Annotated in this window: 46 protein-coding genes (2 of these 46 running past the window's edge); 27 read left to right on the top strand and 19 right to left on the bottom strand. The window is 61.8% G+C overall.

Features of this window, described 5'->3' with window-relative positions:
- Nucleotides 1–984, top strand: partial view of a helix-turn-helix domain-containing protein gene (locus ACJO2E_RS17215; protein WP_406965483.1) — the 3' portion only. Its footprint begins 966 nt before the window's first position; the window shows 984 of its 1,950 coding nt (coding positions 967–1,950); the start codon falls outside the window, past its left edge; its stop codon occupies nt 982–984.
- A 44-nt stretch (nt 985–1,028) separates the two neighbouring features.
- Here the strand turns inward: ACJO2E_RS17215 and ACJO2E_RS17210 are convergent, their stop codons facing one another.
- The 4 genes from ACJO2E_RS17210 to ACJO2E_RS17195 all read right to left on the bottom strand — a co-directional run bounded on the left by ACJO2E_RS17210 (nt 1,029) and on the right by ACJO2E_RS17195 (nt 5,967).
- Nucleotides 1,029–2,342 (bottom strand): TRAP transporter large permease, encoded by a 1,314-nt coding sequence (locus ACJO2E_RS17210; protein WP_406965482.1) that lies wholly within the window; start codon nt 2,340–2,342, stop codon nt 1,029–1,031.
- Nucleotides 2,332–2,883, bottom strand: a complete 552-nt coding sequence (locus ACJO2E_RS17205; protein ID WP_406965480.1) for a TRAP transporter small permease subunit — start codon at nt 2,881–2,883, stop codon at nt 2,332–2,334. Before ACJO2E_RS17205 ends, ACJO2E_RS17210 begins: the two co-directional genes overlap by 11 nt.
- A 108-nt stretch (nt 2,884–2,991) precedes the next feature.
- A complete protein-coding gene (dctP, locus tag ACJO2E_RS17200; RefSeq protein WP_406965478.1) occupies nt 2,992–4,044 on the bottom strand; it encodes a TRAP transporter substrate-binding protein DctP in 1,053 nt (350 codons plus the stop codon).
- A 33-nt stretch (nt 4,045–4,077) separates the two neighbouring features.
- Entirely contained in the window at nt 4,078–5,967 is a 1,890-nt protein-coding gene (locus ACJO2E_RS17195) for an AMP-binding protein (protein ID WP_406965477.1), read from the bottom strand.
- A gap of 685 nt (nt 5,968–6,652) precedes the next feature.
- Here ACJO2E_RS17195 and ACJO2E_RS17190 point away from each other — a divergent pair.
- From ACJO2E_RS17190 to ACJO2E_RS17145, 10 genes are all read left to right on the top strand, one after another.
- A complete protein-coding gene (locus ACJO2E_RS17190; protein WP_406965475.1) occupies nt 6,653–8,203 on the top strand; it encodes a tannase/feruloyl esterase family alpha/beta hydrolase in 1,551 nt (516 codons plus the stop codon).
- Between the two features lie 372 nt (nt 8,204–8,575).
- Nucleotides 8,576–9,835, top strand: a complete 1,260-nt coding sequence (locus ACJO2E_RS17185; protein ID WP_406965473.1) for a branched-chain amino acid ABC transporter substrate-binding protein — start codon at nt 8,576–8,578, stop codon at nt 9,833–9,835.
- A 71-nt stretch (nt 9,836–9,906) separates the two neighbouring features.
- Nucleotides 9,907–10,851, top strand: coding sequence for a branched-chain amino acid ABC transporter permease (locus ACJO2E_RS17180; protein ID WP_406965472.1), 945 nt, complete (start codon nt 9,907–9,909; stop codon nt 10,849–10,851).
- A gap of 35 nt (nt 10,852–10,886) precedes the next feature.
- Nucleotides 10,887–12,158 (top strand): branched-chain amino acid ABC transporter permease, encoded by a 1,272-nt coding sequence (locus ACJO2E_RS17175; RefSeq protein ID WP_406965471.1) that lies wholly within the window; start codon nt 10,887–10,889, stop codon nt 12,156–12,158.
- A complete protein-coding gene (locus tag ACJO2E_RS17170) occupies nt 12,155–12,910 on the top strand; it encodes an ABC transporter ATP-binding protein (protein ID WP_406965470.1) in 756 nt (251 codons plus the stop codon). The genes ACJO2E_RS17175 and ACJO2E_RS17170 overlap by 4 nt, the downstream gene beginning before the upstream one ends.
- Nucleotides 12,910–13,608, top strand: a complete 699-nt coding sequence (locus ACJO2E_RS17165; RefSeq protein ID WP_406965469.1) for an ABC transporter ATP-binding protein — start codon at nt 12,910–12,912, stop codon at nt 13,606–13,608. The genes ACJO2E_RS17170 and ACJO2E_RS17165 overlap by 1 nt, the downstream gene beginning before the upstream one ends.
- Nucleotides 13,609–13,676: 68 nt before the next feature.
- The gene (locus ACJO2E_RS17160) at nt 13,677–15,476 is read left to right on the top strand and encodes an acyl-CoA dehydrogenase (protein WP_406965468.1); all 1,800 of its coding nucleotides are present in this window, start codon (nt 13,677–13,679) and stop codon (nt 15,474–15,476) included.
- A gap of 220 nt (nt 15,477–15,696) precedes the next feature.
- Nucleotides 15,697–16,881: an acetyl-CoA C-acyltransferase gene (locus tag ACJO2E_RS17155; protein ID WP_406965467.1), complete on the top strand. Its 1,185-nt coding sequence runs from the start codon at nt 15,697–15,699 to the stop codon at nt 16,879–16,881.
- Between the two features lie 179 nt (nt 16,882–17,060).
- Nucleotides 17,061–18,206, top strand: coding sequence for an AI-2E family transporter (locus tag ACJO2E_RS17150; RefSeq protein ID WP_406965465.1), 1,146 nt, complete (start codon nt 17,061–17,063; stop codon nt 18,204–18,206).
- Nucleotides 18,207–18,339: 133 nt separating this feature from the next.
- Nucleotides 18,340–19,428, top strand: a complete 1,089-nt coding sequence (locus ACJO2E_RS17145; protein ID WP_406965463.1) for a GGDEF domain-containing protein — start codon at nt 18,340–18,342, stop codon at nt 19,426–19,428.
- On the opposite strand, the gene ACJO2E_RS17140 is transcribed toward ACJO2E_RS17145, so the two are convergent.
- Nucleotides 19,423–20,181 carry a ParA family protein gene (locus ACJO2E_RS17140; protein ID WP_406965461.1) on the bottom strand — a complete coding sequence of 253 codons (759 nt, stop codon included), beginning with the start codon at nt 20,179–20,181 and terminating at the stop codon, nt 19,423–19,425. The genes ACJO2E_RS17145 and ACJO2E_RS17140 overlap by 6 nt on opposite strands.
- A gap of 206 nt (nt 20,182–20,387) precedes the next feature.
- Here ACJO2E_RS17140 and ACJO2E_RS17135 point away from each other — a divergent pair, with 206 nt between their 5' ends.
- On the top strand, nt 20,388–21,644 hold the full coding sequence (locus tag ACJO2E_RS17135) for a sensor histidine kinase (RefSeq protein WP_406965460.1): 1,257 nt from the start codon (nt 20,388–20,390) through the stop codon (nt 21,642–21,644).
- Nucleotides 21,637–22,167 carry a response regulator transcription factor gene (locus tag ACJO2E_RS17130; RefSeq protein ID WP_406965459.1) on the top strand — a complete coding sequence of 177 codons (531 nt, stop codon included), beginning with the start codon at nt 21,637–21,639 and terminating at the stop codon, nt 22,165–22,167. The genes ACJO2E_RS17135 and ACJO2E_RS17130 overlap by 8 nt, the downstream gene beginning before the upstream one ends.
- A gap of 28 nt (nt 22,168–22,195) precedes the next feature.
- On the opposite strand, the gene ACJO2E_RS17125 is transcribed toward ACJO2E_RS17130, so the two are convergent.
- Nucleotides 22,196–22,855 carry an energy-coupling factor ABC transporter permease gene (locus tag ACJO2E_RS17125; RefSeq protein WP_406965457.1) on the bottom strand — a complete coding sequence of 220 codons (660 nt, stop codon included), beginning with the start codon at nt 22,853–22,855 and terminating at the stop codon, nt 22,196–22,198.
- 187 nt (nt 22,856–23,042) lie between these two features.
- Here ACJO2E_RS17125 and gdhA point away from each other — a divergent pair, with 187 nt between their 5' ends.
- The gene (gene gdhA / locus ACJO2E_RS17120; protein WP_406965456.1) at nt 23,043–24,392 is read left to right on the top strand and encodes an NADP-specific glutamate dehydrogenase; all 1,350 of its coding nucleotides are present in this window, start codon (nt 23,043–23,045) and stop codon (nt 24,390–24,392) included.
- A 2-nt stretch (nt 24,393–24,394) separates the two neighbouring features.
- Nucleotides 24,395–27,007 (top strand): PEP/pyruvate-binding domain-containing protein, encoded by a 2,613-nt coding sequence (locus ACJO2E_RS17115; RefSeq protein WP_406965454.1) that lies wholly within the window; start codon nt 24,395–24,397, stop codon nt 27,005–27,007.
- Here ACJO2E_RS17115 and ACJO2E_RS17110 read toward each other — a convergent pair.
- Together ACJO2E_RS17110 and ACJO2E_RS17105 are read right to left on the bottom strand one after the other, a co-directional pair.
- Entirely contained in the window at nt 26,954–28,708 is a 1,755-nt protein-coding gene (locus ACJO2E_RS17110; protein ID WP_406965452.1) for a SulP family inorganic anion transporter, read from the bottom strand. The genes ACJO2E_RS17115 and ACJO2E_RS17110 overlap by 54 nt on opposite strands.
- A 126-nt stretch (nt 28,709–28,834) precedes the next feature.
- Nucleotides 28,835–30,349 carry a sensor domain-containing diguanylate cyclase gene (locus tag ACJO2E_RS17105; RefSeq protein WP_406965451.1) on the bottom strand — a complete coding sequence of 505 codons (1,515 nt, stop codon included), beginning with the start codon at nt 30,347–30,349 and terminating at the stop codon, nt 28,835–28,837.
- Between the two features lie 204 nt (nt 30,350–30,553).
- On the opposite strand from ACJO2E_RS17105, the gene cobS reads away from it, so the two are divergent.
- A complete protein-coding gene (gene cobS, locus ACJO2E_RS17100; protein WP_406965450.1) occupies nt 30,554–31,324 on the top strand; it encodes an adenosylcobinamide-GDP ribazoletransferase in 771 nt (256 codons plus the stop codon).
- Here the strand turns inward: cobS and ACJO2E_RS17095 are convergent.
- The 6 genes from ACJO2E_RS17095 to ACJO2E_RS17070 form a co-directional block, all read right to left on the bottom strand.
- The gene (locus ACJO2E_RS17095; RefSeq protein WP_406965448.1) at nt 31,252–32,040 is read right to left on the bottom strand and encodes a hypothetical protein; all 789 of its coding nucleotides are present in this window, start codon (nt 32,038–32,040) and stop codon (nt 31,252–31,254) included. The two genes, cobS and ACJO2E_RS17095, sit on opposite strands and share 73 nt — an antisense overlap.
- 394 nt (nt 32,041–32,434) lie before the next feature.
- Nucleotides 32,435–33,157, bottom strand: a complete 723-nt coding sequence (gene phoU / locus ACJO2E_RS17090) for a phosphate signaling complex protein PhoU (protein WP_406965447.1) — start codon at nt 33,155–33,157, stop codon at nt 32,435–32,437.
- Nucleotides 33,158–33,185: 28 nt separating this feature from the next.
- The gene (pstB, locus tag ACJO2E_RS17085) at nt 33,186–34,073 is read right to left on the bottom strand and encodes a phosphate ABC transporter ATP-binding protein PstB (RefSeq protein ID WP_406965445.1); all 888 of its coding nucleotides are present in this window, start codon (nt 34,071–34,073) and stop codon (nt 33,186–33,188) included.
- An 11-nt stretch (nt 34,074–34,084) separates the two neighbouring features.
- Nucleotides 34,085–35,359 (bottom strand): phosphate ABC transporter permease PstA, encoded by a 1,275-nt coding sequence (gene pstA, locus ACJO2E_RS17080; RefSeq protein WP_406965444.1) that lies wholly within the window; start codon nt 35,357–35,359, stop codon nt 34,085–34,087.
- Nucleotides 35,352–36,740: a phosphate ABC transporter permease subunit PstC gene (gene pstC / locus ACJO2E_RS17075; protein WP_406965442.1), complete on the bottom strand. Its 1,389-nt coding sequence runs from the start codon at nt 36,738–36,740 to the stop codon at nt 35,352–35,354. Before pstC ends, pstA begins: the two co-directional genes overlap by 8 nt.
- A gap of 140 nt (nt 36,741–36,880) precedes the next feature.
- Nucleotides 36,881–37,930: a substrate-binding domain-containing protein gene (locus ACJO2E_RS17070; RefSeq protein ID WP_406965440.1), complete on the bottom strand. Its 1,050-nt coding sequence runs from the start codon at nt 37,928–37,930 to the stop codon at nt 36,881–36,883.
- 338 nt (nt 37,931–38,268) lie between these two features.
- Here ACJO2E_RS17070 and ACJO2E_RS17065 point away from each other — a divergent pair, with 338 nt between their 5' ends.
- From ACJO2E_RS17065 to ACJO2E_RS17035, 7 genes are all read left to right on the top strand, one after another.
- On the top strand, nt 38,269–38,673 hold the full coding sequence (locus ACJO2E_RS17065) for an acyl-CoA thioesterase (protein ID WP_406965438.1): 405 nt from the start codon (nt 38,269–38,271) through the stop codon (nt 38,671–38,673).
- Nucleotides 38,674–38,829: 156 nt separating this feature from the next.
- Complete coding sequence (gene phnD, locus ACJO2E_RS17060; RefSeq protein ID WP_406965437.1) at nt 38,830–39,783, top strand: phosphate/phosphite/phosphonate ABC transporter substrate-binding protein; 954 nt, start codon at nt 38,830–38,832, stop codon at nt 39,781–39,783.
- Between the two features lie 16 nt (nt 39,784–39,799).
- On the top strand, nt 39,800–40,615 hold the full coding sequence (gene phnC, locus ACJO2E_RS17055) for a phosphonate ABC transporter ATP-binding protein (protein WP_406965436.1): 816 nt from the start codon (nt 39,800–39,802) through the stop codon (nt 40,613–40,615).
- Nucleotides 40,616–41,422: a phosphonate ABC transporter, permease protein PhnE gene (gene phnE / locus ACJO2E_RS17050; RefSeq protein ID WP_406965434.1), complete on the top strand. Its 807-nt coding sequence runs from the start codon at nt 40,616–40,618 to the stop codon at nt 41,420–41,422.
- A complete protein-coding gene (gene phnE, locus ACJO2E_RS17045) occupies nt 41,419–42,228 on the top strand; it encodes a phosphonate ABC transporter, permease protein PhnE (protein ID WP_406965433.1) in 810 nt (269 codons plus the stop codon). The genes phnE (ACJO2E_RS17050) and phnE (ACJO2E_RS17045) overlap by 4 nt, the downstream gene beginning before the upstream one ends.
- 4 nt (nt 42,229–42,232) lie before the next feature.
- A complete protein-coding gene (locus ACJO2E_RS17040; protein ID WP_406965432.1) occupies nt 42,233–43,177 on the top strand; it encodes an HAD-IIA family hydrolase in 945 nt (314 codons plus the stop codon).
- An 87-nt stretch (nt 43,178–43,264) separates the two neighbouring features.
- On the top strand, nt 43,265–44,848 hold the full coding sequence (locus ACJO2E_RS17035; RefSeq protein WP_406965431.1) for an OpgD/OpgG family glucan biosynthesis protein: 1,584 nt from the start codon (nt 43,265–43,267) through the stop codon (nt 44,846–44,848).
- Between the two features lie 22 nt (nt 44,849–44,870).
- Here the strand turns inward: ACJO2E_RS17035 and uvrD are convergent, their stop codons facing one another.
- The gene (uvrD, locus tag ACJO2E_RS17030; protein WP_406965430.1) at nt 44,871–47,036 is read right to left on the bottom strand and encodes a DNA helicase II; all 2,166 of its coding nucleotides are present in this window, start codon (nt 47,034–47,036) and stop codon (nt 44,871–44,873) included.
- Between the two features lie 125 nt (nt 47,037–47,161).
- Nucleotides 47,162–48,613, bottom strand: coding sequence for an NAD-dependent succinate-semialdehyde dehydrogenase (locus tag ACJO2E_RS17025; protein ID WP_406965428.1), 1,452 nt, complete (start codon nt 48,611–48,613; stop codon nt 47,162–47,164).
- Nucleotides 48,614–48,873: 260 nt separating this feature from the next.
- Here ACJO2E_RS17025 and ACJO2E_RS17020 point away from each other — a divergent pair, with 260 nt between their 5' ends.
- Complete coding sequence (locus ACJO2E_RS17020) at nt 48,874–49,890, top strand: histone deacetylase family protein (RefSeq protein WP_406965427.1); 1,017 nt, start codon at nt 48,874–48,876, stop codon at nt 49,888–49,890.
- A 16-nt stretch (nt 49,891–49,906) separates the two neighbouring features.
- Here the strand turns inward: ACJO2E_RS17020 and ACJO2E_RS17015 are convergent, their stop codons facing one another.
- Both ACJO2E_RS17015 and thiI read right to left on the bottom strand, forming a co-directional pair.
- Nucleotides 49,907–50,650 carry a YdcF family protein gene (locus ACJO2E_RS17015; protein WP_406965425.1) on the bottom strand — a complete coding sequence of 248 codons (744 nt, stop codon included), beginning with the start codon at nt 50,648–50,650 and terminating at the stop codon, nt 49,907–49,909.
- A gap of 99 nt (nt 50,651–50,749) precedes the next feature.
- Complete coding sequence (gene thiI / locus ACJO2E_RS17010; protein WP_406965423.1) at nt 50,750–52,201, bottom strand: tRNA uracil 4-sulfurtransferase ThiI; 1,452 nt, start codon at nt 52,199–52,201, stop codon at nt 50,750–50,752.
- A 115-nt stretch (nt 52,202–52,316) separates the two neighbouring features.
- Here thiI and ppnN point away from each other — a divergent pair, with 115 nt between their 5' ends.
- Nucleotides 52,317–53,702 (top strand): nucleotide 5'-monophosphate nucleosidase PpnN, encoded by a 1,386-nt coding sequence (gene ppnN / locus ACJO2E_RS17005; protein WP_406965422.1) that lies wholly within the window; start codon nt 52,317–52,319, stop codon nt 53,700–53,702.
- Nucleotides 53,703–53,762: 60 nt separating this feature from the next.
- Here ppnN and ACJO2E_RS17000 read toward each other — a convergent pair whose 3' ends face one another.
- Nucleotides 53,763–54,101 carry a c-type cytochrome gene (locus tag ACJO2E_RS17000; RefSeq protein ID WP_406965420.1) on the bottom strand — a complete coding sequence of 113 codons (339 nt, stop codon included), beginning with the start codon at nt 54,099–54,101 and terminating at the stop codon, nt 53,763–53,765.
- 182 nt (nt 54,102–54,283) lie between these two features.
- Here ACJO2E_RS17000 and ACJO2E_RS16995 point away from each other — a divergent pair, with 182 nt between their 5' ends.
- Nucleotides 54,284–55,387: an enoyl-CoA hydratase/isomerase family protein gene (locus ACJO2E_RS16995; protein WP_406965419.1), complete on the top strand. Its 1,104-nt coding sequence runs from the start codon at nt 54,284–54,286 to the stop codon at nt 55,385–55,387.
- Nucleotides 55,388–55,545: 158 nt separating this feature from the next.
- Nucleotides 55,546–57,671, top strand: the 5' portion of a protein-coding gene (locus ACJO2E_RS16990; RefSeq protein WP_406965418.1) for a mechanosensitive ion channel domain-containing protein. It continues 703 nt past the right edge of the window; the window shows 2,126 of its 2,829 coding nt (coding positions 1–2,126); it begins with the start codon at nt 55,546–55,548; the stop codon falls past the right edge of the window.

Below are 57,671 nucleotides of genomic sequence, written 5' to 3'. Positions count from 1 at the left end.
AGCAGGCAGGTGGCCGAAGCCATCGACAGCAGTCGGCTCACCGGCCGCTCGGTGAGCCTGGACAGTGATCGATACGCACTCACTCTGATGGCGGTATCCAGTGGCAATGATCACCTGGGATCACTGCTGATCCGCACGCAAAAGCCGCTGTCCGGTCACCAGACGCGGATTTTCGAACGCTCGTCCACGGCAATTGCAGTACTGAACCTGCTGGAGGAAAAAAAGACCGCCACCAACCTGCTCGACATCAAGACCACACTCACCGACCTCCTGGACCCGAAAGATCCGACCCGGCAACCCACCAGAACGCAGGCCCTGCAGATAGGTATTGATACACAGGCGCCCCTGGTGCTGGCCGTCGTTGCCCTTGAGCCGTCAAAGCTCCACTTTTTCCTCAAGAAGATCAGCAAACGGCTGAAGTCTCTGTCGGGCGTGGCGACAGAAATCAACGACCGGCTCATTCTGCTGATTAATCAGGATGATACCCGGGCAATCCGGCATTTCCTTCATGAACATATGAACAACGAGGCCAGTTGGACCGGACTGACCGCCCTCTCCCACCCCATCAACCATTCGGAGGACCTGCCCCGCGAGTACCGGCTGGCAGTACAGTCGCTGCAGGTGGCGGAGCACCTCGGGCGCCGCAATGCCACATTCTTCTATCACGAATATGCCATCTACACGCCGTTGTTCGGTAACAGCACGTCGGTGGATGTGGCGGCCTTTATCCGGGCAACGATTGGCGAGCTTGTCGAGTCGGACCAGGCCAGGAGAACCGAGCTGGTCAGAACGCTGCTCACATTCATGAATGAGCAGCAGAATGCCAGGGCCACCGCCCGCAAACTGAAGCTCCACGTCAATACCATTCATAACCGGCTTGAAGCCATAAACGGCATACTGGGGCCCTGGCAGCAGGATGGCCGCTCCCTGGAGATCCAACTGGCGCTGCGGTTGCTCAACCTGAAGAAAGCCGCAGGCCGGTAAGGCCAGAGGGTCCTCCCCGGGAGCTACCGCCAGCGGCCGGTTCTCTAACGCACCAGCACGTCCGGCAGATAGAGTGCAATGGCAGGGACCAGCCCGATCAGCAGCATTCCAAGGAAAATCACCAGCACATACGGCACCACCGAGCGGTAGATATCCCCCATGGTGACACCGGGGGGCACCACACCTTTCAGATAGAACAGGTTGAACCCGAACGGAGGCGTCATGTAGCCCACCTCCATCATGATGATAAACAGGATGCCGAACCAGATAGGGTCAAAACCGAACTGGTTTACCACCGGCATGAAAATCGGCAACGTGATGAGCATGATACCGATGGGATCCAGGAACATGCCCATCACGAAGACGATCCCCAGCATGACAATCATCGCGCCGAAGGCGCCACCGGGAAGATTCTGCATCAGCTCAGCGATCAGCTGCTGGGCGCCCATGGCGTTGTAGGCGGTGGTGAAGACATGGGCACCGATGAAGATCCACATGATCATTGCGGAGATCACCAGCGTCTTTACCGCCGCCTGGTGGGCCATTGTCAGTGAAAAGGTGCGATGCACCACCGCACAGATGAGGGCACCCAGGACACCCACCGCCGCTGCTTCCGTTGGTGTCGCAATACCCGACAGGATGGAACCAAGCACCATCACCACGATCATGATGGGTAGTATCACGGCTTTCACCGAGGCCAGCTTTTCAGGCCATGAAGCGCGCTCATCCTTTGCCAGGGCCGGCCCCATGTGGGGCTGGAGGAAACACCGCACGCCAATGTAGAGCCCCACCAGAGCCGCCAGCAGGATCCCGGGCAGAATGCCCGCGGCAAACAGGCTGCCCACCGACACGCCGGTATTCAGCGAGTAGATAATCATGACCACGCTGGGTGGTATCAGAATACCAAGGCCACCGCCCGCATTGATGGCCCCCAGCGCCATCTGCTTGTCATAGCCGCGCTCCAGCATCGCCGGCAACGCCACCGCACCCATGGCAACCACGGCGGCACCACTGATACCCACCATGGCGGCAAACACCGTACAGATTGCTACGGTGCCGATGGCCAGACCACCGCGAAGCCCGCCCATCCACAGGTACATCATGCGGTACAGAGACCTGGCGAGCCCTGTGCGTTCCAGGATCAACGCCATGAAAATGAACAACGGCACCGAAATCAGCGTAAAGCTGTTCATGGTGGTCCAGACACGGCTGCTCACCATAAAGAAGCCGTCTGGCCCCCAGGTGAAATAAAGAAAGATGGCGGACACGCCACCCAGCACAAACGCCAGAGGCACACCCAGGGCAACAAACAGCAGCAGGGTGCCGAAGAACAGACCCGTGATAATTTCAAGCGTCATGGGTCACGCCCTCCCCTTCAATCCGACGGGCAAGATCCGGCCTGCCCATCAGCACGAAGACATCCCCGACAATACTTACCACACCCTGCAACAAAAGCAGCATGGCACCGACCGGGATCGCGATTTTCAGAGGCCATATCGGGGGATTCCAGGCCGAGAAGGAGGTTTCCCCCATGGCCCAGGATTCCTCCGCCATCACCCAGCCTTCCTTCAGGATGACTGCCATGAAGGCAAAGAACAGAAAACAGGTGGCAATATTGACGGCAGCCTTGCCGTGCGCGCCCAGCCGATCATAGAGAATATCGACGTTGATATGCCCCTTACGCACCAGCAGAAACCCACCGGACAGAATGATGTAGGCACCAAACATCATCTGGGTCATTTCCGAGGCCCAGATCGTGGGTGATGAGAAGACATAGCGCGCAACGATTTCAAACAGTAGCAGCACCACCATAACGATGACCAGATAACTCAGAATCCAGACACCCAATAACGAGTTGAGTCTCGTAACAGCCCGAGACAGGGACACAATAAAATTCATAGCTTGCTCCGCGGCCCGAAGGCATCAGCCGGGTTGGACAGTCAGGCAATAAGGCGGGGAACCGGGAAAGGACCGGGGCCCCTCCCCGGTCCATCAGGTCAGCGGGACCTATTCACCCCGGCCCAGTGATTCGAGGTACTGCTCCAGACGACGAACCGCCTCCGCAGCGTTGGGGCTCTTTTCAGCTTCCACGGCGCGAAGCTCGCGGCCTACTTCCCACATACGCTGCTGGATTTCGTCCGGCAGGGTGATGACCTCAACGCCCTGTTCCCGCTCCAGATGATTCAGCATCTCAACTTCCTGGTACTGGTATTCGTTGGTCCGCGACCAGAAGTGCTCCTGGAAGGTGGTCTTCACAATCCGGCGGATATCCTCGGGCAGTTCCTCCATCGCCTTGTTGTTGATGATGAAGACCTCGACGCCACCAATCCCCAGGGACGGGCGTACATGGTACTTTGCCACCTCATACAGACTCAGGGCATTGGCCTCCTGGGACGCGCCCCAGTGGGCACCGTCAACCAGGCCGGTGGACAGGGCGTGGTAGATTTCAGGCCCGGGCATGAACACGGCCGATGCACCCACCTCCGAAATGAATTTCTGTAACAGGCCGGCACCACGGATCTTGAGGCTGCTGAACTCCTCCAGCGACTCGACGGGCTCCTTCAGCACCATCTCGGTAGGGTAGAGCTTGTCGGTGTAGTAATGAACGCCCTGCTCTGCCGCTTCTTCCTGAACCAGTTCTTCAAAGCCCAGGTGCTTCCAGAAATAGAGCGCCTCCCAGATATCCTCAAAGGCACCCGGAGAGGCGAAGGCCAGACCGGCGGTGGGAATGTAGTTCATCAGATAAGCCGGGGAGGTGTAGCCCATCTCAACAACGCCACGCTGGACCGCCGGGAAAATCTCCGTCGGCCCGAACAGGGAATCCGCCGCATGCAGCTCGATCTGAAGCCGGCCGTCGGTGCGCTCCAGGAGCTTGTCCCGAACCGCGACCACGCTGTCTTCCCAGGAACCACTGCCAACAGGCAGGTGCGCCTGCAGTCGCCACTTGATAACCTCCTGCTCACCCGCCTGTTCGGCATGTGCGGCCGGCACCAGGGCGGAAATGCCCAGAAACAGGCCTGCACTCAGGCCCAGCACTGATTTTATTGTGTTTTTCAACATAACGTTTTCTCCAGATTTCTTGTTGTCGATTGATTACGCGTCCGACGGACGAAAAACCACGTCAATGGGCAGTGCGGACAACGCCCCCATGACGGTTTGCCTCTCCTCCTCGCTTACTTGCCCGGTGAATGAAACGGTGTAGCTCCCGTTGCCTGCCGGCCGGGGAGCAACCCGGATGCAGTCTGTCCTGCCCAACAGCGCTTCCACCTCCATCTGCAACTTCATCCCGACCGCGTGGTGCCGCAATTCCGGTTTGAACAACTTGCCAACGGCGGTGACCGGAATTTCATCCACCACGAACACATGCCGTGGCCGTGCCGGTGGTTCGTGGATTTTCTGCTGCAGGAAGGTTTCAAAGGCCGTCACATCGAACCCGGGCCCGGACTTCACCGAGACATAGAGCACGGGGACTTCGCCGGAATAACCGTCGGGCATGCCAACTGCGGCACTGAGGCTGACGTCGGGGTGGGAATTGGCCACTTCCTCGATCGCGGCGGGATCAATGTTGTGCCCACTACGGATGATCAGGTCCTTTTCACGACCGGTGAGGTACAGGTATTGCCGGTCGTCCAGATAGCCCACATCACCGGTAATCAGAAACCCGTCGTCGGTGAAGTTTGCCCTGGTGTGCTCAGGATCGAGATAGCCGTCAACCACCTGGGGCCCATTGATGGCAACCACACCGGGTTCGCCCGGATCGCAATCGACCCAGCCGGTGTTATCGTCCGCCTTTTTCAGAATCCGCAGGGTGGAGAACGGCGCACGGAGGCCAACACTGCCCCGCACATGGTCACCGCGCAGTGGCGTACCGGCGATGGATGCCACGGTTTCCGTCATGCCGTACTGCTCCAGCAGGGGCAGCCCGGTCCGACGCACAAAGCGGTCGGCAATGGACCGGGTCAGCGACGCCCCACCGGTCAGCACGAAGCGCACGCTGGAGATATCAAATCCGTCGGTGGCCACCTCGCTCATGGAGGCAATGGCCGTAGGCACACCCGCCAGGTAGGTGGCACGGAACCGTTGCGTCAGGGCCCAGATATTGTGGATCACCTCCCGGTCCCTGAAGCCAGACGGGGTCAGCATCACCAGGTGACCGCCGGCTGCCAGTACAGACAGGCCGATGGTGGAGGTGCCACCCACATGGAACAGGGGAAAGCCGTTCAGCGCGCAGTCCCTCTCACTCAGGTCGAACAACTGAGCAAGCGTCCAGGCCGCGTGAATCTGGTTAAGGTGTGTCTGGGGCACAAGCTTGGGAAGACCTGTGGTGCCACCAGTGTGGAACAGGGCCGTGATGTCGTCCTGACGGGCCGGTCGGTCCGCTTTCAGATAATCGGCCGGCTGGGCATCACACCCTTCTCGGAACGACACGAACACCGAAGGATCCACATCGTCCGGCACCCTACCCAGTACAATCACCTTGCGCACGGTTTCCACCGAAGACGCAATCAGTCTGGCCTTTTCCCAAAGCTCCGGATCCAGCTCGGGCGAGGGGCACACCAGGAATTCCGCCGTCTCCGCCTCAACCAGGGTCATCAGCACGTCCCGGGACAGCAGATAGTTGAGGCAACTGACCACACCAACAGACTGGGCACCCCATAGGGCGACCGGCATTTCCGGGTGGGTGCGGGAGAGGATGGCGATCACGGTTTCGTGGCCGGCTCCCAGGCTTACCAGCAGGTTACCGGCCCGATTGATAGCCCCCAGCAATTCGCCATGGGTCAGTGTCTGCGCACTGTCGGCGGGGTCTGCCGAGTTCAGCACCGTCAGGGCCGGTCGCTCCCCATGCAGCGCCGCTGTTGCTTCGAACAGTTGGTGGACACTGGAGGCCGTCACCAGATCCCCATAGGGCTCCTGCTCAAGGGTATCGATATCCCCTGCTGTCCTGATCGTCTTTACGGATCGTGTTGTTCTGTAATGAGTCATTGTCAGTTTCATGTTCCGTGAGCACGTCACGACAGGCCTCGTCAATGGCCTATACCGCAATCACGCTGCTTGCATTGTTATCAGGTGAACCAGCGACAGCACCGACTGTTCTCATCCAGCGGCACGGTGCGAGTCGAAAGCGGGGAAATTCTGGCCATTCAGAACATGAGTCACAATGTAACTTAATTATATTTTTTTGATTATTTTATGTACCTTAATCACATACCAAAATCCCAAAGAAACGCCCTCTGCCGGTACGCAGGCTTGCCGAAAGAGCCCAGAGAAGCCAGTAACGGAGCGACTTCCGAAAATGGCATACTGACCACGCAGCCACGCAGGGAGGAACGGCCGGACACTATTGCTATCCGGCGGAACGCAGGGCAGACAATCCTTTGTGATATAGACACAGATTTAAGAGTAAGAATATGTAGCAACCCCACATTGTCCGCCCCCTTGGAATTGCTTATGGTCCCGGGGGCGTCGGCACACAAGGCGCCGGCCCCAAAAAAACAATGACAACAAGGAACCAACAATGAAAAACTTCAAACTGGAGTTGTCAGGTATCGCGGTTGGTTGTATAGCCGTCACGCTGATAGCCGGCTGCGGAGATGGAGACAGTTCTTCCTCGACCGGGACCCCAAAGACCTGCGCAGAGCTGGCAGGGCTGGAGATTCCAGCGGAGGAGATGACTTTATCGACCTCCGGTGGCACGATTACAGACACAGAAGTGGTGGCGGCCAGCGGCAGCGGCGCCGCCACCATTCCTGAGCATTGCCTCGTCTCCGGGAGCATCGCCCCCATCGACCCGGACGCGCCCGACATTCTTTTCCAGGTGGCATTGCCAGCAGACTGGAACTCTAAGGTGCTCATGTTTGGTGGTGGCGGATTCAATGGCACCATCCCCGCCATTACCGGCAATGTCCCCCAGGGGGCCCCCGACGCGCTGACACCTCTTGGCCGGGGGTATGCCACCTTTGCCAGCGACTCCGGCCACCAGGCCAACGACTACGGCTCACAGGACGGACGCTGGGGACTCAATGAAGAGGCTGTGCGTAATTTTGCGGGCGACGCTCTCAAGAAGACCCGCGATGCCGCTCTCTTTATTGTTGGCAAGCGGTACGCCAGCGAACCCGAAAAACGCTACTTCGCCGGTGGTTCGACCGGCGGACGTGAGGCACTGACCAATATCCAGCGGTGGCCCGAAGACTGGGACGGTGCGATCGCCTGGTACCCGGCCTGGAACAACATGTCCGCATGGCTGGCCGGACAATATCTCAGCCTGGAACTGGCCAAGCCCGGCGCCTATCCTGATTCCGCCGAACGCCAGCTGCTGCTGGATGCTGCGCTGGAGTCCTGTGATGCTCTGGACGGGCTTGAGGATGACATCATCAGCGACCAGCGCCAGTGCAACGCCACCTTCGACCCGGCGACCGCGACCCTGAACGGCGTCGCCATCCGTTGCCCCGGAGGAGCGGATGACGGAAACCATTGCCTGTCCGATGCGCAGATTGATGCACTGAATGCCATGAACGATGGGGTAACCTTCCAGTTCGAACTGGCCAATGGTGAAACCGGGTACCCCGGCAGTAATGTCTGGGGCGCTGACCTGGGCATCACCTCCATCGACACGCCGATACAGCCCATTGTCGTGTTCCTCGCCCTGGGCACCAGCCAACCCGATACACCAATGCCACGTTCTGCTCCCTATCTGAGTGTGCTGGTGGACCAGTGGGTCAGGTATTCGGTGGCACAGGATGCCTCCTTCAATTCCTTCGACTTCGATCCGATCAATCCGCGACAGGAGTTTGCCGAGCGCATTAGTGAACTGAGCGTGCCCTTCAACGCCGGTACCGATATCTCCGAGTTTGCAAACGGTGGCGGCAAGCTGCTGCTGGCCCATGGCCTCGCGGATATCCTGGTCAGTTCCCGGGCCACCGAGATCTATTACGACCGGTTGGTTGACCAGATGGGCCAGGAAAAAGTGGACGGTTTTGTTCGCTACTATGAGGTTCCGGGGTTCGGGCACGGCGCCAGTTCTTTCTTCAACGCCACCTGGGACTCCCTCACCGCCCTGGAAGAGTGGGCGGAGCAGGACATCGCCCCGGAAGACCAGGTCACCACCGACACCGTTGGCAAGCCGGGCCGTACGCGGCCCTTGTGCGACTATCCGGCCTGGCCTCAGTATACCAGCGGCGGTGACCCGGATTCAGCCTCCTCGTTTGAGTGTGTGGAGTAGCCTTCCCGGCCGGCGCCGTGGGGAACCTACCTCCCGTGCGTCGGTCAGTCCCTTGAGCAGTGGCGAAGCTCCCAAAAAAACAAATCGGGAAATTCCGGACTCCCCCATGCAAAACTGCAATTTCCGGCTACAGTAAAAATCCGGTAAACGTGAAGTTGCCGGTTGAACTGATTGAGTTATTCAACTATACCTTTGATTCGTGGGATGAAATGCAAGCATCTGAATTCACCCAATTTCAGGAGGCATTTTCATAGCAAAAATATATCGCTCTTCAGATTGAATAGAACAAGCGCTCGCTATACAGTTTGAAACTCGAACCAACAATTACAAGAAATCCGCTGCCCTGTCGGCAGCGACAATCAGGAGAAAATCATGATCCGAAACAAGAAGACCGGAGTATTCACCGGCACCATGATTGGCCTTTCCATGGCCATTTCTTCCATCACCTACGCTCAGGACGGACCCATCCGTATCGCGTACATTGAGCCGCTTTCCGGGCCCTTCGCCAACGTCGGCGATGCCGGTCTCAAGCACTTCCGCTTCATTGCCGAAAAAATGAACGAACAGGGCGGCATCATGGGGCGCGATATCGAAATCGTCCCCATGGACAACAAGCAGAGCCCGTCAGAGTCGGTGCAACTGCTCCAACGTGCAGTAGATGAAGGCATCAACTTCGTCACCCAGGGCAACGGCTCCAACGTGGCCGGCGCTCTGGTCGAAGCAGTTGACCGGAACAACCGCCGTAACGAGGAAAACAAGGCACTGTACCTCAACTACGCCGCAGTGGACCCCGCCCTCACCAACGAGCGCTGCAGCTTCTATCACTTCCGCTGGGACGCCAACAGCGCCATCAAGCTGGAAGCCCTGGCCAATTACATGAAGACCCAGGACGACGCCATCGAAAAGATCTTCCTGATCAACCAGGACTATTCTCATGGCCAGTTCATCTCCAAGCGCATGAAGGAACTGGTTGGTGAGAAAAACCTGGATGCCGAGATCGTCGGTGATGTGCTGCACCCCATCGCCCAGGTGCGGGACTTCTCGCCCTACATCTCACGGATCCAGCAGTCCGGCGCAGACACCGTGGTTTCGGGTAACTGGGGTAACGATCTGTCGCTGCTGGTCCGCGCCATCGACAGTGCCGGTCTGGATGTAAACGTCTATACGTACTACGGCGGTGGCCTCGGTACACCAGCGGCGGTTGGCCCGCGGGGCGAAGACGTACTCTTTCAGGTCACCGAGTGGCACGCCGACGTAAACGTGGACGAAGGCCTGGAGGACTATGAGAAATGGTTCCAGGAATTCAAGAAGCGCTACCCTGAAATCGACTGGTACTACCACCGCATCTATAACCAGATGCACATGCTCAAGAAGGCCATTGAGGAAGTCGGTAGTTCCGATGACATCGATGCCATTGCCAAGGCACTGGAAGGCATGGACTATCAGTCCCCGACCGGCACCATCGCCATGCGTGCCCAGGACCACCAGATCCTGCAGCCCATGTACATCTCCGTCATGGACACTGAGGCCAAGTACGATGCCGACAACTCCGGTGTAGGCTTCCGCACCGTGGCCAACATTCCTGTGGAACAGGCCACGGACGAAACTTCCTGCAACATGAGACGTCCGTAAGCACCAGCCATACTCCGGTGGCGCAATGCCACCGGAGGTTTTCAGAACAATAAACCAGGATTCGTCTCACCATGCTCGAAACCATCGCTTATTCGATTTTCAATGGCGTGCTCTACGGTACGCTGCTGTTCATGATGTCCAGCGGCCTGACCCTGATCTTCGGGATGATGGGTGTCTTGAACTTCGCTCACGCCAGCTTTTACATGCTGGGGGCCTATTTCGCCTACACCCTCGGTCTGGGTACAGGCTTCTGGGTGGCCCTGTTCCTGGCTCCGATCGCTGTCGGCGCCATGGGAGCCCTGGTCGAACGGTACGGCCTGCGCCGTGTACACCAGTATGGCCACGTGCCGGAACTGCTTTTCACATTCGGCCTTGCCTATGTTATTGAGGAACTTGTCGCCCTCTTCTGGGGGACAGTGCCAGTGCCCTACAAGGCACCAGAAGCACTGAACACCACCGCTTTCGCCATGTTTGGACTGGATTATTCCTGGTTCAAGGTCTTTATCCTGCTCGTCGCTGTTGCGATGTTTGTTGGCCTCTGGATCCTGCTGAAAAAGACCCGGGCCGGCCTGATTATCCAGGGTGCCCTGTCCCGCCCCGATATGGTTGGCGCTCTGGGACACAATGTACCGATGGTATTCACCCTCGTGTTCGCCTTCGGTTGCGCCCTTGCCGGCCTCGGCGGTGTCGTTGGCGGGATTCACTTCGTGACCGACCCCGGCATGGCCTTCATGATGGGCCCGATCGTGTTCGTGGTCGTCGTTCTTGGTGGCCTCGGATCCGTTCCTGGCGCACTGGTCGCGTCACTGATCATTGGTATCCTGCAGACCTTCTTCCTGTCAGTGAACTTCTCCCTGGCGGACACCATTGGTGCATTGGGCATCGAGGATTCCGGCTTCTTCGGAGTACTCTGGCATATGGAAACCACCCGTATTGCCCCCGTCCTTCCATTCCTGCTGCTGGTGCTGACCCTGATCTTCAGACCCCGTGGCCTGTTCGGGAAGCGTGAAGCATGACAACCACAACAACAACGCAACAGGAAACCAAATCTATGGCTACCAATACCGCAGCAGGAAGCTCCAACCTGCTGAAGTTATGGCCCTGGGTGGTCGTACCCCTTGTGGCGATCGTGCTGCCGTTCATCTTTGACTCCGGCCATGCCATCAACCTGCTCAGCCACATGGGTATCGCCATCATCTTTGCCCTGTCCTACAACATGCTGCTGGGCAACACCGGCCTGCTGTCCTTCGGACATGCAGTCTATTACGGCCTTGGCGCCTACGTCGCCATGCACCTGCTGCGCAGCATCAACGATGCCGGAGGTGAAGGCCTCCCCATTGAGCTGCTGCCCCTGGTGGGCGCCGGTGCCGGTCTGCTCTTTGGCATCGTTTTCGGCTCCTTCTCGGTTCGCCGGGCGGGCGTGGTGTTTGCCATGATCACCCTGGGGCTCGGGGCCCTGGTGCATTCAAGCTCCCTGATGTTCACCGACTTCTTCGGTGGCGAGGCAGGGCTTTTCGGTGACCGCACCTATGCGCCGTCACTGCTGGGGGTGGATTACGGCTCCAGCCGGAACGTCTACTTCCTGGTCGTGGCCTGGGCATTGATAGCTGCCATACTCATCTTCCTGCTCCGGAAAACGCCCCTGGGCTGGATGGCCAATGCGGTTCGGGACAACCCGGAACGGGCCCAGTTCGTGGGCTACAATCCGACCATCGTCCGCTTCATCCAGTTTGCCCTGTCAGCCTGTTTCGCAGGTCTCGCAGGCGGGCTCTTCGTGATCACCGACGAGATCGTCAACGACGAAGTGGTCGGTCAGATCCAGTCCGGCGCGGTACTGCTGGGCACCTACATCGGCGGTATCGGCTATTTCGTGGGCCCGATCGTCGGCGCAACTCTGGTGACCTTCCTGGAGAGCTCCCTGTCTTCTTATACCGAGGCGTGGGTTCTCTATTTCGGCCTGCTGTTCATCGCCATTGTCATGTTCGCCCCCATGGGACTGGTGGGCATCCTGCACATGCAATACCTCAACTGGAAAGCCGGTGGCTGGAAAGGCAACACTGGCGTCCGGCTGTACATTCTGTTGGCTGGCCTGGTGGGCATCTTCGGTCTGATCTGCGTGATCGAACTGTCCTACCATTACTTCCGCAGCTGGGACCCAAGCGCTCCCTTTGGCCTGATGGGCTTTACCGTTAACGCCACCAATGTACTGCCCTGGCTGGTGTGTTTTGGTATCGCCATCATCGGTTTCGGGCTGATGCTGTTCCACGGCAACCCGATGCTCAAACGCAAACTTGGCGCCAAGTCTGACGGAGGTAAAGCATGACTACCCGCAACGCACTGGAACTCAAGGGCGTCAAGAAGAACTTCGGTCGCGCCGAGATCATCCGCGGCGTCGACCTTGACGTTCACGAACACGAACGCCACATCATCATCGGCCCCAACGGGGCCGGGAAGTCGACCCTGTACAACCTGATCAGCGGCCGCATGAAGGTGTCGGACGGCTCCATCAAGCTGTTCGGCAACGATATCCACAACATGCCGGCCCACAAGGTCAACCGCATGGGCCTGAGCCGCAGTTTCCAGGTGACCAACCTGTTCCAGAACATGACGGTCATGCAGAACCTGCGTTGCTCACTACTCTGGTCCGAGGGTCACAAATACGCGTTCTGGAAAAGCGTACTCGGCCAGGATACCGTCACCCACCGGGCAAATGAGCTGGCGGAGCAACTGAACCTGACCAAGCAGGCCAACACCCCGGCGTCACTGCTTACCTACGCCGAGCAGCGTGCGCTGGAGATTGGCTGTACCGTCGCCTCCGGCGCCAAGGTCATCCTGCTGGACGAGCCCACCGCGGGCATGAGCCGTACCGAAGCCAACGACGTGATCCAGCTGATCCAGCGCATGACTGGGGAAAACACCCTGGTGGTGGTGGAACACGACCTGAACGTGGTCTTCGAACTGGCGGACCGGATTTCCGTACTGGTGTACGGCGAGATCATCGCCACCGGCACCCCGGAAGACATCCGCAATAACGCGGCGGTTCAGGAAGCCTATCTCGGTACGGAGGTCCACTGATGCTCAAGATCCAGGATTTGAACGCCTATTATGGCAAAAGCCACGTACTTCGTGGTGTCAACATGTCGGTCGAACGCGGCGAAGTGGTCAGCCTGCTGGGCCGCAACGGGGTGGGTCGCTCCACCCTCTGCAAGGCCGTCATGGGGCTGGTGTCACCGGTGGGCCACGTGGAGTTCGATGGCAACACCCTCAGCGGCAGGCAGCCCCACGAGATCGCCCACGCCGGTATTGGCTATGTGCCGGAGGATCGTGCTATTTTCCCCGGCCTGTCCGTGCACCAGAACCTGGAGCTGGGCATGAAGAAGAAAGGCCAGACCGGGGAGAAATGGACCCTGGACAAGGTCTATGAGTGGTTCCCCCGCCTCAAGGAACGGGAACATACCCCGGCGGAAGTGCTGTCCGGCGGTGAGCAGCAGATGCTCAGCATGTTCCGGGCACTGATGGGCGACCCACAATGCATCCTGGTGGACGAACCCACCGAAGGTCTTGCCCCCAAGGTGGTGGCCGATGTGGCCGCGATACTCAAGCAGATGGCCGAGGACGGCCTTGCTGTGTTGCTGGTGGAGCAGAAGCTCTCCATCGCACTGGATATCGCTGATCGCATCTACATCATGGGTGAAGGGGAAATTGTCTTTGAAGGCACCCCCGAAGACCTGAAAAACAACCCCGAAATCCGCAAAGAGTGGCTGGAGGTTTAGCAAGCTGAACGTCCCGCCGACCCGGAGCCAGGCGGCTCCGGGTCCCTTACCCCCGGAAAACTGCAACCATGGCAACCCTGCTCAACGATCGCGACCTGCAATTCCAACTCTATGAAGTGCTGAACACCGACGCCCTGCTGGAACGGTCCCGCTATGCGGACCATGACCGTGGCACCTTCGACGCCACCCTCAACACTGCACGGGATATCGCCGCCCAGTACTTCGCCCCTCACAACCAGAAGGGCGATGCCAACGAACCCACCTTCGACGGCGAAAAAGTCAGCCTGATCCCGGAGACCCAGACGGCCTGGAACGCCTTTGCAGAAGCCGGCTTCCTGGCATCGCACCATGATTTCGACGATGGCGGCTCCCAGTTACCGGAAGTGGTGCTGCGGGCCAGCATGGCCTACTTCAACGCCACCAACGTCTCCAGCACCGCCTACTCCTTCCTCACCATCGGCGCCGCCAACCTGCTCAAGAGCTTCGGCAGCGACGAACTGAAGGACAAGTACCTGCCCGCCATGCTGGACGGTCGCTACAGCGGCACCATGGCACTCACCGAACCCGGCCAGGGCTCCGCCCTGGGTGACCTGAAGACCCTGGCCCGCCCCACAGACGACGGCAGCTACCGCCTGTTCGGCAACAAGATGTTCATCTCTGGCGGTGACCACGAACTGACCGACAACATCGTGCACATGGTGCTCGCCCGCATTGAGGGTGCGCCTGCCGGTGTTCGCGGAATCTCCCTGTTCCTGGTGTCCAAATTCCACGTCAACGACGATGGCAGCCGGGGCGACCGCAACGACGTGGCCCTGGCCGGCCTGCTGCACAAGATGGGCTACCGCAACACCACATCCACCGTGCTCAACTTCGGCGAGAAAGGCGGCGCCGTGGGCTACCTGGTGGGCGAACCCCACAAGGGCCTGGGCTACATGTTCCAGATGATGAACGAAGCCCGTATCGGCGTCGGCCTGGGCGCCGCCGCTATGGGCTACCAGAGCTACCTGGAAGCCCTCGACTACGCCCGCGACCGTCCCCAGGGGCGCCCCGTGAGCAACAAGCACCCGGAATCCCCCCAGGTGAACATCGTCGAGCACGCCGACGTACGCCGCATGCTGCTGATGCAGAAGGCCTACGCCGAAGGCAGCCTGGCCCTGTGCCTCTACGCCAGCACCCTGGTGGAGGATGCCAACACCGCCGACAACGACAGCGAACGCAAGGCCGCCGCCGAACTGCTGGACCTGATCACCCCCATGGTCAAGACCTGGCCGTCGAAATACGGCGTGATCGCCTCCGACCTGGGCATCCAGGTGCTCGGCGGCGCCGGCTACACCCGGGAATACCCACTGGAACAACTCTATCGTGACAACCGGCTGAACCCGATCCACGAAGGCACCGAAGGCATCCAGGGCATCGATCTGCTGGGCCGCAAGCTGGGCCCGAAAGGCGGCGATGGCTACGCGGAGTTCCAGCGCCGTATCCACGCAACCCTGGAGGACGCCGCCGACATGGCAACCTGCGGCCCGTTCGTCCACCAGCTACGGGAAGCCCTGGTACTACTGGTCGGCGTCACTGCGGACCTCCAGCAGCAACTGGCGAACGATCCGGACCACGGCCTGTCCAATGCAACAATGTACCTGGATATGTTCGGCAGGGTACTGGTGGGCTGGATCTGGCTGAAGCAGGCCATGGTGGCCGAACAGGCACTGGCTGACGGCGCCTCGGGCACCGAAGAGGCCTTTTACCGTGGTAAGATCCACACCGCCCGTTATTTCATGGACTGGGAACTGGCACCGCTGGAGGGCTACGCCCGCCTGCTGAGCGCCGGCAACCGGGACAATATCGATATGGAGAACGACTGGTTCTGAATTTCCTCTGCCAAGGCAGGGGCTTTTCGTCTCCAAAGCGGTTACCCGAAAAGCCGAAGCGAGCAGGCGGGAATGACTTTCCGGGACCTTCAAAAACAGGGACGTTTTTGAAGAGCCTCCACGGACGGATTCACGGCGTGTCCCGGAAAGTCATACCCGCCTGCTTGCCTCACCCGCAATACGAGCCTCGAACTCCAAAACCATCAAGAGGAAGAGAATCATGAGAGAAGCCGTCATCGTATCCACCGCCCGCACGCCCATCGGCAAGGCGTTCAAGGGCCTGTTCAACAACACCAAGTCCCCCACCATGGCCTCCTTCGCCATCAAGGCCGCGGTAGAACGCGCCAAGGTCGATCCGGCGGAAATCGAAGACCTGATCATGGGTACCGCCATGCCTGCCGGTACCGCCGGCATGAACGTAGGCCGCCTGTCCGCACTGGCCTCTGGTCTGCCCCAGGACGTCAGCGGCATGACTATGGACCGCCAGTGCGCCTCCGGCCTGATGGCCATCGCCACCGCCGCCAAGCAGATCATGTTCGACGGCCAGGACGTCGCCATTGGTGCCGGCCAGGAAAGCATCTCCCGGGTCCAGCAGAAAAACTTCGAATGGATGGCCGCCGAGCGTGACGAAACCGTGATCAAGCACGCCGAGCACGCCTACATGCCCATGCTCCAGACCGCCGAGAACGTCGCCAAGGTCTACGGTATCAGCCGTGAAGCCCAGGACGAATACTCCCTGCAGTCACAGCAGCGCACCGCCGCCGCCCAGGAAAAAGGCCTGTTCGACGACGAAATCGTACCGGTCACCACCACCAAGGCGGTGATGGACAAGGAAACCAAGGAAGTCAGCTACGAAGAAGCCACCCTCGACAAGGACGAAGGCAACCGCCCGTCCACCCAACTCGAAGGTCTGGCGGGACTCAACCCCGTCATCGAAGGCGGCTGCATCACCGCCGGCAACGCGAGCCAGCTCTCTGACGGTGCCGCCGCCTGCGTACTGATGGACTCCAAGCTCGCCGAACAGCGCGGCCTGCAGCCACTGGGCGCCTACCGTGGCATGGCTGTCGCCGGCCTCAAGCCCGAGGAGATGGGCATCGGTCCCGTCTACGCCGTACCCAAGCTGCTCAAGCAGCACGGCCTGAAGATCGACGACATCGGCCTGTGGGAACTCAACGAAGCCTTCGCCGTACAGGTGCTGTACTGCCGCGACAAGCTGGGCATCCCCAACGATCGCCTGAACGTCAACGGCGGCGCCATCTCCATCGGCCACCCCTACGGCATGAGCGGTGCCCGCATGGTTGGTCACGCCCTGCTGGAAGGCAAGCGTCGTGGCGTGAAATACGTGGTCGTCACCATGTGTGTCGGCGGTGGCATGGGTGCGGCGGGGCTGTTCGAAGTCCTGTAAACCGCCGTCTCAACAAGGTCCGGGCGCAGCTGCTACTGGATCGCACCTTGCCGGTCGCCCCCGGGCGGCCGGCATCTGCCAATCCTTACCAAACCATTAATCCATCACCGGGTTTCTGTACCCTGCCGCGTCTGGTTGCGATGATGTAGTCATCGGCCATCCACAGGAGCAGGGACGGAATGAGCAGTCGCCAAGACAGACCCTCACCCTCCGGCGACCGCCAGAGCGGTTCATCGGTTGCCGCCAACCCCATCAACTTCCGCAATATCGCTCCCATTGTCATAGCCGGCATGGGGTTCATCGTATTCCTGGACTGGGCCCAGGCGATCCTGCTGCCACTGGCCGCCGGCATACTGACCAGCTATGCCCTGGACCCACTAGTCAGCGCGGTGGACCGATTACATGTTCCCCGCCCCATCAGCGCCGCCCTGGTACTCAGTTGTCTGATCGCCATCCTGGCACTGGCCGCCATGCCCCTGCACGGTGAAGCCATGAAGATGCTGGAGCGCATTCCCCCGGCGCTTCAGGAGTTCGAACGTCAGAGCGCCCGCGCCCCCCGGTCCGAGAGTCTGATGGAGAAGGCCCAGGAAGCAGCCAAGGAAATCGAGGAAAGCGCCGCGGAAGAGGATCAGCATGACCAGGTCCGTGCCACCCGGGTACGCATTGTCGAAGAGCCCTTCAGCATCCGTAACTACCTGATGAACCGTGCCTCCGGCGGCATCGTGCTGGTCAGTCAGCTCGTTTCGGTACTGTTCCTGGTTTACTTCGTCCTGGCCACCGGCACCCTCTACAAGCGCAAGATCGTGCGCCTGTCCGGTCCCGGGTTCCACGGCATGCGCAAGGCCGCCCGCATGCTGAAGGAGTTCCACAGCCAGATGCGGCGTTTCATCTTCGTCATGTTCCTGGGTGCCATGTTCGTCGGGGTGCTCACCTGGCTGGCGTTCCTGCTGCTGGGCGTTGAACAGGCGATCCTGTGGGGTGTCATGGCCGGCGTGGCCAGCGCCGTGCCCTACCTCGGCCCCTTCCTGGTGCTAGTGGGCTCCGGCGCCGCCGCCTTTATCCAGTTCGGTTCCCTGGACATGGCGATCCTGGTGGCCGGCGCCTCACTCATTATCACCAGCATCCAGGGCTACCTGCTGACTCCCTGGCTCACGGCCCGGGTATCCAGCCTCAATGCCGTGGTCATCTTTATCGGCCTGCTGTTCTGGGGCTGGCTGTGGGGGCCGGTAGGGCTGATCCTGGCAACACCGTTGCTGATGATGACCAAGACCCTCTGCGATCATGTGGAAAACCTGCAGGGAGTCGGGGAACTGTTGGGAAAATAGCCACACTGACTATTTTAACGACAGTCATTTTGTGATCCAATTCTCACCGGGCCAAAGACTTCGCCGTCGTCAACACAGGATGCCACCCGGCACCTCTCCGGCAGGGCCCAAGGGACTTATCAGGATTGCACGTATGGACGCTCATCCCGACACACTGACCCAACTCGCCCGACCCCATCGTAAAGCCGTGCTGGTGGCCCTGCTGTGGATCACCATTGGCAGCGGGATACTGTTCGGCTTTCTGAACGCCTTCAGGGGCTACCTGCCCCTGTCGTTGCTGGAATGGGGAATGGCTCTATATTCGGCCTTCCTGCTGTTTGCGGTTCGCCGTACGCGTCACCTGGAGCGATGGATACTCGCGTATATCCTGCCCTTTTTTACAGCCATGATGGCTGCCGTCGCTACTCCCGAGGCCAGTGTGACGGTGTTCGGCTGGGTCCTGCTGATCCCGCTGGTGGGACATCTGTTACTGGGCCGGCGCCTGGGCATGGTCGTTACCCTGTGCTTCCTTGCTGTTGCAACCGCGATTTTTCTCTACAAGTTCCGTGGTGATACAGCGGTGATGGATATACGCTCGGTGGCCAATATGGTGATCCTGACCGCGTGCATTACGGTGTTCTCCCACGTCTACGAGGTCAGCCGGGAGCGCAGCGAGATACAGCTCCTGAAGATGGCCCAGACCGACTTCCTCACCGGCCTGCCCAATCGTTCGCGGATCAAGGTCTTCTTCGAACGTGAACGCAGTCGTGCCGGTCGTGAACAGCAGCCCCTGTCATTGCTGATTGTCGACCTGGACCACTTCAAGCAGGTGAATGACCGTTTCGGTCACGAGGCCGGCGACCGGGCCCTGGTCTTCTTTGCCGACCTGCTCAAGCACCGGCTACGGGCCACGGACCTGGCCGGGCGCCTGGGCGGGGAGGAGTTCGGCATCATTCTGGTGAACACCGCCACCAACACCGCCATCCAGGTGGCGGAAGACCTGCGGCAGGCGCTGGCCGATGCCGACCTTCGACACGACGGTCAGTTGATTCCCCTGACCATGAGCATTGGCGTGGCGGAACTGGGAGTGGATGGCCAAAGCCTGCAGGACCTGCTGGCCGTTGCTGACCAGCGTCTCTATCAGGCCAAGGACCAGGGACGGAATCAGGTCGTGCCACCGCTTGCTGGCCAGCCCCGGGCCCCGTCCGGCCAGACCGTGAGCGGACCGGAACAGATCCTATAACTTCAGGGAGCGCTTGCCCTTGGTGAGACCACGCCACAGCAGGCGATAGGACAATGCCGCCGTGGATCGCGGTGCAAACCAGTGCACCGGCTGGCGCTTCTCTCCCATCCGCTCCACATCACTGGCGTAGGGGATATAGCCGGGCATCAGGCCGGTCAGCTCCTGGGGTGGTGACTGCAACAACTGCCGGTGCAGGTTCTTGCGCCGGTCGGCCATGGTCCAGAAGGGTTGGAACCTGCCGCTGTCCAGCTTCTTGTCGGCGATGAATTCCTGCATCTGATGCCAGCTATTGAGGGACAACCAGGTAGGCACCAGAGGCACCAGCACCCGGTCGGATACCCGGAACACCTGCTCCGCCAGCCGCGACAGCGACGGCGGGCAGTCCAGCACCACCAGCCCATAGTCCTCCCCCAGTGGTTCCAGCCAGTCGGCGAGGGTCCTGTTGTCGCCGTGTTTCTCCAGTTGCAGGTCGATATTGCGGAAGCTGACATCCGCGGGAATCAGGTCCAGGTTCTCAATCCCGGTTGGCACGATGGTCTTGCCGATAGGGGTCTTGCCCTTCACCAGCCTGCCCGCCTTGGGCACCCGGGCGCTGGCGCCGGTGTTGCCGAAATACCAGCTCACCGCGCCCTGCGGATCCAGGTCCCACAACAGGGTCGGTATCCCCTCTTCCGCGGCCAGGGCGGCCACATTGGACGCTGCCGCTGTCTTGCCCACGCCGCCCTTGAGATTATGAAACGCGATGATCTTCAATGGCTGTGCCCCGTCCGTTGAATGGATTAATCCTTTTCCTTATGACCGTCCACCACCCCTGGCTGTCGCCCTCCAGCGGTGATCAGGGAAGTCAGTATAACCGTCCTGCCCCATACTGCTACAGTCCCGGTACAGGCCGACAAGAACCCCGGAATGGGACAGAATGTCGCGGCACCCCTGAGCGGCAATGGCGATATAATTCCCCCATGAAACTGCATACCATTTCCCAGGCGGGCTTCCGCCAGTCCGCCCGCTACCTGCTGCTGATGCGGCTGTCCATTGTCAGCATGGAATGGCTGGCGCTGGTGGCACTGTCGTTCCTGGCCCCGTCCCTGGCCGGGCCGGCCCCGTTACTGGTCACCCTGGCCCATGCCCTGTTTGCCGCCGCAAGCTGGCTGTGGCTGACCTGGCACCCGCCCCGGCTTGCCCTGCCGGTCAGTTTCTCGCTGGGGGCCGACACGATTGCCCTGGGTGTCTGGCTGGCACTGACGGGTGGCTTTGCCAACCCGCTGGTGTCCCTGCTGCTACTTCCCCTGGTGACCGGGTTGGTGCTGGTCCCGCTGCGGCAGAACCTGGTGATAACCCTGCTGGCCATCGGCATCTACACGCTGCTGATCCTGTTTCCCGCCCCGCCACCTGCCGGCCTGTCCCGGAACGACTACATGCACCTGCACCTGATGGGTATGTGGGGCACCTTCGCCCTGACTGCCACCATCATGCTGGTGGTGGTCGGCTCCCTGGCCGGTCGCCTGCGGGAACAGCAACAGGCCCTGTCCCAAAGCCGTGAAGACCGCCTGCGGGATGAACAGATCATTGCCCTGGGCCTGTCCGCCGCCAACGTCGCCCACCGGCTGGGCACCCCGCTGAACACCATGACTCTGGTAGTGGATGACCTGACATCACTGCCCGAGGCCCAACCTTTCCGGGACGACCTGGAACTGCTGGAGCAACAGATCGGAATCTGCCAAAGCCAGCTACAAACCATGACCGAAGCTGCGGTTCAGTGCCGCGAGGCCGCCACCGAGGCCATCACCCTCAGCCAGTGGCTGCACCGGCTGCGGGAGTCCGCCACCCTGCTATGGCCGGATGCCCCCATTCGCTGGCCGAAGACGCCGCCGGACCTGACCGTGCAGGTGGATGCCACCCTGGACCAAGCCGTCCTCAACCTGCTGGCCAATGCCCTGCGGGCCAGCCCCCGGGGCGTGACGGTCGGAGCGGACGACGAAGCGGGCAGGGCCCGGCTAAGGATTGTGGACCAGGGCAGCGGCATCGGCGATACCCTGCCCGGACAGCGGCCGGTTGCGTCCGAGCAGGGCCTTGGGGTGGGCCTGTTCCTCTCCAACGCCACCATCCAGCGGTTGGGCGGCCAACTCAGTGCCGAGGCCCGCACCGATGGCCAGGACCGGGGCACCACCATGACCATCGACCTTCCCGCCCGGTATGCGGAGCCCGCCCATGACTGAGCCCTGCTGGTTGCTGGTCGACGATGACGAAACCTTCGCCCACACCCTGGCCCGCTCCCTGGGGCGCCGGGGCATCGGCACCGAGGTTGCCCTCGACCCCGGGCAGGCCCTGGAACGGCTGGCCCGCAGCCGGGCAAATCGGTGTGTGCTGGACCTGAACCTGGCCGGGGAGAGCGGGCTTCAACTGCTCCCGGAACTGCTGGCGGTAAGGCCTGAGCTGGAAGTGCTGATCCTCACCGGCTACGGCAGCATTGCCACGGCGGTGGAAGCCATGCGCAAGGGGGCGGTGAACTACCTGTGCAAACCGGTCACGGCGGACCAGATCATCGAGGGCTTCCAGCCGGAACGGCAGGAACCGTCGCTACGGCGCCAGCCGCCGTCGGTGGAGGAGCTGGAGTGGGAACACATCCAGCGGGTGCTGGCCGAACATGATGGCAACATCTCCGCCACCGCCCGGGCCCTCAACATGCACCGCCGCACCCTTCAGCGCAAGCTGGGCAAACATTCCCGCTGGCGGGAGTAAAGGAGGACAGAAGTGCTCCCGGTATCGACTACCGGTACCGTCGTTCGTCCAGGGTGGTCAGCATCTCCGGATGGAAGACCATCAGCCCGGTGACCACGGTGCCATTCACGAAGCCCTCCGGCAGGACGATCAGCGGCAGGTAGCGCAGGTAATCGTGCACCAGGTGGTACCAGTCATAGACGCCGGTGAGCCACAGCAGGGCCACCATGGTCAGCCCCGCCGCCCCGACCGAGGCGCCAGCACCGAAGAAACCGCAGAAGAAGATATAGGCAAAGAAGTTACGGAAGTTCACCCACCGTTCCCACCGCATGATGGCGTGGGTGACCAGGGCCGGCACCATCACCGTAATCAGGCCATTGACCGCAAACAGACTGAGGGGCTCCCGGCCGGTGATCACCACGATCACCAGCGCCAGCAGCCCGGAGAAGACCGCCAGGCGCCAGCCCAGCATGAGGGTGACCGCGGTCATGCCGAAGATATGGATGCTCAGCCCCGGCGACAGCCCCGCCCGCAACTGCCACAGGAAGCCCAGCACCACGGCAGCACCGAACAGGCTGTGCTGCAGTCGCTGGTTCGCCGTCAGCGCCGTCCAGTCGGTCTGCCGGATGGCGCGAATCAGGATGCCCGCAAACAGCATTCCGGTGATCACCAGCAGCCATCCGGGGAACAGATTGTCAGTCAGGCCCATAGGCAGTTCATCCGCAGAGACAGGAGCGATGGACGGGTTGCTTCGACAGGGGCCAACAGCTTGCCACGAGTGCATCAACAGGTGAAGTGCCGAAAAATCCTGTCGACGCCAATTGCTTATATTGCACTGCCGTGGTGCAATCACTGCCCTAAAGATTCATATAGCCCCTTACTTCTGGAGATCAATAATGGCTGCACGCCTGGACGAAAAGCTTGAACCCATTTTCCGGGATGTCCTGCACCGGAACCCCGGTGAGTCGGAATTCCACCAGGCCGTCCACGAGGTCCTGGAAACGCTGGGCCCGGTCCTGGTGAAGTACCCGGAGTTCGTGGAGAAGAAGGTCATCCAGCGCATCTGCGAGCCGGAGCGTCAGATTATTTTCCGCGTGCCCTGGCAGGACGACCAGGGCGAGATCCACATCAACCGGGCCTTCCGGGTGGAGTTCAACAGCGCCCTGGGGCCTTACAAGGGTGGCATGCGGTTCCACCCCTCCGTCTACCTGGGCATCATCAAGTTCCTGGGCTTTGAGCAGATCTTCAAGAACGCGCTCACCGGCCTGCCCATCGGCGGCGGCAAGGGCGGTAGTGACTTCGACCCCAAGGGCAAGTCCGACGACGAAATCATGCGCTTCTGCCAGAGCCTGATGACCGAGCTGTACCGTCACCTGGGGGAATACACGGATGTGCCCGCCGGCGACATCGGAGTGGGGGGCCGCGAGATCGGCTACCTGTTCGGCCAGTACAAGCGCATCACCAACCGCTATGAATCCGGCGTACTCACCGGCAAGGGCCTGGACTGGGGCGGCAGTCGTGCCCGTACCGAGGCCACCGGTTTCGGCACCGTGTTCTTTACCCAGGAGATGCTCCGGGCCCGAGGCGACTCCCTGGACGGCAAGACCGTGGTGGTGTCCGGTTCCGGCAACGTAGCCATCTACGCCATCGAGAAAGCACACCAGCTGGGCGCGAAAGTCATCGCCTGCTCCGACTCCGGCGGCATCATCGTGGACGAAAAGGGTATCGACCTGGCAACCGTCAAGCGCCTCAAGGAAGTGGAGCGCCGACGCATTAGTGCTTACGCCGATGCTCATAAGCACGCGAAGTATGTGGAAGATGGCAACATCTGGAGCGTTCCCTGTGACGTGGCGCTGCCCTGCGCCACCCAGAACGAACTCAACGGCGCTGATGCCAAGACCCTGGTGGAGAACGGCTGCATCGCTGTGGCGGAGGGTGCCAATATGCCCACCACCCCGGAGGGTATCCAGATCTTCCAGGAGGCAAAGCTATCCTACGGGCCCGGCAAAGCCGCCAATGCCGGTGGTGTCGCCACCAGTGCCCTGGAAATGCAGCAGAACGCCAGTCGCGATTCATGGACCTTCGACTACACTGAGAAGCGCCTGGAGGAGATCATGATCAACATCCACAAGAGCTGCTTCGAAACCGCCGACGAGTTCGGTTCGCCGGGCAACTATGTGCTTGGCGCCAACGTTACCGGCTTTATCAAGGTGGCCCGGGCGATGGACGCCATGGGCCTGATCTGACCATGACCAGGGCCACCGACGCCGGGCCCGGCCCGGTGGTATCCACCGGTGTACCGGGCCTCGACCAGGTACTGGACGGGTTGCGGATCGGTGACAATGTGGTCTGGCGGGTCACTGACCTGGACGACTACCGGCGGTTTGTCAGCCCCTTCGTGGCATCAGCCACTGACGCCGGCCGCCAGATCATCTACCTGCGCTTTGGCCAGCATCCTCCCCTGTTGGCCGCCGGTCCGGGCATCCGCATTATCGAAGTGGATGCCCGGGACGGTTTTGAGTCCTTCACCGCCCGCATCTGGGAACTGGTGGAAACCTGGGGCCGCGGTGCCTTTTACGTGTGCGATTGTCTCAGTGACCTGCTCAACGCCTGGGCCACCGACACCATGGTGGGCTATTTCTTCCGGGTGATCTGCCCGTTGCTGTATGAACTGGACACCGTCGCCTGGTTCGCACTTCTGCCACAACGACACTCCCGCCAGACTCTGGACCGCATACGCGCCACCACGCAAGTCATGATCGATGTTTACCGGGCCGAGGACGACATGCAGGTGCAGCCGGTCAAGGTCTGGCAACGGCAGTCCCCCACCATGTTCCTGCCCCACCGCTACCGCGACGGGGACTTCATACCGGTCACCGACAGCTCCAACGCCACCCGGCTGCAGGCGGCCATCGAGCAGCAGGCCCATGGCTCCCAGCAACAGTTGCTGGATGGCTGGGACCGGCTGTTCCTGGAGGCGGAAGAGCACGCCGGGCGGACCAGTGACCAGACCGGTCGCGCCCTGGTTCAACGCATCCTCCGGGTGCTGATCAGCCGGGACGGCCGTATGCTGGACCTGGCACAACGCTACCTGACCCTCGATGATCTCACCGCCATCCACAACCGCACCATCGGCAGTGGCTTTATCGGCGGCAAGGCGGTGGGCATGCTGCTGGCGCGTGCCATGCTGTTACAGGACGACCCGGACAACTGGCACACCGCCCTGGACCCCCACGATTCCATGTTCATGGCCTCGGACGTGTGGTACGCCTTCCTGGTGCACAATGGGCTGTGGCCCGCCGTCATGAAACACCGCACCCGAGAAGGCTTTTTTGAACAGGCGCCAGCACTGCGGGACGCCATTCTGGCTGGCGAGTTTCCGCCGGAGGTGCGGCCGGAACTGATCCGGACCCTGGATCACTTCGGCCAGTATCCGATTCTGGTGCGCTCCAGCAGCCTGCTGGAAGACAGCTTTGGCAATGCCTTTGCGGGTAAGTACGAGAGCGTTTTCCTGATCAATCAGGGTGATCCGGAGCACCGGCTGGAGGCGTTGGAGAACGCCATCCGCCAGGTCTATGCCTCCACCATGAGCGATGATGCCCTCAGCTACCGGCGCAGCCGTGGTCTGGAAGAGCAGGAGGAACCCATGGCCCTGCTGATCCAGCGGGTCAACGGACGCTTTCATGACCACTGGTACCTGCCGGACGCCGCGGCCGTTGGCGTATCCCGCAATACCTTTGTCTGGGATCCGGAGATGGATCCCAAGGCTGGTATGCTTCGGCTGGTGATGGGTCTGGGTACCCGGGCCGTCGACCGGATCGAGGGGGATCACGCCTGGGTCATCGCCCTGGATCACCCCCTCAAACAACCCTTTCGCAGTCTTGAGGAAAACTACCGGTTCAGCCAGCACCTGGTGGACAGCCTGGATGTAAACGGCCCGGGCCTCACCACCACCGACCTGACCACCCTGGCCCGGGAAGCACCGGACCTGCCCCTGGCCCGACTGGGGGAAATTGACCGGGCCGCGTCCGAGCGGGCTCGGGAACTGGGGCTGGATCACCCCGTGTGGCGCCTGACTTTCCGGCCGCTGATCCGCCAGGGCGAGGTGATCCGACTCGCCGGCCGCATGCTGTCCATCCTGGAAGCGGCCTATGCCCACCCGGTTGACGTGGAGTTCACCATCCACCTGGGCGAGGAGGATGACAGCCCCCGAATCAACCTCGTGCAGTGTCGCCCCCTGGCCACCATCGGCGACGCCAGCTCGGTATCCCTGCCACCCCAGCCTGACCCGCACCGGCTGTTGATGGCGACCCGGGGGCACTTCATGGGCGGCAATATCAACCTCGCCATCCACCGGATCATCCAGGTAAACGCCGAGGCCTATAGCGCCCTGGATGTCCACGGCAAATACCAGGTCGCCACCCTGGTGGGACGGCTGGCCCGGCAGACGCCAGAGCGCTTCAACCTCATGCTGGCAGGCCCCGGGCGGTGGGGCACCAGCAGCCCGGAGCTGGGCGTACCGGTGGGATTTGCGGATATCAGCCGGGTGTCGGTGCTGGCGGAAATCGCCGACATGGGCAACGGCATGGTACCGGACCTGTCCTATGGTTCCCACTTCTTCCAGGACCTGGTGGAAACCGGTATCGCCTATGTTGCACTGTTCCCCGGTGAACGGGACTGCCTCTGGAATCCGTGCTGGCTGGATCAACACACCCAGCAACGGGCCATCGACTGCCTGTTGCCGGACAACCTGCCTGCGGCCGCCGTCAGGGAGTGTGTAGAAGTCATGGAATGCGAGGAGGCACCATTACGCATTCTTGCCGACGTCACCCGCCAGCGGCTTCTGGGCGGCCATCCATGACCCGAGGGCCTGCCAGGCCTGATAGCTGGTCAGGTAGATGTTCCCGGTCAGCCGCTCCAGCAAGCGTGTCCCTTCCAGCCGGTCCATCACCGGGCCCTTCACTTCCGACAGGTGGAAACGCACACCGCCGGCCTCAAGGCGTTCGTTGATGGCCTCCAGGCTCTCCAGGGCGGAAGCGTCGATCAGGTTCACCGCCGCGCATACCAGCACGACATCGGTCAGTTCCGGACGGTCGCTAACCAACTCCAGGACCCGCTCTTCCAGAAAGCGGGCATTGGCAAAGTAGAGGCTCTCGTCCACCCGCAGCATGGCCATATGGGCTCGGGTTTCCACCTGATGGCGGCGCACATTACGGAAGTGCTCGGTACCCGGCACCCGGCCGACCACGGCGCTGTGCGGACGACTGGTGCGGTAAAGGAACAGCCCGATGGACAGCCCCACCCCCGCCAGGATGCCGGCCTCCACGCTGTAGCACAGGGTCAGGGCGATCGTCGCCAGCATGGCCACGAAATCCCCCCGGGAGTATCTCCAGGTGCGCACCAGAGCCGGCAGGTCGATCAGCGATAGCACCGACACGATGATGGTGGCGGCCAGGGTGGCCACCGGTAACAGGGCGATGGCCGGCGTCAGGAACACCGTCGCCAATGCCACGCCAAACGCCGCCAGGGCGCCAGCGGCGGGTGTTTCCGCACCGGCGTCCACATTCACCGCGGAACGGGAAAAGCTCCCGGCCACAGGCATGCCCCCGGATATCCCCGATGCCAGGTTCGACGCCCCCAGGCCCACCAGTTCCTGGTCGGGATCAATACGCTCCCGTCGCCTGGCCGCCTGGGTCTGCGCAATCGACACCGACTCCACAAAGCTCACAATACTGATCAGCACGGCACTGACCGTCAGTTGTCGCCACAGGGACAGGTCGGTGGCCGGCATGACCAGCTCCGGCAGGCCAGAGGACACATCCCCCACCACCGCCACCCCGGCCTTGTCCAGCTCCAGGACCCAGGTCAGTGCTGTCGTAATCACCACGGCGGTTACGGGGGCGGTCCTGGCAAGGTTGTCCGCAAGCCCCGAACCAATCCCCAGCCTGGTCAGCAACGGCCTCAGGTACTCCCGGGCGGCCAGCAGGGCCAGCAACACGCCGCCACCGATGGCCAGCGTCAGCCAGTGGATATCCTCCCGGTGCCGGAATAGCTCCACCGCCACCTCATAGAGGTTCTTCCCGCCAGCCTGTATACCCAGCGCAGGCGCCAACTGACTGGCCACGATCACCAGTCCGGAGGCGGTAATAAATCCGGAAATCACCGGGTGACTGAGGAAATTGGCCAGAAACCCGAGACGGCATACGCCCATGACCAGGAGCATCAGCCCCGTTATGGCTGTCAGCAGGATAGCGCCGCTAACCATTTCCGCTGCCCCCGGCTCGAACAATTGCCCCAGGGCTGCGGCGGTCATCAGGGCGGTTATCGCCACTGGTCCCACCGACAGGGTCCGGCTGGAGCCGAACACCGCATACAACACCAGCGGCAGGATACTGGCGTAAAGTCCCATCTGTGGTGGCAACCCCGCCAGCATGGCATAAGCCAGGGACTGGGGAATCAGCATGACGGTAACGATCATCGCCGCCAACAGGTCCCGGACCAGGAAGGCACGGTTATAGCGGGGCAGCCACGTCAATACCGGCAGGAAACGGGACAGTTTCAAAATGATCGCCCTTGGACCCGGTTAGTGGATAGCGTCAGGAACGGGGGTGGGCATGGTAGCACCCCGAAAACCACAAACAGGTTCTAAGCATATACCATAAAGCAATATGGTGTGAAATAGGGTTTCCTAGGAGCTGATGGGGCCGGATGCGTCAACCAGGCAATCCCGCCCGGATCGCTTGGCCTCGTACAGGCGACGGTCCGCCTCGGTGATCAGCGTATCGCTGTTCAGGGTCTCCCAGGGCAGGTCTGTCACATGAACCAGGCCAGCGCTGACCGACACCGGGATATCTCCCCCCTGAAAGCGGACCGGCTGTTCCCGGACCAGCTCCAGTACCCGCTGCAAGGCACAGGTAGCCTGGTCCGGTGTGACATCCGCCAGCGCGACAATGAATTCCTCGCCACCATAGCGGGCCGCCACGTCCGTGCCACGACACTGATCCTGGAGCAGGCCGGCAAAATGCTGTAGCACCTGGTCTCCGGCCAGATGGCCATGGTTGTCGTTCACCTCCTTGAAATGGTCAATGTCCAGCATCGCCAGGGCCAGGCCCTCCCCGGTGCGCTGATAGTGGGCCAGCATCTCCTCAACCCGTGGCTTCAGATAGCGGCGGTTATGGATTCCCGTCAGCGGATCGAGGATGGACTGATCCAACAGTTCCTGCTCCAGGCGGAACCGTTCCAGGGCCTGGGTCAGCAGGTTGGCCACCAGCACCAGCAGGTCATCCAGATCCGTACGCCAGTGGCGAACGGAGAGAGAATCCATGCCAAAGAATCCCTCCACGGAGCCCCGAATCAACAGGGGCGCGCAGAACATGGCAGCCACCTCCTGCTCCTCCAGCAGGGCCCGTTCCTCCATCGCATGATTCGGTAGCCGGCTGACATCCTCCACGAACACCACCTGGTTCCGGCCTAACACTTCATGGATCTGCTGCTGCCACCAGTGGAAACCGGTAATGTCCACATCCTGCTGGCTGCCCTTCAGGGCGACCACTCCGTCGCGGCACCATTCGTGGGTGTTGGTCATGCGGGTCAGGTCATCGGAAAACTGGTAGATATAGGCCCGGTCAAGCTGGAAGAAGTCACCGATACGGGCCAGGAAGCGGTTGATCTCCTCGTCGATATCACCGATGGCGGAGTCCATGAATTCCGAGGACAGGCTGGCCAGCAACTGGTGGAACCGCAGTTGGTAATCCGCCTCCGCCTCACTGGCCCGAAGGCTGAGTTCCAGGTCTTTGTGGGCCTGGATATTGGTGAACTGGCCGAACCAGAGGGTGCTGCCGTCTGCCAGGCGCTTGGGCAGGGAATGGCCCTCAAACCACTGGTAACTGCCATCCTTGAGGCGAACCCTGGCCTGGTATTGCCAGGGTCGGAGGGTACGGGCGGATTCATCGGTGGACGGGCGCAGACCCTCCACATCGTCCGGGTGTACCAGCGCCGTCAATAGCAACCCGTCCTCACTCAGCTCCTGGGGAGTCACGTCAAACAGGTCACTGACACGGCTGCTGATATAGGGGAAACGCCGCTCGGTACCATCGGCACTCACCCAGTAGCTGAACAGGACACCGGGCACGCCAGAAGCCAGTTCCTCCAGCAGATCTGGAACATGCTTGTCATCCTTTTGGGAAGCAGACTCCAGTGCCATAGCCTATGTCCAGTCGCTAAATGTATCTTTCAAATCTGGACCACCAAACATGTATCAGTTTAGTACATTAATTCGAATTCACACATACCAGACAATTCTGGACTACTTTCGCCACTCGTGAAACCTGCCACCAGACGGACATTCCCTGGCGAATCCGCCACGGGATCGTCAGAATAGGCGTTTTCATATGGATACGGATACAACGTGCAGACTCCCTCTTTTCAACTATCCCGGGAATGGCAGGCCTTCTGGCTGGCAGTGGGATTCCTGACACGGATCCCCATGCTGGCCCGCATCGACTACTCGCAACGCCTGATGAACCAGAGCAGCCTCTACTTTCCGCTAGTGGGCCTGCTGCTGGGCGCCCTGTACGCAGCCACCTTCAGTCTGCTGGAGATCTGGTTTTCACCACTGGTGTCGGTCCTGCTGGTGATGGTCCTGCACCTCTGGCTCACGGGGGCATTCCACGAGGATGGCCTCGCGGACAGTATCGACGCCCTGGGGGGGGGGTATACGGTGGAGAAGCGCCTGACTATCATGAAGGACAGCCGCATCGGCACCTACGGCACGGTGGCACTGGTGATGGCCCTGGGATTGAAGGCAGCGTTGCTGCTGGAGAGCTTCCATATCCTGGTGGCATTGGTGATGGCACCGGCCGTGTCACGGCTGACGCCACTACTGTTGATGGGTTACCTGCCCTACGTGACCCAGACCGATCAGAGCAAGAGCAAACCGGTGGCGGATGGTTTCTCCCGCCGTCGCCTGGCGGTAGCCGCCGCGTTCACCACGGTACTCGGCGCGGCGGCCAGTATCTGGCACAGCCACCTGTTGCTGTGGTGCCTGCTGGCCACCCTGGGCGTGGCCCTGCTGTGGGGCCGCTACCTGCGTTCGCAACTGGGCGGCTATACCGGGGATGCGCTGGGCGCCAGCGTGGTGCTGTCGGAACTGGTGCTACTGTTGCTAATGGCCTCCTGATCATCCGTTACCGGGGATAGCAACGACAGGGGCGCATCCTGTGCCAGTCGGGTCACGATCAGGTAACGGGCGTGGGCATAGCTGCCGCCATCAACACCTTCCGTAAGATAGAGGATGGCGTCCTCCAGCCCGTCCCCGTTGTAGTCCCCCCGGGCCAGCACCCGCAGGCGCTGTACCGAACCATCCTGGCCCCGGTATACCGCTTCATAGTTGCTGACCGGTTCAAACCCCGCGGGCGTCTCCACCTCGGCCCAGGTCTCCCGGGCCTGGGCCCGCCGTTGGGTGTCACCGGAGATGGCCAGGGCAAACTCCGCCGGTGCTTCCACTGGCAGGTTCCGGTCCAGCAGCGACGGCTCCAGGAAACTGCGGTCAAAACCGGCAAGGTTGGCGGATGCCCTCACCGCCTGGCAGAGGGTGGTGCGGGCCTGCAGGAAGGGCTGTTCAAACAGGTTGCGGGCCTCGTAGCCCCGGGCTGTCAGTGCCATCAGTTCCAGGCAATTACCGGCTTCCCGGTTGTCCTCGTAGGCATGGACCAGCGGGGCGGGATACTCCCATTCCCAGGCAAGCTGGGCCCGGGCCCAGTCGGCGGGAACGCCTTCCTCCGCTTCGGGAACGGGGATGGGGTGTTCCGGGCTCAGGGTGGCCGGGTTCTTGGTGGTGGTGCAGGCCACCAGGGCCAGGCCAAGGAATGGCAGCAGTAATTTCAGGTCAGGCATCGTGATCCTCCATGATCCAGTCGTGATTTGGCTGCCCGTGGGCCGGCAGCTTTCCACTCCATGCCTGGCAATGACTCTTCTCACGTCTGCCGACGGCAACCGTGGCCTGTCCTGCCAATGAACATGATTGTAGCCGGAGACCATCCGGGGATCGGGGAGAGGACGTCTGCGTCCTGTGGGTGACAGAGTCACGTCTTCCCTGAAACCGGCTATCCGGAGTCCTTCCCGCGGTTGCGGAGCCCACTGCGGGAGCGTCATTGCACCCGGGCGACTGAACATGAATTTTACGTCATTAAAGGACCGGATGGCCAGCCCCTGACCATCTTTTACCTGACCGAAACCAATGCCCCGGGCCCCGCAACCTGCCACCCTGGCGGTACGGGGCCCGCAGCCGTCAGGGCTTGACCACCTTCGCGGCCTCTTCCACCGGGGTATGGCGAACATCCTCACCTTCCACCATGTAGATGACATTCTCCGCCAGGTTGCAGGCATGGTCCCCTACCCTCTCCAGGGCGCGCAGTACCCACATCACGGCCATGCACCGGGAGATGTTGCGGGAATCCTCCATCATGAAGGTCAGCAGGGTGCGGGTGGCGGCCTGATACTCCTCATCCACCCGCTTGTCCTCCCGCATGATCTTCAGGGCCAGGGTCGAATCCAGCCGTGAGAAAGCATCCAGGGCGTCGTGAAGCATGCTGGTGACATGGGTGCTGATATGACGGACTTCCACATACCCCCGGGGCGCCTGGCCTTCCTGGGACAGCGTGAGGGCGAACTTGGCGATCTTCTTGGCCTCGTCGCCAACCCGCTCCAGGTCTGACACCATCTTGATGACCGCAATCACCAGCCGCAGGTCCCGGGCGGCGGGCTGGCGTCGGGCGATAAGACGGGTGGCTTCCTCGTCCAGCTCCATCTCCATCTTGTCCACCAGCTTGTCGCGGGCACGGATCTCATCCGCGGCGTGGCCATCGCCATCAATCAGGGCATTGACCGCATCGATGGCCTGTTGCTCAACCAGGCCGCCCATCTTGAGGAAGTCGTTCTTCAGGTTGGACAGGTCCTCGTTGAACTGATGGGAAATATGATCCCCATACATGTCTTCTTTCTTCGTTGGCATTCTCAGCTCCTCGCAATCGCGACCTGTGTTAACCGAAACGACCGGTGATATACGACTCGGTGAGTTCGTGTTCGGGTGCGGTAAATACCTTGTTGGTTTCGTTGACCTCGACCAGATGGCCCAGGTGGAAATAGGCGGTGCGATGGGACACCCGGGCCGCCTGCTGCATCGAGTGGGTCACGATAACGATGGTATAGCTTTCAGACATTTCCGCGATCAGCTCTTCCACCTTCGCCGTGGCGATGGGGTCCAGGGCCGAGCAGGGCTCGTCCATCAGGATTACCTCGGGGCTGACGGCAATGGCCCGGGCAATACAGAGTCGCTGCTGCTGACCACCGGACATACCGGTGGCGGTGGCATCCAGCCGGTCCTTCACCTCGTTCCACAGACCCGCCTTGCGGAGGCTGTTCTCGACAATGTCGTCCAGGTCCGACTTGCGGTTGGCCAGGCCGTGGATACGGGGGCCATAGGCCACGTTCTCATAGATGGACTTGGGGAACGGATTCGGCTTCTGGAACACCATGCCCACCCGGGCCCGCAGTTCCACCACGTCCCGCCTGGGATCGTAGATGTTGTCGTCGTCCAGCATCAACTCGCCCTTCACCCGGCAGATATCGATACTGTCGTTCATCCGGTTGAGGCAGCGCAGGAAGGTGGATTTGCCGCAACCGGACGGACCGATAAAGGCGATGACCTCATTGCGGGCGATGTCCAGGCTGATGTTCTTGATCGCCGGCGTGTCACCGTAGAGCACTTCCACATTACGAAGCTTGAACTTGGGGTCGTCCGCGAATGGCGTGCCAACCGTCTTGCCCTCTTCGATCAGGGTTTCCGCCGGCTTTTCTTCCGGAATCGGGATAGGAGTTTCCTCCGACATGCCTGCCTCTTTATCTACTGTCGTATTCAAGGTGTTCATCGCCATTCTCCTTACCACCGGCGTTCAAGACGCTTACGCATCCAGATCGCCAGCGCGTTCATACTGATCAGGAAGGCCAGCAGCACCATAATGGCCGCCGATGCCCGCTCGATAAAGGCCAGTTCCGGGCTGCCCGCCCACAGGAATACCTGCACCGGCAACACCGTGGCGGAATCCAGGAAGCCCTCGGGCACATCCACGATAAACGCCACCATGCCGATCAGCAGCAGCGGCGCGGTCTCGCCCAGGGCCTGGGCCATGCCGATAATGGAACCGGTGAGCATGCCGGGCAGCGCCAGGGGCAGCACATGATGCAGCACCACCTGCATCTTGGAGGCACCCATGCCTTCGGCCGCCTCACGAATGGACGGCGGCACACTCTTGATCGCCGCCCGGCTGGAAATGATGATGGTGGGCAGGGTCATCAGGGTCAGCACCAGCCCCCCCACCACCGGCACCGACCGGGGCATGCCGAACAGGTTGATGAACACCGCCAGACCCAGCAGACCGAAGATAATCGACGGCACCGCCGCCAGGTTATTGATGTTGACCTCAATGAAGTCGGTCAGCTTGTTCTGGGGCGCGAACTCCTCCAGGTAGATGGCCGCCGCCACCCCGATGGGAAACGACAGCACCAGGGTTACAATCATGGTCAGCAGTGAGCCCACAATCGCACCAAGGATGCCCGCCCGGGACGGATCCCGGGAATCCCCCCGGCTGAAGAGCACGTCGTTGAACGAGTTCTGCACCACGCCCTGCTCCACCAGCTGATCCACCCACTCACGCTGCTGTTCATTGAGCTTGATGGAATAGTTCTCATCGCCGGCGTGCTTGACGTAGACGTCCACATTGGTATGGGACAGGAACGTCATGGTCTGGGTGGTGCCCAGCAGGTCCGGGTTTTCCCTGAGGGCATCCCGCAACTGGTTCGACGCATAGGGATTGATCAGGTCCCGCACCTGGCTTCGGTCGGATTCCGTGGCGTCGGGAATCTCCCTCATGAGCGCCTGGATCAGCGGTTCGACAAAATCCGCATTCTTCATCTGGCGCTCGTCGCTGGCGTCATCGAGATACATCATCTCGCCATCGATATCCACTTCCATGGTGATGGTGGTCTTGACGAAGGCTGTGTGCCCCTTGCCAATGATATCGGTGAAAAGCACCACCAGCGCCGTCAACGCGATGGCAATGGCCGCGATGCCATAGGCCCGGAAACGGCGCTCCTTACGGTAGCGGCGCTTCAGCGACTGGCGGACGATGGCCGCCTGTGACTGTTGATCATTCATACTGTTCCCGATATTTACGTACGATGTGGAGGGCGAACACGTTGAGGATCAGGGTGGCCAGGAAGAGCATGGCACCCAGGGCGAAGGCCGCCAGGGTCTTGGCGCTGTCGAATTCCTGGTCTCCCGTCAGCAGGGTCACGATCTGCACGGTGACGGTGGTTACCGTCTCCAGCGGATTGGCCGTCAGGTTGGCCGCCAGGCCCGCCGCCATGACCACGATCATGGTCTCGCCAATGGCACGGGACACCGCCAGCAGTATGCCCCCCATGATGCCCGGCAGGGCCGCGGGGAAGATCACCTTCTTCATGGTTTCGGACTGAGTGGCACCCAGGGCCAGTGAGCCGTCGCGGAGCGTCTGGGGCACCGCGTTGATCACGTCGTCGGACAGCGACGACACAAAGGGAATGATCATGATGCCCATGACACCGCCGGCCGCCAGGGCGCTCTGGGATGAAGCATCGATCCCCAGCGAGGCGGCGAAATTGCTGATAAACGGGGCTACCGTCAGCGCCGCGAAGAAGCCGTAAACCACCGTGGGGATACCCGCCAGCATCTCCAGCAGCGGCTTGACGATGCCCCTCACCCGCTTGTTGGCGTATTCCGAAAGGTAAATGGCCGACAACAACCCCACCGGCACGGCCACCACCATGGCAATCGCTGAAATCAGCAGGGTGCCGGTAAACAGCGGGATCATGCCGAAGGAACCCTCTGCCGCCACCTGATCCGCACGCAGGGCGGTCTGTGGACTCCAGCTGGTACCGAAGAAGAACTCAAAGAACGAAATCTTACCGAAGAAGCGAACCGTCTCGAAGAACACCGAGAAGATAATGCCTACGGTGGTCAGGATGGCCAGAGCAGCGCAGGAGAAGAAGATCCACTTGAGAGTGGTTTCCACCTGCGAGCGGGCATTAAGCCGTGGCCGGATACGTACCCAGCCCAGGAACCCGGCCAGCACGGCCACCGCCACAACCAGCGACGTCATGTACCAGCGGCTCTGTTCCCGCAGGATGGTCAGGCGTTCGGCGGCCTCCGCCACCGGCGGCTCAACAAAGTCAGCCGGCAGCGCTCCGCTGGCCACGTTGCTGATCTTGCTCAGCAGCAGGCTGGCGGCGCCATCGGAATCCGGGATCATGTCCGGCGGCAGGGAGCCCACCACCAGTAACTGGATGACCTTTCCCTGGAACGCCGCCCATAGCGCCAGTACGATCAACGCCGGAATACCGCACCACAGCGCCGCCCGGGCGCCATAGTAGAACGGCAGGGATTTCAGGTGGCGAATACCACCCAGGGGCATGGCCAGCGATCGCGAACGGGCGTACCCGAGACCGTACGCCACCAGCGCCATGACCAGCGTGAGTAGGAAAAGATTGGCCGCTTGCATGCAATTGTCCGTCTTCAGAAACTTCAGGGCCAGTGGCCACGGGAGCCATTCCCGTCACCGGACTGACCGCCTCACATACGCCAAAGGGTGCGGGCCCTGTTGGACCCGCACCCTCGGTGTCATCCGGCTTGAACCGGACCTTACATCAGCTCGTCCTTGCTCAGGTTCGGCATCTCTGCTGCCTTGTCCTGCAGATCCATCAGTGCATCACGGGGAGGCACGATCAGGCCAACGCTCTTCAGGTAGCCGTTCGGGCCCATGGCGCCGGCGCTGGTGAATTCCTCGGCGTACTCGGTAATACCCGGAACCACGCCGATGTGAGCCTTCTTCACGTAGAAGAACAGGGAGCGGGCAACAGGGTACTCGTCAGCGGCAATGTTCTCCACTGTCGGCACCATGCCGTTCAGGCGGGCGGCCTGGAGGCGGTCCGAGTTCTCTTCCAGGAAGCTGTAGCCAAACACACCGAACATCCCGGTATCGTCGATCAGCTTCTGGACGATCAGGTTGTCGTTCTCGCCGGCTTCGATGAAGGCGCCGTCTTCACGGATGCTGTGGCACACGCCTTCCATGTCGTCTTCGCTCATGTCGGCAACCGCCGGCAGGTCTTCACAGCCGCCCTGCATGGCCAGCTCGACGAAGGCGTCACGGGTGCCGGACGTCGGGGGCGGACCCATTACACGGATCGGCTTGTTGGGCAGGCTGGAATCGACATCGCTCCAGTTCTTGTAGGGGTTGTCGATCAGCCTGGACTCGTCATCCGGATCCGGAACCTGCTTGCCCAGGGCCAGGAACAGTTGCTCCAGGTTGATGTCCAGGTTCTCGGCTTCGCTGGAGCTGGCGATAACGATACCGTCGGAACCGATACGGAACTCGGTAATGTTCTCAACGCCGTTGCTCTGGCACAGGTCGTATTCGGACGGCTTCATGCGGCGGGAAGCGTTGGTGATATCCGGGTGCTGGGTACCGATGCCCTGGCAGAACAGCTTCAGGCCGCCGCCGGAACCGGTGGATTCCAGCTTCGGCGTCGGGAAGTCAGAGTTGGCACCGAAACGCTCGGCTACCACGGTAGCGAACGGGTAAACGGTGGAAGAACCCACGATGCTGATTGTGTCGCGGGCCATGGCCGGCGTGGATACGGCGGCAACAGAGCCTGCCAGTACTGCAGTTGCGAGTGCTGCTCTCAGTTTCATACGTTGCATCTCCATCGGTTTATTGCTGTCGGGTTATCCGATGGTGGGCAGATTACGGACAGTCTATGACAACTTTGTGACACCCGCAGGATTAATTTCCACTTATGGAGCCTCCGATATCACTGGCAACACAGGACCAGAGTCACCAGCGACAAGTCGTAGATCAGCGAATTTACCAGACGGGACACTGCTTATCTGTCGATTTCACTTGCATACGGCGATGTGATGAATACCATGCTCAGCAAATAAACAGGGAATCCGGTATCAACTGCCCTCCCAATCATGAATACAGGGCTTACCCGACGGCCCCCTATCCAAGAAAAACAAGGTAGCGCTCAATGACTGACTTCGACGACGACAGGCCCACCCCCCGTGGGGAACTGGTGATCCAGGTAGTACCCCTGCCCGCCGACACCAACGCCAATGGCGACGTGTACGCCGGCTGGCTGGTACAGCAGATGGACACCGCCGCAGGCACCCTGGCCGGACGCATCTCCCAGGGCCGCAACGCCACCGTCGCCATGGACCGCATGGAATTCCTCTCGCCCCTGCGCATCGGCGCCCAGGTTGGGTGCTACTGCGAACTGGTGGACATCGGCCGCAGCTCCATGAAGATCAACGTGGAAGTGTGGACCCGGGACCGCAATAACAAGGGCGCACGCAAGGTGACCGAAGGTCTGTTCGTGTATGTGGCCATTGATGAGCATGGCCGCATTCGCGAAGTCCCGGAACAGGCCCACTGACGCATCCCGTGGCGGGGTGCGCTGCCGTTCCTTCTACCGAAGGAAACCACCCCATCACATAATGTGTCGCGTCAGCACGTTGCTGTCATAAAAGCATCATCGGATTGCCTTATCGTCCGGGAGTAAGCCTATTCCCAGACAACAAGGAGTCCGACGATGACGATGAAACCGCTGACACTGCTGGCCTGCCTTCCCCTGATGCTGCCCCTGGCCAGCCACGCCGAGTTCACTCTCGACAGCCGCTACCAGGACCAGGACGGCGACCTGGTGGCCGACATCCCCGCCGATGCCGACCAGCAAGTGGATCCCTCCACCCTCATCTTTGCCTACACGCCGGTTGAAGACCCGGCCGTCTACCGGGAAGTCTGGTCCGAATTCATGGACCACCTGGCCGACACCACCGGCAAGAAGGTCCAGTTTTTCCCGGTGCAGTCCAACGCCGCCCAGATCGAAGCCATGCGCGCCGGGCGCCTGCATATTGCCGGCTTCAATACCGGCTCCAACCCTCTGGCAGTGGCCTGCGCAGGCTTTCGTCCATTTACCATGATGGCCGCCGCAGACGGTTCCTTCGGCTATGAGATGGAAATCATCACCTACCCGGACTCGGGCATTGACGAGGTGGAAGATATCCGTGGCGGGGAAATGGCCTTTACCTCCCAGACCTCCAACTCCGGCTTCAAGGCGCCGTCGGCGATCCTGAAGGCAGACTATGGCATGGTGGCCGGAGAAGACTTTGAGCCGGTGTTCTCCGGCAAGCACGACAACTCCATACTGGGGGTCGCCAACCAGGACTACCCGGCTGCCGCCATTGCCAACTCGGTGCTTAACCGCATGCTGAGCCGGGATGTGGTGAGCGAGGACCAGATTGTCTCCCTTTACCAGTCCCAGACCTTCCCCACCACAGGCTATGGCATCGCCCACAATCTGACTCCGGAGTTGCAGGAAGCCATCCAGGACGCCTTCTTCTCCTTTGAATGGGAAGGCACCGCACTGGAAGAGGAGTTCTCCAAGTCCGGCGAGGCCCAGTTCATTCCCATCACCTTCAAGGAGCATTGGGAAGTGATCCGCAAGATCGACGATGCCAACGGCGTTGAATACCACTGTCAATAAGCGGTGAATCGACCACGTGCTTACACTCAGCAACCTCTCAAAAACCTACCCCACCGGAGACACAGCCCTCCGCCAGGTCAGCTTCGAAGTACCCGCTGGCCAGGTGGTGGGGCTGATCGGCCCCTCCGGTGCGGGCAAGTCCACTCTGATCCGGTGCATTAACCGCCTGGTGGAACCGTCCGCCGGGGAAATCCTGCTGTCGGAGACCAACCTGGCGACCCTGCAAGGCGGTGCGCTGCGCCGTGCCCGACGCCGGATCGGCATGATCTTCCAGGAGTATGCCCTGGTGGAGCGCCTGACGGTGATGGAGAACGTACTGTCGGGGCGGCTCGGTTACGTGCCCGCCTGGCGTTCGTTCCTGCGCCGCTATTCACCGGACGATGTGGCCCAGGCATTTTCCCTGCTGGAACAGGTCGGGCTGTCGGACCATTTCAACAAGCGGGCCGATGCCCTGTCCGGTGGCCAGCGCCAGCGCGTCGGCATTGCCCGGGCCCTGGAACAGGACCCGGAACTGCTGCTGGTGGACGAACCCACCGCGTCCCTGGACCCCAAAACCTCGCGCCAGATCATGCGCCTGATCGGCAGCGCCTGCCGGGAAAGGAACCTGCCGGCCATCATCAATATCCACGATGTGATGCTGGCCCGGCAATTCACCGACCGGATCATCGGCCTGAGGGCCGGCGAGGTGGTCTTTGACGGCAGACCCGAGGCACTGACCGACGAGGTTCTGACCCGCATCTACGGCAATGAGGACTGGACTCAGATGCGCGGTGAGGATACCGCCCACGAAGAGCCCCTGGCTCCCACCGTGGACCTGGCCGAGGGGGTGTAGATGACGGCGCAAAGCTACCCCACCCGCTGGAAGCGGCCACCGGTACTGCTGACCAATCCGTTGTGGCGACGGCTGATCTACACCGGCGCGCTGATCTACCTGGTGCTGGCGATGCAAAGCGTGGAGATCGACTGGCACCGGGTGTGGCTGGGACTGGACCGGGGCTGGAAATTCGTGGAAGGCTTCCTGGTACCGGATTTCGTCACCCGGTGGCGGGACATCCGCGAAGGCCTGGTGGAGAGCCTGACCATGACGGTGACCTCAACGGTGGCCGGTATCCTGATTTCCGTGCCCATCGGCATCGGCGCCGCCCGCAACCTGGCGCCAGCGCCGGTGTACCTGGCCTGCCGGAGCATCATCACCCTGTCCCGCTCGTTCCAGGAAGTGATCATCGCCATCCTGCTGGTGGCCATGTTCGGCTTCGGGCCCTTTGCGGGCTTCCTGACACTGGCATTCGCCACCATCGGTTTCCTGTCAAAACTGCTGGCGGAGGATATCGAGGAATGCGACCACAGCCAGCTCGAAGCCATCCGCGCCACCGGCGCAAGCTGGTGGCAGGTGGTCAACTATGCCGTACAGCCCCAGGTCATGCCCCGGCTGGTGGGGCTCTCTCTGTACCGCCTGGACATCAACTTCCGGGAATCGGCGGTGATCGGCATAGTCGGGGCCGGTGGCATCGGCGCCACCCTGAACACCGCCATTGACCGTTACGAGTATGATTCCGCCGGGGCCATCCTGATTATCATCATCGCCATCGTGCTGGTGGTGGAATATTCGTCTTCCTGGATTCGCAGGTGGGTACAATGACCGAAACCCCTTCCGTGCCTGTCTGGCAGTACCGGACACCGAAGCAGACGCTGCTGCGATGGCTGGGCTGGTTCTCGCTGGTGGCTCTGACCGTGTTCTGCTGGCAGTTGATGAACGAGAACACGATCTGGGCCTTTGTCAGTGACGCGCCGGACCAGGCAGCCGATATCGGCGGGCGCATGTTTCCGCCAGCCTGGGGTTACATCGACGAGTTGTGGGCCCCCCTGTGGGATACCATCAATATCGCCACCCTAGGCACCCTGATCGGGGTAGCCATTGCGGTACCGGTGGCCTTTCTGGCTGCCAGCAACACCACCCCCAGTAAACGGTTTGTGCGCCCGCTGGCACTCCTGCTGATCGTGGCGTCCCGATCCATCAATTCGCTTATCTGGGCGCTGCTGCTGGTGGCCATTATCGGCCCGGGGCTGTTGTCCGGCATTATCGCTATCGGCCTGCGGTCCATCGGCTTCGTGGCCAAGTTGCTCTACGAGGCGATCGAGGAGATCGACACCAGCCAGGTGGAAGCGGTACGGGCCACCGGCGCCAGTGGTGTCCAGGTGATCGACTATGCCATCGTGCCGCAGATCCTGCCGGCGTTCTGGGGCATCAGCGTGTTCCGCTGGGACATCAACATCCGCGAGTCCACCATCCTGGGGCTGGTGGGAGCCGGCGGCCTGGGCATCCAGCTCAACGCATCGCTGGCCACCCTGGCCTGGAACCAGGTGGCGATGATCTTTGTGGTGATCCTCGCCACCGTGGTGGTCTCGGAGTGGGTATCCGCCCGGGTGCGACAGGCGGTAATCTGAGGGCATGACCGATAGCCATCCAACCACCTTTGACGGCGTCACCCCGACACCCGCCTGGGCCTTTGACCAGTACCAGCGGCTGCGGGATCAGCTCCCGGCGACGGCCGCCAACCAAAGTGCTCCCCGGTGGATAGCGTCGCTGGAACCACTGGCCGGCGAGTTCGACGCCTTTGTCTTTGATGCGTTCGGCGTGCTGAACACCGGGCAGGCCGTCATTCCCGGCGCGGCGGCCCGACTGGCGGCGCTGCAGGCCCTCGGGAAACCGGTCCTGGTGCTCTCCAACGCCGCTACCGCCAGCCAGCAGGCCCTGACCGCAAAATACCGGGCCATGGGATTCGGGCTGACCGAAGACAGGATCATTTCCAGCCGCTGGTTGCTGGAAGACGCCCTCGCCCGGGAACCCAGGCAAGGCGTGTGGGGCGTGATCGCACCGGCCCATTCCGACAGCCAGTCACTGGGCCCGCTGACACAGCAGCCGGTACGCCCCGGCGTAAGCGACCAGGCGCTGGACGCCTGCGACGGGTTTATCTTCCTGAGCAGCGAGCATTGGGATGAGCCCCTGCACGCTCAACTGTCGAACAGCCTGAAACGTCGACGGCGACCGCTGGAGGTGGCGAACCCGGACCTGGTGGCGCCCCGTGGTGATTGCCTGACCCTGGAACCCGGCTTTTTCGCCCACAAACTGCGAGAGGAAACGGGCATCACCCCGCGTTTCTTCGGCAAACCTTACGGCCCGGCCTTTGACGCCGCCCTCGAGCGCCTCGCCGGCATTCCCGCCCGTCGAATACTGATGGTCGGCGACACCCTGCACACGGATATCCTTGGCGCCAGGACAAAGGGAATGGCAAGCCTGCTGGTCACCGGCCACGGCTCACTGGCGGGCCTGGACCTGGAGACCTGCATCCGGACGTCCGGCATTACGCCGGACTTTGTCACCTCGTCGATCTGAACAGCCGACCCGCCTTTCGGAATCGTAACCCCCTGATACATGACACCACAGGCAGAATAGGGACACCGTTTGCCATAGGAGTCACCCATGGATCGACGTTCCCTGTTGCTTCACCTGGCCGCCACCGCGGGCCTGACTGGCCTGCCCCTGTCTGCGCTAATGACGCCCCGCCCGGCGGTGGCCAGCAAGGTTCCGGTACCCGAGCAGTTCGACTTCGCCTGGCTCAAGGGCCACGCCCGTCACCTGGCCGACCAGCCCCATGCCCCCACCCGGGAGCAGGTGCCCCAGGCGCTGAAGGACATCTCCTGGGATGACTACCAGTCAATACGGTTCAAGGCCGACCAGGCACTCTGGCATAACGAAGACACCCCCTTCGAGATCGGCTTCTTCCATCTGGGGCTGTATTTCCAGGAGCCCGTGCACCTGTTCGAGCTGGTGAACGGCCAGCCCCGGGAAATCCCCTACAGCCCCGACAACTTCACCTACAAAGGCGAACAGTCCCTGCAAGGGCTACCGGACGATCTCGGCTATGCCGGCTTCCGGGTTCGCTTCCATACCGATGATGAACGGGACCTGGCCGCCTTCCTGGGGGCCAGCTACTTCCGGGCGGTGGGCGAGTCCATGCAGTACGGCCTGTCCGCCCGGGGGCTGGCGGTGGACACGGCGCTGGACAGCGGCGAGGAGTTTCCCCGCTTCACCGCATTCTGGTTCCAGCCGCCACCGGCCGGTTCCACACGGCTGACCCTATACGCCCTGCTGGAGTCCGACAGTGTGACCGGCGCCTATGCCTTCGACCTGTATCCGGGCCGGGACATGGTGATGGACATTGATGCGGCCCTCTACCCTCGCCGTACCATCGAACGCGTCGGCATTGCCCCGCTCACCAGCATGTACCAGATGGGCGAGAACGACCGCCGCATGGCCAACGACTGGCGACCGGAAATCCATGATTCCGACGGCCTGTCCCTGTGGACCGGTGCCGGGGAATGGATCTGGCGCCCACTGCGCAACCCCCGGCATTTGCAGGTCAACAGTTTTCTCGACGACAACCCGCGAGGTTTTGGTCTGCTACAGCGGGACCGGGATTTTGACCACTACCAGGACGACAGCGTGTTCTATGGCAAACGACCGAGCCTGTGGGTGGAACCCGGTAGCAACTGGGGCGAAGGCTCGGTGATGCTGGTGGAGATTCCCACCGCGGACGAAACCATGGACAACATCGTTGCCTTCTGGCACCCCAAAGAACCACTGGAACCGGGCCGGGAGCACCTGTTCAGCTATCGGCTGACCTGGGGCGAGAAGCCGCCGGCGTCACCGGACAACCTGGCCACGGTGGAGGCGACCCGCACGGGCATCGGCGGTGTGGTGGGCCAGGAGCGCACCTACTTCTCGCGGCGGTTTGCCATCGACTTTGCCGGGGGACTGCTGGGCATGATGGGCGAGGATGCCGAGGTGGAGCCGGTGATCGAGGTCAGCCGGGGCAAAGTGGAAATCACTTCGGCCCGGCCACTGGGCTCGATCAATGGCTACCGGGCCATGTTCGACCTGGTGCCGGACGACTCACCGGAGCCCATCGACCTGCGGGTGTACCTGCGCCTGGGGGACCAGCCGCTGACGGAGACCTGGGTCTACCAGTACTCCCCACCGCCAGTGGAAGAACGGGACTTCTGATCCGTCTGCCGCTGGTGCCTGCTCAGCAGGATTCCAGCGGTGCATAGGCCAGCACCAGCCATTTCGCGCCGTCGTCAAAATTGACCTGCACCCGGGTGTGGTGACCGCTGCCCTCGCTGTTCATGACGATGCCCTCGCCAAACTTGGGGTGGCGCACCCGCTGGCCAAGGCTGAAGCCGGTGCCGGCCTCCGGTTGCTGGCTGAACAGCCCTTCGTTGGGCCGGGATACCATGGCGGGGCGGCTGACCGTGTTGCGCAGGCGCACCTCCTGGAGGCAGTCGGCCGGAATCTCCCGTACAAAGCGGGACAGGGCGTGGAACTTCTCCTGACCGTACAAGCGCCGGGATTCGGCGTAGGTGAGGATCAGCCGCTTCATGGCCCGGGTGATGCCCACGTAAGCCAGCCGGCGTTCCTCTTCCATGCGACCCGGTTCCTCCAGGGACATGCTGTGGGGGAACAGCCCTTCCTCCACCCCGGCCAGGAACACCAGCGGGAACTCCAGGCCCTTGGCGGAGTGCAGCGTCATCAGCTGGACGCTGTCCTCGTGGGTATCCGCCTGGGCCTCGCCGGCGTCCAGGGCCGCCTGGGCGATGAATTCCGACAACGCGTCCTCATCGTCCTCCACCTCATAGTCCGACAGGGCGTTGACCAGTTCCTCCAGGTTCTCCACCCGGGCCTGGCCCTTCTCGCCCTTTTCGTTGGCGTGGTAATCCTTGAGGCCGCTGAGCTCCAGGGTTTCCTTCATCAGGCCCTGCAGGGACGACTGGTCCACCTTGTCGGTCAGGGTCTGGATGATGTCGATAAACTGCTGCAGGCCGGTGCGGGCCTTGCCCTTGACCACGCCCGCGTCCAGCATGCGCTCGGACGCCTCCCACAGGGAGATACCCTGCTCGGTGGCGTAGGCCCGCAGGTCCCCCAGGCTCTTGGCGCCGATGCCCCGGGTGGGCACGTTCACCACCCGCTCGAAGGCGGCGTCGTCACGACGGTAGTGCACCAATCGCAGGTAGGCGATGGCGTTGCGGATTTCCTGGCGGTCGTAGAACCGCAGGCCGCCGTAGACCCGGTAGGGAATGCCCTGGCGCATCAGGGATTCCTCCAACACCCGGGACTGGGCGTTGGAGCGGTACAGGATGGCTGCCTCGCTGCGCAGGTTGCCTTCGTCCACCCAGGCGCTAATGGTGTCAGCGATGTAATTGGCCTCGTCCATTTCGTTGAAGGCGGCATACAGGCTGATGGGTTCGCCCTCGGGGCCGTCGGTCCACAGCTCCTTGCCGAGGCGCCCCTGGTTGTTGGCGATCACCGCGTTGGCGGCCTTGAGGATCAGTTGGGTGGAACGGTAGTTCTGCTCCAGGCGCACCAGGCGTGAGTTGGGGAAATCCCGCTGGTACTGCTGGATGTTCTCGATCTTGGCCCCGCGCCAGCCGTAGATGGACTGGTCATCATCCCCCACCACGGTGAGGGGTACCCGGTTGCTGGCCAGGATCTGCAGCCAGGCGTACTGGATGGTGTTGGTGTCCTGGAACTCGTCCACCAGGATGTGCTGGAAGCGACGCTGGTAGTGGGCCAGCAGTTCCGGCCGGTGCAGCCAGAGTTCGTGGGACCGCAGCAGCAGCTCACCAAAGTCCACCAGGCCACCCTGATTGCAGAGCTTCTCGTACTGGCGGTAGATCTGCAGCATGGTGCTGGTGAAGTGGTCGCCCGGGTTCTCCTGGATGTGGTCCGCCCGCAGGCCCTCGTCCTTGTGGCTGTTGATGAACCACTGGGCCTGGCGGGGTGGCCAGCGGCCCTCGTCGATCTGAAGCTCCCGCATCACCCGCTTGACCAGTCGCAGTTGATCGTCGCTGTCCAGTACCTGGAAATTCTCGGGCAGGCCGGCGTCCTGGTAGTGGGCCCGCAGCAGGCGGTGGGCGATGCCGTGGAAGGTACCGAACCACATTCCCCGGGCCGGCACGTCCATCATCTGTTCGATGCGGTAACGCATCTCCTTCGCCGCCTTGTTGGTGAAGGTCACGGCCAGGATACCAGTGGGCGGCACCCCATCCACCTGCATCAGCCAGGCCATACGATGGACCAGCACCCGGGTCTTGCCACTGCCGGCACCCGCCAGCACCAGCAGGTGGTCGTTCTGGGCGGTGACCGCTTCGCGCTGGGCGTCGTTCAGGGGATCGATGATGGGGGAGACATCCATGGATTCTGCCGTTCATTGCCTGGTGGAAAATGAGGCAGCAGTATATCACCCATGGGTGGGGGATTGGATTAGTCGGGAGAGGGGTTGAAAGAGTGCCTCGGATACGAGGCACTCTTTCAGGGGCGTCAGAACCCCCGCGGTACCGCCTGCGGCTCGACAAACTCGAACAGACCTTCGGTGCCGCCCTCGCGGCCGATGCCGGAGGCTTTCATGCCGCCAAAGGGCGCTTCCGGGGCCGGGCCGGTGCCGGTGTTCCAGCCCACGTGGCCGAAGCGCAGGCCGCCGGCCACACGCTGGGCACGGTCCTCGTCGGCAGTGAACACGTAGGAGGCCAGGCCGAACTCGGTGTCGTTGCCCATTTCGATGGCTTCGTCCTCGGTGCTGAAGGCCACCATGGGCACCAGCGGGCCGAAGGTTTCCTCGCGGAAGCAGGCCATGTCGCGCTTGACGCCGGAGACCACGGTGGGCGGGAAGAACAGTTTGTCCTTCGGCAGGTCACCCGGCTGGGTGCCCGCCACCAGGCTGGCGCCTTTTTTCAGGGCGTCTTCCAGGTGGTCGCGGACCTTGTCGAAGCCGGCCCGGTTAATCAGCGGGCCGATGTCCACGTCGCCGTTGATACCATCGCCCACGGTCATTTTGTTGACCCGATCCGCCAGCTTGCCGGCAAAGGCGTCCATCACTTTCTCATGGACGAAGATGCGGTTGGCGCAGACACAGGTCTGGCCGCCGCCGCGGAATTTGTTGGCGATCAGGTTGTCCGCCGCCTTGTCCAGGTCGGCATCGTCAAACACGATGAACGGTGCGTTGCCACCCAGCTCCAGGGCCAGCTTCTTCACCTGGTCGGCGGTGTCGATGATCAGCTTGCGGCCCACTTCAGTGGAGCCGGTGAAGCTGAGCATGGGCACATCCGGGTTATCGCACAGTTCCTTGCCGATCACGCTGGCCTTGCCCATCACCAGGTTGATCATGCCTTCGGGCAGCTCCACGTTCTCATCAATGACGGTGAACATGGCGATCATGGTGAGTGGGGTTTCGCTGGCGGGCTTGATCACCGACGGGCAGCCGGCGGCCATCGCGGCGGACAATTTCTTGGCGATCATGCCGATGGGGAAGTTCCAGGGGGTGATCAGCCCCACTACGCCCACCGGGCGGTAGTGGATGGTCCAGGTGCAGTCCCGGGGCTTTTCTTCCAGGGTATGGGCATTCAGGTCGCCGATGGTCTTTGAAAAATAATCGAAGAAACCGGCGGCGTAGTCCACCTCGCCCTGGGCCTCGTTCAGGGGCTTTCCGTGCTCCAGACAGAGGATACGACCGATCTCCTCGCGGTTGTCCTTGAGGGCATCGCGAATGCCTTCCAGCCACTGTCGGCGGGTCTCGATGGCGTAGGGCTCGGTCAGCTTCAGGGCCGATTTGCCAGCCTCGATGGCCGCCCTGACATCCTCCACCGGCATTGAGGGCACACTGGCGAGTACTTGCCCCGTCGCCGGGTTGTAAACATCAAAGGTATTGTCGCCGGTGGCTTTCCACTGGCCGCCAATATAGCCTTTCAGGTTCTTCAGCAGGGGTGACTCGATCATGGTGACTCCTCTGTTTGAGAGACAGTTGCTGTCGCTTGTTCGCTTTTGTTCGACGCTGTCCGGGGTGTTGACGAAAACGTCCGGGAGTGAGACTACTGGTGAAACCGCTGACCACCCTGACGATCCGTGAAGGGTTCAGACGTTCTGAGGACATATTGGCTGCCTTTGTGACGTCTGTAAAGGCAATCGGCCAGCGCCCTGCAAGAAGCCGACCGGCATCTATACTGGTCGAAAACGTTGATTCATCAGGAGGCCGGAACATGAAAGCGTATTTTCACCCGTCACAGGACCTGCACGCTCCCAAGACGTACTTCACCCGCGGTCAGATGCGTCAGCCCCAGGAGGTGGCGGACCGTACCGGTCAGATGCTGGAGGGCCTGAAGGAACTGGGGGTGGAAGTGCTCCAGCCCGCAGACCAGGGGGCCGGGCCCATCTCCGACATCCATGATCTGGGTTACCTGCGCTTCCTGGAATCCGCCCACCGTCGCTGGATGGAGCAGGAGGACTGGGGCGAGGAGGTGATCTCCAATATCTTCGTGCGCGCGCCCAACCACCTGCAGGGCATTCTCGCAGAGGCCGCCCGCTACCAGGCCGACGGCAGTTCACCCATTGGCCCGAAAACCTGGGAGGCGGCCTACTGGTCGGCCCAGTCCGCGCTGGGCGCGGCGGACGCCATCAAGGCTGGTGACCGGGTGTCCTATGCGGTGTGTCGCCCGCCGGGGCACCATGCCCGCCGCGACGCCGCTGGCGGTTTCTGTTACCTGAACAACGCCGCCATCGCCGCCCAGCACCTGCAGGACCGGTTCGCCCGGGTGGCCATCCTGGATACCGACATGCACCACGGCCAGGGTGTGCAGGAGATCTTCTACGATCGCAGCGACATCCTCTATATCTCCATCCACGGCGACCCCACCAACTTCTACCCGGTGGTCACCGGTTTCCAGAATGAGCGGGGCGAAGGTGATGGCGAGGGGTACAACATCAACTACCCCATGCCCCACGGTTCCAGTGAGGAGCATTTTTTCGAGACCCTGGACCGGGCACTCACCGACATCAAACTCTACGATCCAGACGTGCTGGTGCTGTGTCTGGGCTTCGACATCTACAAGAACGACCCCCAGGCCAAGGTATCGGTAACCTCCGAGGGCTTTGGCCGCCTTGGGAAACACATCAGCCAGCTGTACCTGCCCACCCTGGTGGTGCAGGAAGGCGGCTATGACCTGGAGTCCCTGAGTGAGAACGTGCAGCAGTTCTTCAGGGGAATCGGCGGGGTCTGAGGCCCTGCTTACCGGCTTAAAGCGTCAGCCAGTAGTAAACGCGCCCGATCTGCTCATGGAGCAGACGGGTGTTTTGCTGCAGGTACCAGGTACGGGGTACCAGTTCGATGCCGTCATGATCCCCGGTATGGATGAAGCCCATGGGAGCGGGGATCACCTCGAAGCCGAGCCGCTCGAACTCGGGGATGGCCCGGGTCAGATGAGCGGCGTGGGTCACCAGCAGGATGGTGTCCAGGTTGCCGGCGTTGAGGATGCGGGCGCTGAATTCGGCGTTCTCCCGGGTGGTGCCGCTCTCGTGCTCCATCCAGCGGGCCTGGATGTTGAAGGCCTCATCCAGCATGCGGTTCATCAACTGTGCCTCGGACTCCAGGTCGCGCTCTTCATTCCTGCCACCGGTCAGCAGTAGCGGCAACCCGGTGCGACGGTGCCAGCGAGCCGCCTCCGCCAGCCTGGCCAGGGGCGCCTCGGCCACCACGTCCCGCCCGGACCACTGGGGCGCATCGGTCTCACGGCCACCGCCCAGGACCACGATGACATCCGCCCGGGACGCCTCCTCCACCGTCGGCACCGGATGATCCTCCAGACCGATACTGAGCACCGACTGGACGGGCGGGATCGACAGCAGGTAGAGGGCGACCAGGCCCAGGATCATCAGTGCCCACCCAAGTCGGGGGAAACGCCTCACCAGCAGCATGCCCGCCGCCATCAGCAGGATATTCAGGAACGGGGGCAAAACCGCGTACTTGAGAACGTAGAGCATCGGCAGGAGTCCTTTCGTGCATGGGAGACCCAGCCCGGGGCGACCGGGGTGGAAACGGTTATTCCAACGACAGTTCAGCCAACAAGGGCAAGCGCCCCGTCAGCCCGGTACGTACACCTTGATGTTGTCGTGCCCCTCGGCCTTCAGGTGGCCGGCATGCATGCGGCTCATGGTGCCCTTGTCGCAATAGAGCAGGTAGCAGCGGCCCCTGTCCAGGTCATCAACCTGCTGGTTGAGTTCGTAGAACGGGATGTTGATCACCTCGTTATTGGTCAGTGTCAGGGGCGAACGCTGTTCTTCGTCCGGGTGACGCACGTCGATGATGACATCATCCACCGCCGGGGTGCTGACCAGTTCCACTTCCTCGGGGGTCACCTCCGAGATCATCATACGGGAAACCGGGGTTTCGGTGCGGTTGTCCACCGCCTGCTGCAGGGCAGCCGGATCCATCAGCGCCTCGTCCGCCTCGACCCGGTGCAATTTGGCCCGGGTGGCGGGTTTCTGGGAAATCACCCCGCAGTACTCGGGCATGTTGCGGGCGTAGGCTTCGGTGTCGATATCATGGGCGATACGAATGATCTGCTGCTTGTCCATGGCGATCAGGGGGCGCAGCACGATCATGTCGCTGGCCCGGTCCACCACATTCAGGTTGGTCAGGGTCTGGCTCGACACCTGGGCCACCGCATCCCCCATCACCAGGCCCTCGACCCGCAGCTCTTCCGCCACCCGGTCCGCCGCCTTCAGCATCTGGCGCTTGAGCACGACGCCCCAGTGCCGGTGATTGACCGAGCGCATGATCTCGGCTACTACTCCTTCGAAGGGCACGGACACAAACTTCACCGAATGGGACGAGCCATAACGCTGCCAGAGGTGACTGACCACCTGTTTCACGCCAACTTCGTGGGCATGCCCGCCCAGGTTGAAGAACAGGAAATGGCTGCGCAGGCCGCGCCGCATCATCAGGTAAGCCGCCACCGAGGAGTCGTAACCGCCGGAAATCAGCGTCATGACGGTTTCGACAGTGCCAATGGGGTAGCCGCCCATGCCTTCATGCTTGCGATGGGAAATGTGGAACCGGTCGTTGCGAACGTCGATGCGCACCTCCACATCCGGCTCCTTGAGCCGCACGCCGGCGGCCTCGGTGTGGGCCAGAAGATACCCGCCCACATGGCGTTCAAGCTCGCTGGAGGTGAAGTCGTGCTGACCGGTACGCCGGGCCCGGACCGCGAAGGTCTGACCGGCAAGACGCTGCCGGTAGGCCGCCAGGGCCTTGTCGGCGACATCATCCAGATCCTGCAGGGGATACACGGAAATCTCCTGGATGGTGGAAATGCCGGGAATGCGGCTCAACTCGTCCAGCACCGGGCTCAGCAGGCCCCGGTCCTCCGGAACGTCCACATCGATCCGGTCCCAGGCGCCTTCCACCCGGATGTCGTCGTCCAGCCGCACCAGCAGCTTGCGGATATTCTGGCGTAGCTGACGCATCTGCTGACGGCGGACGGGCTTGCTCTTGATGGCCACTTCGGCGGCCGGGCGGATCAGTAACATCATGGGATTAAAGGATCGGTCGAAGGTGACTGGCGTATTCGTCGTAAAACACCTAGTTTACCCGGTTCCCGTAATGGCTCAAAATCCGGCCTTGCCAAAATCAGAAAGGATGCCTGGAATGCAGAAACAACCCACGGCCAATGCCCTCGTGTCGCCGGAGGGCAGCCTCGAAATCCTGTCCAACCACGAGGTCAACCGCCTCAAGGATCGGAGCGAGGGCGGCCTCTATCAGTTGTTCCGGCAGTGTGCCCTGGCCGTGCTCAACACCGGCGCGGAAACCGATGACTGCAAGGACCTGATGGAGGCCTATGCCGACTTCGACATCCGGCTGGTGCCCCAGCCCCGGGGCCTCAAGCTGGAAGTGTTGAATGCGCCGGCCAGCGCCTTCGTAGATGGCGAGATGCTGCGGGCCATCCGCGAGCACCTGTTTGCGGTGCTCAGGGACCTGGTCTACTCGAATACCATTCCCTCCTCGGTGGCCGGTTTCCGGCGGGACAACCCGGAAGACATCACCAACCTGATCTTCCACGTGCTGCGTAATGCCCGGGCCCTGCAGGCGGGTCGCCAGCCCGACCTGGTGGTGTGCTGGGGCGGCCACTCCATCAGCCGCGAGGAATACACCTACAGCAAGGAAGTGGGCCACCAGTTGGGCCTGCGCGGTCTGAGCATCTGCACCGGTTGTGGTCCGGGCGCCATGAAGGGGCCCATGAAAGGCGCCACCATCGGTCACGCCAAGCAGCGGGTGAAGAATGGCCGCTACATCGGCATCACCGAACCTGGCATTATCGGTGCTGAGGCCCCCAACCCCATCGTCAACGAACTGGTGATCCTGCCGGATATCGAGAAGCGCCTGGAGGCCTTCGTGCGGGCCGGCCACGGCATCATCGTGTTCCCCGGCGGTGTGGGCACGGCGGAGGAAATCCTCTACCTGCTGGGCATCCTGCTGCATCCGGACAACGCCGATATCCCCTTCCCGGTGGTGTTCACCGGCCTGAAGGAGAACGCGGAATACTTCGAGATGATCGACCGCTTCATTCGCAACGCCCTGGGCAACAAGGCGGCGGAAAAGTACGAGATCATTATTGACGATCCGGTCCGGGTGGCCCAGGCCATGAAAAAGGGCGTCACCGAGGTGGAGACCTTCCGCCGGGCCATGCAGGACGCCTACCACTTCAACTGGATGCTGAAGATAGACCCGGTGTTCCAGCTACCGTTCGACCCCACCCACATCAGTATGCGGGCCCTGGACCTGCATACCAAACAGCCGGCACACCTGATCGCGGCCAACCTGCGCAAGGCATTCAGCGGCATCGTGGCGGGTAACGTGAAAGCGGACGGCATCCGCCAGGTGCAGGCGAAAGGTCCTTTCGAGATTGCCGGCGACCCGGTGCTGCTGGATCCCCTGGAAGAGATGCTGGCCGCTTTCGTGGCCCAGGACCGCATGAAACTGCCCGGCGGCTCCGCCTATATCCCCAGTTACCGGATTGTCAGCGGGGGGTACTGACCGCAGGGAGACAGAAAACCGGCCAGGCAAGGGCCGGTTTTTCATCGGGGACGGGCTGACCTATTCGCCCCCGTCCGCCGGCAGGCTGGCATAGTAGGCTGCCAGGTTGGCAATGTCCTCATCGCTGAGCCCGGAGGCCTGGCCCTGCATCACCGCCGCCTGGCCACCGCTACGCTCCTTGCTGCGATAGGCTTTCAGGGAGGAAATGAGGTAGGCCTCATTCTGGCCCGCCAGGTTGGGATACCCTGGAATCTGGGCAACACCGTTCCTGCCATGACAGGCTGCGCAAACCGCGGCCTTGGCCTTGCCAGCCTCGGGATTGCCGGCGGCGAAAACCGGACCAGCCCACATCACACTCATCATGAACGCACCTGCCACTACCACTTTGCCAACATTCATAGGTCTCTCCATCTGTTTTTTGATGTTATAACACAGGTTCGGGAGGTGGCGATTGAGACATATCAACGCAGTCTTCCCGCCTGTAACCTGCGACCTTAGTACGCTTTATTTCTGGTAAAGTTATCACCAAAGTAGGCTTTTCGAGCGTTGCAAGACAAACCAGAAGGACTGCGCCAGACAGCATGAGCATCCAGACCCGGGAAATCCCCTGCCGAAGTGGCATCCTCGGCATCCTCACCCTGAATTCGCCGGACAAACTGAATGCCCTGTCCTCCGCCATGCTGACCGGACTGCAGGCGCAACTGGATGCCTGGGCCGAGAACGACGACATCTGCCTGGTGCTGATCACCGCCAACGGTGATCGCGCCTTCTCGGCGGGGATCGATCTTCGGGAGGTATACCAGGCCACCCGGGCACCGGCACCTGCCGCAGCCGTTACAGATATATTCGCCCGGGAGTACCGGGTGGATTACACCCTGCACACCTTTCCCAAGCCGGTGATCACCCTGGCCCACGGCATTACCATGGGCGGCGGCATGGGCCTGCTGCAGGCCAGCCGCTACCGCCTGATCACACCGGAAACGGTCATGGCCATGCCCGAGGCCACCATCGGTCTGTTTCCCGACGCGGGGGCCAGCTGGTTCCTCAACCGTTTGCCGGGCAGTATCGGCCTGTTCATGGGCCTGACCGGGGCCCGGCTCAATGCCAGCGACGCCATGCGGGTGGGGCTGGCCGACCTGGCACTTGATCGCGAACGACAGGATGAGCTTGTCGAACGCATCAGCGAACAATACTGGACCGGCGAGATCGCTGCCGACGACAACCGCCTGTTCCGGCTGCTGAACCAGATCCGCGAGGCACGCCCGTCGGATCTGCCGGACAGTGAGCTGGCCCGCTATGAGCAGGATATCGCCCGCCTGTGCCGCCGGGATGAACTGCCAAGGGTGGTCGCAAGGCTGCTGGAAAGCCCGCCCGGCAATGACTGGTGGAACGCCTGCAAAGACAGCCTTCGCCAGGCCTGCCCGATCTCGCTGGGCCTGCTGGAGAGCCAGCTTGCCCATGGCCTGCAGATGTCCCTGAAGGATATCTTCCGGATGGAACTGGCCATGGCCGCCAACTGCGGTCGCCACCCCGACCTGCAGGAAGGCATCCGTGCCCTGGTCATCGACCGGGACCGGCACCCGACCTGGTCCTGCCATTCATTGGCCGAGGTATCGGAAGCGACCATTGAGGGTTATTTCGAGGCACCCTGGCCGGAACAGGAATCGCCACTGGCGGACCTCTGACCGGGTGTCGTGACGGTGTCGGTCTGTGGGCACCACTCCCCGACCGTTTACCAACACCCTGATCACGCTACACTGGTTATCTGGAACTGTCGTGGATGGCGCGTGCTGTCCAGGGCAAACAACGACTTCCCGAAAAGACAGAGGACGTTCCCGCGACCATGACAGCGTACCTGGCCTTCCCTCGCCCACGCGACTGCCTGATCATGTTGTTTTTACTGGTGTCGACGCTTACCACCGCACCGGCGACCGCCGCCGTCACCGACCTGTTGCCACCCGGCGTCCGCGACCTGGCCGGGAGTCAGGATAAGCAGTCGGATGGGGAAACCTCCGGGAACAACGGCGAAACCGGTGAATCACAAGTCGCCCAGGAAGAAGGGGCCACTGGCGAGGCCTCCGTTAATGAAGGGGAAGCCGAAGAACCACCACCGAAGCCTTCCGCCACCCCTGTGCAGCCAAGCCTGGAAGACTACGAGGAAGAGCCCGTTGAAAGCCAGCTCCAGGCCGCCGAGACCGCCGATATCCGCCAGCAGATCCAGGTGTTGCGCGACTCCCTCGACAAACGCCAGGCAGCGCTGGAGGCCACGAACCATCGGCTGGCTCATGCCGAGTCCCAACTGGAACGCCTCAACAAGGAATACCAGAGTTTCGAGTTGCGCCTGGAGAAAGCCGGCCTCAACCTGACCGGGGAGTACGCCCGCCTGCTGCGCCAACGCCTGGACCGCCTGGAAAGCCAGACCGTTGCCGCAGGGCTGACCCGGGGCATCAGCGAACAGCTTTCCTCGGCGCGGGAGGAACAACTTCGCCTCGAGGAATACGGCGCCATCACGTCCCCCGAAGCCACCAGTCGGAACCGGATGAAGCAGAAACGCAGTGACCTGATCGCTCAGCTCCACTCGGCGGTCACCCAACATATTGAAACGCTCAATGAGTACTACAACACCGTCATCGAGCTGCAAGACCGGTTCTACGCCTATCAGGAACTGCTACAGCAACGGCTGTTCTGGCTGCCCAGCGCCGACCCGGTCAGCCCCGACATGTTCGACCGCCTTTATCAGAGCGTTACCTGGTTCCTTTCCGGGTTCCGGGGGCCCGACCTCATGGAGGCCCTGGAGCGGTCGGTGTCCGAACGGGGCTTGCGCATCCTCGCGCTGACACTGGGCGTGGCCCTGCTGCTGGCCCGGCGCAGGAGCATCGTCCGGGCCCTGATCAACTCCGGACAGTACGTGGGCAATGTGGGTCGGGACAGAGTACGCTACACGATGGCCGCAGCCCTTTTCAGCGTGTTGCTGGCGTTGCCGGGGGTCCTCCTCCTGTCCATTCTGGCACTGTTGCTGAAGGAGGGTAACGCCTTTTTTGCAGCCCTTGCCTCGGGCCTGACCGGCGCGGCATTCGTGACCCTGCTGCTGCGGACCCTTCACTCCGTGGCCCGCCGGGACGGCCTGGCTGAGCGACATTTCCGCTGGAATGCCGACACCCAGCGGGCCATCCGCCGCAACATTCCGGTACTGTTGGCGGTCCTTGCTCCCGTCATCATCATCATGGCAACACTGGATACGCCCCAGGGGACCAGTTTCAACGACAGCCTTGGCCGCCTGTTGTTCGCCATTGCCTCGGTCACGCTTTCCCTGTTCGCCCACCGTGTGATGTCGTCGGTGCGCCTCCACCATCCCGAACGCCGCCTGCTGAAAGGGGCACATATCCTTGCCGTCAGCCTGCCGATACTGCTGGCACTGGCGTCATTCTGGGGCTATCACTACACCGCGCTGGAACTGGAAGGCCTGATGTTTATCAGCATCTCCTGGCTGGCCTTCGTCATGCTGTTTTACTATATGGCCCTGCGGGGGCTGGCGGTCAGGGAACGCCGGCTGACCCTGGATCGCCTGCGGGAACAGCGGGCTACCGAACGCCGGCTGGCGGAAACCCGGGAGGCGGCGGGATCCTCCGGCGAGGGGATACCGGTGACCCTGGACATGCCAGAGATGGACCTCAAGGACATCAGCCAGCAAAGCAAGGCGCTGCTCAAGATTCTTGCCGTTGTCCTGGCGGTAGCCGTGCTGTGGGTATTCTGGGCCGATGTCATACCAGCCCTTGCGGTATTCGACAACATTACCCTGTGGACCATCACGACCGGTGTTGAAGGGGCCGACCCGCTGCCCATCACCCTCGGTGACCTGATGATGGGCTTTCTGTTTGGTGCCGGCACAGTGCTCGCCGCCCGCAACCTTCCCGGCACTCTGGAGGTCATGCTTCTCAGCCGGCTCAAGCTGGAGCCCGGGGCGGGCTA

Origin of the sequence: Marinobacter shunpengi, from assembly GCF_045449695.1 — a bacterium.
In the GTDB taxonomy this organism is placed as follows: Bacteria; Pseudomonadota; Gammaproteobacteria; order Pseudomonadales; family Oleiphilaceae; genus Marinobacter.
Note: the sequence above shows the minus strand (reverse complement) of the source record. Positions and strands in the feature narration are given on the sequence as shown.

Coding starts and splice junctions, on each gene's coding strand:
- ACJO2E_RS17195 (WP_406965477.1), bottom strand. CDS start 5,967: ATGACTCATTACAGAACAACACGATCCGTAAAGACGATCAGGACAGCA.
- ppnN (WP_406965422.1), top strand. CDS start 52,317: ATGCAGAAACAACCCACGGCCAATGCCCTCGTGTCGCCGGAGGGCAGC.
- ACJO2E_RS17180 (WP_406965472.1), top strand. CDS start 9,907: ATGCTCGAAACCATCGCTTATTCGATTTTCAATGGCGTGCTCTACGGT.
- ACJO2E_RS17105 (WP_406965451.1), bottom strand. CDS start 30,349: ATGGCACTGGAGTCTGCTTCCCAAAAGGATGACAAGCATGTTCCAGAT.
- ACJO2E_RS17210 (WP_406965482.1), bottom strand. CDS start 2,342: ATGACGCTTGAAATTATCACGGGTCTGTTCTTCGGCACCCTGCTGCTG.
- ACJO2E_RS17015 (WP_406965425.1), bottom strand. CDS start 50,650: ATGCTCTACGTTCTCAAGTACGCGGTTTTGCCCCCGTTCCTGAATATC.
- thiI (WP_406965423.1), bottom strand. CDS start 52,201: ATGATGTTACTGATCCGCCCGGCCGCCGAAGTGGCCATCAAGAGCAAG.
- ACJO2E_RS17125 (WP_406965457.1), bottom strand. CDS start 22,855: ATGGGCCTGACTGACAATCTGTTCCCCGGATGGCTGCTGGTGATCACC.
- ACJO2E_RS17160 (WP_406965468.1), top strand. CDS start 13,677: ATGGCAACCCTGCTCAACGATCGCGACCTGCAATTCCAACTCTATGAA.
- ACJO2E_RS17135 (WP_406965460.1), top strand. CDS start 20,388: ATGAAACTGCATACCATTTCCCAGGCGGGCTTCCGCCAGTCCGCCCGC.
- pstB (WP_406965445.1), bottom strand. CDS start 34,073: ATGAACACCTTGAATACGACAGTAGATAAAGAGGCAGGCATGTCGGAG.
- ACJO2E_RS17190 (WP_406965475.1), top strand. CDS start 6,653: ATGACTTTATCGACCTCCGGTGGCACGATTACAGACACAGAAGTGGTG.
- ACJO2E_RS17035 (WP_406965431.1), top strand. CDS start 43,265: ATGGATCGACGTTCCCTGTTGCTTCACCTGGCCGCCACCGCGGGCCTG.
- ACJO2E_RS17130 (WP_406965459.1), top strand. CDS start 21,637: ATGACTGAGCCCTGCTGGTTGCTGGTCGACGATGACGAAACCTTCGCC.
- ACJO2E_RS17175 (WP_406965471.1), top strand. CDS start 10,887: ATGGCTACCAATACCGCAGCAGGAAGCTCCAACCTGCTGAAGTTATGG.
- ACJO2E_RS17115 (WP_406965454.1), top strand. CDS start 24,395: ATGACCAGGGCCACCGACGCCGGGCCCGGCCCGGTGGTATCCACCGGT.
- ACJO2E_RS17095 (WP_406965448.1), bottom strand. CDS start 32,040: ATGCCTGACCTGAAATTACTGCTGCCATTCCTTGGCCTGGCCCTGGTG.
- ACJO2E_RS17000 (WP_406965420.1), bottom strand. CDS start 54,101: ATGAATGTTGGCAAAGTGGTAGTGGCAGGTGCGTTCATGATGAGTGTG.
- ACJO2E_RS17185 (WP_406965473.1), top strand. CDS start 8,576: ATGATCCGAAACAAGAAGACCGGAGTATTCACCGGCACCATGATTGGC.
- phnE (WP_406965434.1), top strand. CDS start 40,616: ATGACGGCGCAAAGCTACCCCACCCGCTGGAAGCGGCCACCGGTACTG.
- gdhA (WP_406965456.1), top strand. CDS start 23,043: ATGGCTGCACGCCTGGACGAAAAGCTTGAACCCATTTTCCGGGATGTC.
- ACJO2E_RS17025 (WP_406965428.1), bottom strand. CDS start 48,613: ATGATCGAGTCACCCCTGCTGAAGAACCTGAAAGGCTATATTGGCGGC.
- pstA (WP_406965444.1), bottom strand. CDS start 35,359: ATGAATGATCAACAGTCACAGGCGGCCATCGTCCGCCAGTCGCTGAAG.
- ACJO2E_RS17145 (WP_406965463.1), top strand. CDS start 18,340: ATGGACGCTCATCCCGACACACTGACCCAACTCGCCCGACCCCATCGT.
- uvrD (WP_406965430.1), bottom strand. CDS start 47,036: ATGGATGTCTCCCCCATCATCGATCCCCTGAACGACGCCCAGCGCGAA.
- pstC (WP_406965442.1), bottom strand. CDS start 36,740: ATGCAAGCGGCCAATCTTTTCCTACTCACGCTGGTCATGGCGCTGGTG.
- phnE (WP_406965433.1), top strand. CDS start 41,419: ATGACCGAAACCCCTTCCGTGCCTGTCTGGCAGTACCGGACACCGAAG.
- ACJO2E_RS16995 (WP_406965419.1), top strand. CDS start 54,284: ATGAGCATCCAGACCCGGGAAATCCCCTGCCGAAGTGGCATCCTCGGC.
- ACJO2E_RS17170 (WP_406965470.1), top strand. CDS start 12,155: ATGACTACCCGCAACGCACTGGAACTCAAGGGCGTCAAGAAGAACTTC.
- ACJO2E_RS17165 (WP_406965469.1), top strand. CDS start 12,910: ATGCTCAAGATCCAGGATTTGAACGCCTATTATGGCAAAAGCCACGTA.
- phoU (WP_406965447.1), bottom strand. CDS start 33,157: ATGCCAACGAAGAAAGAAGACATGTATGGGGATCATATTTCCCATCAG.
- ACJO2E_RS17065 (WP_406965438.1), top strand. CDS start 38,269: ATGACTGACTTCGACGACGACAGGCCCACCCCCCGTGGGGAACTGGTG.
- ACJO2E_RS17150 (WP_406965465.1), top strand. CDS start 17,061: ATGAGCAGTCGCCAAGACAGACCCTCACCCTCCGGCGACCGCCAGAGC.
- ACJO2E_RS17155 (WP_406965467.1), top strand. CDS start 15,697: ATGAGAGAAGCCGTCATCGTATCCACCGCCCGCACGCCCATCGGCAAG.
- ACJO2E_RS17205 (WP_406965480.1), bottom strand. CDS start 2,883: ATGAATTTTATTGTGTCCCTGTCTCGGGCTGTTACGAGACTCAACTCG.
- ACJO2E_RS17070 (WP_406965440.1), bottom strand. CDS start 37,930: ATGAAACTGAGAGCAGCACTCGCAACTGCAGTACTGGCAGGCTCTGTT.
- ACJO2E_RS17040 (WP_406965432.1), top strand. CDS start 42,233: ATGACCGATAGCCATCCAACCACCTTTGACGGCGTCACCCCGACACCC.
- phnD (WP_406965437.1), top strand. CDS start 38,830: ATGACGATGAAACCGCTGACACTGCTGGCCTGCCTTCCCCTGATGCTG.
- ACJO2E_RS17020 (WP_406965427.1), top strand. CDS start 48,874: ATGAAAGCGTATTTTCACCCGTCACAGGACCTGCACGCTCCCAAGACG.
- dctP (WP_406965478.1), bottom strand. CDS start 4,044: ATGTTGAAAAACACAATAAAATCAGTGCTGGGCCTGAGTGCAGGCCTG.